Raw genomic sequence first — 55,901 nt, 5'->3', positions numbered from 1 at the left:
GTATCGCCGATGCTGTAGGCGCGCACGACGTGCTGCGCGTCAAAGGCTTTGTCGAGGTTGCGGGCAAGCCGCTGCGGCTCTTGATCCAGGCGGTCGGCAGTCGCATTCAGCATCAGTTCGAGCGGCCCTGGCGCGCCGGGGAGGAGCGCCAGGGGCGGCTGGTCTTCATTGGCGAGCGTGGCCTCGACGTGGCCGCGATCAAGAGCCTGGTCGCAGGCTAGGCGAGGCCGATGCATCTCCTGGCGACATCAGGTGCCGCGCTCGACGACCTCGAACAGGCCGTGGATCTCGCGCAGTCGCCCGCGGACATCGTGGTGCTGTCGTTTTCCGACAGCGATCTCTCGGCATTGGCCGAGGCATGGCGGGCAGGCGCAGAAGAACTGCCGAGCTTGCGGCTTGCCAGCCTCAAGCGGCTCAAGCACCCGATGTCGGTCGATCTCTATCTCGATCGTGTCGTGGTGGCGGCGCGTGCCGTCGTCGTGCGCTGCCTCGGCGGTCTCGATTATTGGCGCTACGGGCTGGAGCGCCTTGCCGTACTGTGCCGGAGCCGCGGCATCCTGCTTGCTGTTCTGCCCGGCGATGATCGCACTGATGAGCGCCTGGATGCGCTCTCCACTTTGCCGCTCGACGTCACTGCGCGACTCTATGGCTATCTGCACGAGGGCGGCGTGGCCAATGCGCGCGAGGCGTTGCGCTATCTGAGCTCGCTGCTCGGACGCACGACGGAATTCGCCGAGCCTGTTGCAATCGGTTCCGTCGTCGGATTTGTCGCGCGACGCGGCGCCGTCGCAATCGAGGAGCTGTGCCTTGCGCGCGATGCCAGGCCCTGCGCCCTGATCGTGTTCTATCGCGCGAGCCTGCTCGCCGCCGACACCGCGGCGATTGAGGCCCTGCAAAACGCGCTTGACGGCGAGGGGCTTGCGTCGGCCGCCGTCGCCGTGACCAGCCTGAAAGACCCTGATGTTGCCGACGGATTGGCGCGACTGATCGCGGCGCGACGGCCCTCCGTCGTGCTCAACGCCACCGCATTCTCGGCATTGCGCGAGGACGGCACCACCGCGCTCGATGTTGCCGATGTGCCGGTGCTGCAGATCGTTCAGGCCCAAAGCAGCGAAGAGGCCTGGGCCGCATCGGCACGCGGCCTGTCGCCGACCGACCTCGCCATGAACGTGGTGCTGCCGGAGCTCGACGGGCGGCTCTTGGCGCGCACCATCGCGTTCAAGGGCGAAGCGCCGCTCGACGAGCGGCTCGAATTCGGGGCTATCAGCTACGTGCCGCAGCCCGACCGCATCGCATTCGTCGCGCGACTCGCGGCGCGCTGGTGCCGTTTGCGGTCCATGCCGACTGCAAAGCGCCGGCTCGCGCTGATGCTGTCGGATTATCCGGCGCGCGGCGGCCGCCGCGGCTATGCCGTCGGCCTCGATACATCGCAAAGCGCGGCCGAGATCATCCGCCTTCTCGCCGAGCAGGGCTATGATCTCGGGGCGGCGCTTCCCAGCGCGGCCGACATCGAAGCCTTGCTGAGAGGCGAGGCCGCCGAGCTTGCTATGCCCGTTGCGATCTATCAGCACACTTTCGCGGCCTTGCCGGACGATTTGCAGCGCGAACTTGCGCAAAGCTGGGGGCCGCCCGAGTCCGACCCGGCCGTTGTCGATGGCGCCTTCCGCTTTCCGGTGCTGCGCGCCGGCAATGTCCTCATCCTGCTGCAGCCGGATCGCGGCGCGCACACAGATCGCAAAGCGGGCTATCACGATACCACGGTGCCGCCGCGCCATGCCTATGTCGCGCTCTATGCGTTTTTGCGCGAAGCCGAGCGGATCGATGCGCTGGTGCATCTCGGCGCCCATGGCACGCTGGAGTGGCTGCCTGGCAAAGCGCTGGCGTTGTCGCAGAGTTGCTGGCCGGAGGCCGTGCTTGGACCGCTGCCGGTGATCTATCCCTTCATCGTCAACAATCCGGGTGAAGCCATGCAGGCCAAGCGCCGGCTTGGCGCCGTGACGCTTGGTCACCTGACGCCGCCGCTGTCGCAGGCCGGTTTGCATGGCCCGCTGCTCGAGCTCGAAGGTCTGGTCGAGGAATATGCCGAGGCCGATGGGCTCGATAGGCGCCGCATGAGTCTGCTGGAGGACGAGATCGTCGCGCGTGCCTGGGCGAATGGTCTGGCCGTGGATTGCGGCCTGGAGCAAGGCGCGACCGGACGCGAGGCGATTGCGAAGCTCGATGCGCAGCTCTGTGACATCAAGGAGCTCGCGGTGCGCGACCGTCTGCACGTGTTCGGCCGTGCACCGGATGACGCTGCGATCGGACTGCTTGGGGATGCCATAGCCACCGCTGGCGGGGAGGGCCATGATCGCAGCCGGATTGATCTGGCGATCCGCGACAGCGCTCGCGCCGAACGCGCGGCGCTGCTCGCCGCACTCAATGGCCGGCGCGTGGCGGCGGGCCCTGCGGGGGCACCGAGCCGCGGCCGGCTCGACGTGCTGCCGACCGGGCGCAATCTCACCGCGATCGATCCGCGCGCGATCCCGACCCGCACGGCCGCCGTGGTCGGCGCCCGTGCCGCCGACGAGGTGATCCGCCGCTATTTGCAGGATCATGGCGAGTATCCGCGCGCGCTGGTGCTCGACCTCTGGGCCTCGGCCTCGCTGCGCACCGGCGGCGATGATCTCGCGCAGGCGCTGGCCTATCTCGGCGCGCGGCCGCGCTGGGACCTCAATTCCAACCGCGTCACCGGCATCGACGTGCTGCCGCTGGCCGCGCTCGATCGGCCGCGCATCGATGTGACCTTGCGCATCTCGGGGCTGTTTCGCGACATCTTCGAAGCGCAGATCGCGCTGTTCGGTCTCGCCGTGCAGACGGTCGCGGCGCGCGATGAAGATGATGCCGACAATCCGCTCGCAGCGGCGAAGCGGCGCGGCGACAGCCTGGCGCGGGTGTTCGGCGGCGCTCCCGGCACTTACGGTGCCGTGACTGCGAACCTTGTCCTCGGCACAGCGTGGGATAACCGCGAGCAACTGGGCGAAGCCTACCTCGCGGCTGCAAGTCATAGCTTCGGTGGTGCGCATGAGGCCGCGCCAGGCGAGGCAGCCTTCCGCGACCGCGTCCGCAGCGCTGACGCGCTGGTGCATCCGCAGGACGACCGCGAGCGCGATCTGCTCGATGGCGAGGAGGTTGCTGATTTCGCCGGTGGTTTCGCGGCCGCGGCTGCCGCGCTCGGCGCCTCGCCGGCGCTGCTGCATCTCGACACCAGCCGGCCCGAGGCGCCGAAGGCGCGCGCGATATCTGAGGAGATTGCGCGCGTGGTGCGCGGCCGGCTCACCAATCCGCGTTGGATTTCCGGCATGCTCGCGCACGGCTATCGCGGCGTCGCCGAGATCGCGCAGGGCGTGGACGCGCTGTATGCTTTTGCAGCCACCTCGGACGCCGTGCCCGGCCATCTGTTCGAGCTGGCGCATGCGGCGCTGCTGAGCGATGCATCCGTGTGTGAGGCGATGCTGGATCGTAATCCGGCGGCGGTGGCGTCCATCGTCTCACGCCTGGACGACGCGCGACGCCGCAGATTGTGGGTTCCGCGCCGCAATGCTGTGGCGGATGAGCTCGCTGCGATCGCGGCACGCGCGAGCCGCGCGGAGGTGAAGACATGACCGGCTCCTTCGCCATCAAGGGATGGTGTCCCGGCGCGCGACGGCCGATGCAGAGCGGGGACGGTCTCGTCGTACGCGTCAGGCCGCATGCCGGCAGCGTACCGGTCGGCGCGCTGAAAGCGCTGGCCGATGCGGCCGCGCGGTTCGGCAACGGCCAGATCGACCTGACGCGGCGCGCCAATTTGCAGCTTCGCGGGGTGACCGCCGAGACGCTTGCACCTTTGTGGAGCGTGCTGGCGGCGCTCGATCTGCTCGACGACGATGCTGAGCGGGAGGCGATCAGGAACATCGTCATCAACCCCCTGGCCGGGGTTGATCCGACTGAAGTTGTCGACATGCGCCCTGTTGCGCGCGCGCTCGAATGCCGGTTGGCGGCTGGGCCTGGGGTGCAGCAGCTGCCGGGCAAATTCGGCTTCTTGCTCGATGGGGGCGGATGTCTTCCGCTGCTGCAGCTCGAGGCTGATATCCACCTGGTCGCTTGTCGAGATGGTGCCGACGCGTCGATCGCAATCGGACTTGACGGTCCGGACGGGCTCGCATGGCTTGGCTCAACGGCTGCTGCGGACGCCGCCGCGATTGCCGTTCAGCTCGCGCTCGCCATCCTGAAGCGGAGTCCGACCGGCCGGGCGCGCGCATTGTCATCCGAGGCGGTCAGCGCCATCCGCGCCGAGCTTGGCTTGCGGTCGCTTGATCGTTCGATCGCGAATGTGAGACAGGTCGCTTCGCAAGCACGTGGCCTGATTGCGCTCGCCAATGGAACTTATGCAGTCGGCCTCGGAGCGGTCTTCGGCCGTCTCGATAGCGAGGCCATGGCGGCGTTGGCCTTCGAATTGGCCCGCCTTGGCATTGCCGAGCTGCGACTGTCACCATGGCGAACGTTATATGCGGGGATTGGGGACCGCGCAGATGGCGAGCGTCTCCTCGCTTTTGCGCGCGGGTCTGGTCTCATCGTCGATGACGCCGATCCGCTGACGCGCGTCGACGCCTGTTCGGGCGTCGGAAGCTGCAGCTCAACCACGCTCGCGACGCGCCAGCATGCGCGCGTATTGGCCGACATGGCCGAGAGCACCGGCTTCTCCGGCACGCTGCACGTCTCCGGCTGCGCCAAGGGCTGCGCGCGGTCGGCGCTCGCGGACCTGGTCTTCATCGGTGATGGTGACCACTACCGGGTCGTCCGCCAGGGAACGGTGAAGGATAACGCGTTCGCCGAATTGGACCCGGCCCAGATCGCGACGGCTGGCCATGCCCTGCTAACGCAAGAGAAGAGCGCTCATGTCTGACGCGCGCGACTATATCCGCGATGGCGCCGAGATCTATCGGCGCTCCTTTGCGACCATCCGCGCCGAGGCCGATCTGTCGCGCTTCCGCGGACTCGAAGAGAAGATCGCGGTGCGTATCATCCATGCCTGTGGCATGGTCGAGATCACCTCCGATATCGAGATGTCGGAGACCTTTGCCGCAGAGGCGCGCGCGGCGCTGAATCGCGGCGCGCCTGTTCTGTGCGATGCCAAGATGGTGGCGCAGGGCATCACGCGCGCGCGGCTCCCGGCGAAGAACGAGATCATCTGCACGCTCGACGATCCGCAAGTCGCCGGGTTGGCAACGCGGCTCGGCACGACGCGGTCGGCGGCGGCGCTGGAATTGTGGCGTCCGCATCTTGCCGGCGCGCTGGTCGCGATCGGCAATGCGCCGACCTCGTTGTTTCACCTGTTGGACATGCTGGACGCCGGCGCATCGCGCCCGGCGGCTGTGATCGGCACCGCGGTCGGCTTCGTCGGCGCCAGAGAATCCAAGGAGGCGCTGGCCGCCGATGGCCGCCTGCCTTATCTGATTGTCAGGGGACGCAAGGGCGGCAGCGCCATGGCGGTGGCCGCGGTGAATGCCATTGCGAGCGATGCCGAATGAGCCTGCTCGATACCATCGCCGGCCGGGCAGAGGCCGGAACGCTTTACGGCATCGGCGTCGGTCCCGGCGACGTGCGCTACCTGACCTTGCGCGCGGCCGGACTGGTTCGCTCGGTCGACGTGGTCGGCTTCTTTGCCAAGCGCGGTCTTGAAGGAAACGCTCGCCGGATCGTCGCGCCCTTGATGGACGCATCGCGCCACGAACTGCGATTGGAATACCCTGTGACCGAGGAAGTGCCGGTTGCAGACGCCGCCTATCAGGCCGAGATTGCCGCCTTCTATCGTCGCGCCGCCGACAGCATTGCTGCGCATCTGCAGGCAGGCCGCTCGGTCGGCCTGCTCTCCGAAGGCGACCCGTTCTTCTATGGTTCGTTCATGCATATGTGGCGGCGGCTCGAGCGCGATTTCCCGGTCGAGGTCGTGCCTGGCGTCACCGGCATGTCGGGCTGCTGGACCCAGGCGAACGTGCCGATCACCTGGGGGGACGATATCCTATCCGTCTTGCCCGGCACGCTGGCCGAAGACATCCTGTGCGACCGGCTGCAGCGCTGCGAGGCGGCTGTCATCATGAAGGTCGGACGCAACCTGCCGAAGGTGAAGCGCGCGGTGACAGGCGCCGGGCTGCTCGCGCGCGCGCTCTATGTCGAACGCGGCACCATGGATGGGCAGCGCATCGTGCCACTGTCGGCATGCGACGACGAGCGCGGACCGTATTTCTCGATGGTCCTGATCCCAGGCCAGGGACGTCAGCTATGACGGGAACACTCACGGTGGTCGGCCTCGGCCCGGGACGGTCCGAACTCATGACCCCGTCCGCGGCAGATGCGATTGCGCGCGCAACCGACCTGGTCGGTTACGGGCCCTATCTCGATCGCATCACAACGCGGGCGGAAGGCCAGCACCGCCATGCGAGCGACAATCGTGTCGAGCTTGAGCGTGCCCGGCACGCGCTTGAGCTTGCTGCAGGCGGCAGGCACGTCGCGGTCATCTCGGGTGGTGATCCCGGCGTGTTCGCGATGGCGGCGGCGGTGTTCGAAGCGGTCGAGGCCGGTCCGTTAGAATGGCGTCGACTTGATATCAACGTTGAGCCGGGCGTGACTGCCATGCTGGCGGCCGCCGCCGAAGTCGGAGCACCATTGGGCGGCGACTTCTGTGCGATCTCGCTGTCCGACAATCTGAAGAGCTGGGCGACGATCACGCGCCGGTTGGAGGCGGCGGCCGCCGGCGACTTCGTCATCGCGCTCTACAATCCCGCCTCGAAGGCACGCCCTCATCAGCTCGGGGAGGCGTTTGAGATCCTGCGACGGACAAAGCCGTCTTCGACCATCATTGTGATGGTGCGCGCGGCCGGGACCGGCGATGTCAGCCGCACCGTGACGACGCTTGGCGACGTTGATCCGGCGCAGGCCGATATGCGCACGCTGGTGCTGATCGGATCATCGGCGACCCGTCTCATCAGGCGTGACGGCAAGGCCCCCTGGATCTACACGCCGCGCCGCGAGACGGATCAACCGTGATGCGCGAGCAGGGCCTCCAGCCAGCGCCGAGCGGCCTGCGCGCCATCGAGGGGCACGCCGCCCGGCTTGTCGGGACGCGCGATCATGACCACGGGAAGCTGCAGCCGGCGCGCGGCCGCGATTTTCGGATAGGTCGCCGCACCGCCGGAGTTCTTCGAGACGAGGGCTTGAATGCGTTCGCCCCTCAGAAAGTCGTCTTCATTGGCTTCGTCGAACGGTCCGCGCGCATAGACGAAACGGATGTCGGGCGGCAGCGGGACGTCGCCGGGCGGATCGATGGTGCGGGCGATATAATGATGCTGAGGCGCTGCGCAGAAAGCGGCGAGATCGAGCCGGCCGAGGCTGAGAAAGACGCGCGCCGGATCGCTACCGAGCGCAGCCGCTGCGGCTTGCGGCGTGTCGACCTCGATCCATTGGTCGCCATCCTCGCATTGCCAGGCAGGGCGGACAATCGAGGCCAGAGGGAGCGACACCGCGCGGCACGCCGCGACGGCATGTGCAGAGATTTGCGCGGCGTAGGGATGGGTGGCATCGATCACGGCGGCGATGGCGTTGTCGCGCAGCCAAGCCTGCAGTCCGGCGCCACCGCCGAAGCCGCCGATGCGCGTCGGGACCGGCTGCGGCTTTGGCGAGGTGGTACGGCCTGCGAGCGACAGTGTCGGCTGGAACCGGGCATCACCGGCCAGCAGACGCGCCAGCTCCGAGGCTTCGGTGGTGCCGCCGAGAATGAGAATGCGCATGGAGGGCGTTGTCCGTGATCAGCTCCGGCGCAACTTGCAACGCGACGCGCTGGCTGTCCATCATCGGCATCGGCGAGGATGGCGCCGATGGTCTATCGCCGCTCGCGCGCCGGCTGGTCGCGAGCGCCTCGCTCGTCGTCGGTGGTGCCCGCCACCTTGAACTTGCGCGCTCCCTGATCACGGGTGAGCAGCTGGCCTGGCCGAGCCCCTTGCATCTTGCGTTCGATGAAATCGCAGCGCGGCGAGCTGAGGCCGTGGTCGTGCTCGCCAGCGGCGATCCCTTCAACTATGGCGTCGGCAAGCAGCTTGCCGAGCGCTTTGGGGCTGATGAAATCCTATGCCTGCCGCAACCATCCGCTTTCAGCCTGGCCGCAGCCCGGCTCGGCTGGGCACTGCAGGACGTGACACAAATCAGCCTGCACGGCCGGGCGCTCGAAGGCATCATTCGTCATCTCAGCCCTGGTGCGCGGATCATCGCGCTCTGCTGGGATGGTTCGACGCCAAGGAAGCTTGCGGGTTTGTTGTCGTCGCGCGGCATGGGCCGCTCGCGGTTGACGGTGCTGGAGGCCATGGGCGGACCGCAGCAGCGCCGGAGCAGCGCGCTCGCTGCGGATTTTGACCGGTCGGATATCAATGCGCTGACGACGGTCGCTGTCGAGGTGGTCGCCGATCCCGATGCGCCGATTATCGGCCTTCCACCGGGTCTCGCCGATGAGCAGTTCGAGCATGACGGGCAGCTGACCAAGCGCGATATCCGCGCTGTGACGCTATCGGCGCTGGCGCCGCGGCCGGGCGAATTGCTGTGGGACGTTGGCCTCGGGGCTGGCTCGATCGCGATCGAGTGGCTGCTGCGTCATGGGTCGCTGCGTGCGATCGGGATCGAGGCGCGGCAGGATCGCGCCGCCCGCGCCGCCCGCAACGCACTCGCCCTGGGCGCGCCGGACCTCAAGATCATCGTTGGCTCCGCACCGGCTGCGCTGAGCGATCTGAGCGCGCCTGATGCTGTCTTCATCGGTGGCGGCATCTCCGACGACGGTGTCTTCGAAACCGTGTGGTCGCGGCTGAAGCCGGCCGGCCGGCTGGTCGCCAATGTGGTGTCGCTCGAAGGCGAGGCGCGGCTCGCAACCCTGTTTCAACGGCATGGCGGCGAACTGGTCCGCGTTGCCGTCGCGCATGTCAAACCTGTCGGCGGCATGCACGGCTGGAAGCCGGCGATGCCGGTGACGCAATGGCGGGTGACCAAGCCATGATTGCGCTTGGTGTCGGCTGCCGCCGCAACGCATCGGCTGATGACATCGCGGCATTGATCGCCGAGGCTCTCGCTGCGGCAGCGCTGCAGCTCGACTCCATCGGCGTTGTCGCGACCGAGAGCGCGAAGGCAGAGGAGGCTGGCATCATTGCGGTCGCGCGCAGGCTTGGACGCCCGCTGGTCGGGATCGTGGCGAGCGAGCTTGCCGGCGTATCGCATCTCGCTGCGACCAACAGTGCGCGCGTGCAGCATCTGAAAGGCGTGCCATCGATTGCGGAAACGGCGGCGCTGGCGGCTGTCGGCGCGCATGCGCGCCTGCTCTTGCCGCGCATTGCCAATGCAACCGCGACCTGCGCGCTGGCGCAAGGCGATGGGCCCGTTCGTGCGGGAGGGGCGGCATGACCGTGCATTTCATCGGTGCCGGCCCTGGCGCGCCGGACCTGATCACGGTGCGCGGCCGCGACCTGATCGCGCGCTGTCCGGTCTGTCTCTATGCCGGCTCACTGGTGCCGAAGGCGCTGCTCGATCACTGTCCGCCCGGCGCGCGCATCATCGACACCGCTCCGCTGTCGCTCGATGCGATCATCGCGGAGATGGCGCGCGCGACCGCCGCTGGCGAAGACGTCGCGCGGCTGCATTCGGGCGATCTGTCGATCTGGAGCGCGCTCGGCGAGCAAGTGCGACGTCTAGAGCAGCTTGGGATTCCGTTCACGGTCACGCCCGGCGTGCCGGCCTTCGCTGCCGCTGCGGCAGCGCTGGGGCGCGAACTGACCTTGCCGGGCCTGGCGCAATCAGTGGTGCTGACGCGGACCTCAGGCCGGGCGTCGCCGATGCCGGAGAGCGAGCAGCTCTCGTTGTTTGCGCAGTCGCGCGCGACACTCGCGATCCACCTTTCGATCCATGTGCTCGACAAGGTCGTCGCGGAGCTGTTGCCGCATTATGGAGCGGACTGCCCCGTCGCGATCGTTTATCGTGCCAGCTGGCCGGAGCAGCGCATCGTCACCGGCACGCTCGGCACGATTGCCGCGATCATGCAGTCGGATCCGGTTGAGCGCACCGCATTAATCCTGGTTGGCCAAGCACTTTCGGCGCAGGATTTTCGCGAGAGTGCCCTCTATGACGCCGACTATCAGCGGCGTTTTCGCGGGAGGGGCGAATGATCGGCGCCGCTGGAGTGTCCGACCAGCTGCCCGGTGCGATCGAACACGACGACATCGAGCAAAATTCCGTCGTCGCCGAGCGCACGACGCGCTGTGCTCAATGCCGCGCGCGCGACGACATCGCCTGCCGGGAAATTCAAGCGTTTGGCTTCATCGAGAACCTGCAGCGCGGTGTTCGCGCCGCGCGCGAGTTTCACGAGCGCATCGGGCGCGTCCGCGTCATGCAGTGCCTCGGCAAGCCAGGCGACATCGACTTCGCCGGCGCGCGAGTGCAGGTCGAGCAGACCCTGGCCGAGCTTGGTCATCTTGGCGAAGCCGCCGGCGACGGTGATGCGCGCAACCGGATGACGGCGCAGATATTTCAGCATGCCGCCGACGAAATCGCCCATGTCGATCAGCGCGGCGTCCGGCAACTGGTAGAGCTGCTGCACGGCTTTCTCGGACGTGGTGCCGGTCGCGCCGGCGATATGCGTCAGTCCCGACGCGCGGGCGACATCGATGCCGCGATAGATCGAGTGGATCCATGCGGCGCAGCTGAAGGGAATGACGACACCGGTGGTGCCGAGGATCGACAGGCCGCCGATGATGCCGAGCCGCGGGTTCAACGTCTTCTTGGCGAGTTCCTCGCCGCCTGGAACGGAAATCTCGACGATCACGTCGTTCGGTCCGTTCAGCGCGGTTGCAGCTTCGCGGATCGCCGCGCTGATCATCTGCCGGGGCACCGGGTTGATCGCGGGCTCGCCTGGCGGCAGCGGCAGGCCCGGCTTTGTCACGGTGCCGACGCCGGGCCCGGCCCGGAACACGACCCCCGAACCGTCCGGTCCAACTCGCACGGACGTCTTGATCAATGCGCCATGGGTCACGTCGGGGTCGTCGCCGGCATCCTTGACGATTCCGGCCGTGGCGGCACTCTCGTTTCCCTCATGCATCGCCACCGCAAAGCTCACGCGGTGACCGCTGGGCAACGCGATTTCGACCATCGCGGGGCAGGTTCCCGTGATCAGCAACTCATAGGCCGCGCGCGCAGCCGCGGTGGCGCAGCTGCCTGTGGTCCAGCCACGTTTCAGGGGTCGTTCTGGCGCTCCCGCGGTTTCGGTCATCACCGATCGCATAGCACAGTTTGCCGTGTTGGGACGGTACCGTAGCCATGACCTCGGCGGCACCAAAGGGGCTGATCCTCGCCGCGCCGCGCTCCGGCGCCGGCAAGACCACGGTCGCACTCGGGCTGATGCGGGCGCTGTCCCGGCGCGGAAGGCAGATTCAGCCATTCAAGTGCGGGCCCGATTACATCGATCTCGCCTTCCATTCGATGGCGGCGCGGCGGACCAGCTATAATCTCGACTGCTGGGCGATGACTGCGCCACAGCTGCGCTGGCTGGCACGCGACACGGCGGCCGATTCCGATCTGGCGATCGTCGAAGGCGTCATGGGCCTGTTCGATGGCGCGCCGGCGCAGGGTCGCGCGGGCAGGGGATCCGCGGCCGATCTGGCCGCCTTGTTGGGCTGGCCGGTGGTGCTGGTCGTCGATGTCTCCGGGCAGACCGAAACGGCCGCGGCCGTCGCGCTCGGCTGCGCCCGATATCGCGAGGACATTGCGGTTGCGGGCGTGATCCTCAATCGGGTCGCCAGCGAGCGGCATCGTGCCCTGATCGAACCCGCTTTCGATCGCGTAGGCATCAAGTTGTTGGGGGCCTTGACCCGCGACGAGCAGCTCGTGCTGCCGGAACGTCACCTCGGCCTGGTGCAGGCGCAGGAAATCGGATCGATCGAGACGCATTTCGATCGGCTGGCGGACCGGATCAGTGAAGCTTGTGATCTCGATGCTATCAGCGCTTTGGCGCGGCCCATGGGAGTTGAGCCGTGTGATGACCAACCGATCGGTGCTGGGATCAAGCCACCGGGCCAGCGGATCGCGCTGGCCACCGATACCGCGTTCTCGTTCAGCTACCCGCATCTGATCCGCCACTGGCGTGAGTCCGGCGCCGAGATCGTCGCGTTCTCGCCGCTCGCCGACGAGGCGCCGGATCCATCCGCGGATACGGTGTGGTTGCCCGGCGGCTATCCGGAGCTGCATGCCGGACGCCTCGCCGCCGCGCAACGCTTTCTCGGTGGTCTGCGCCATGCGGCCGACAGCGGCGCGTGTATCCACGGCGAATGCGGTGGCTACATGGTGTTGGGCAACGGGCTGGAAGATGCACATGGCGGCCGCCATGCCATGGCAGGCCTGCTGTCGCTTGAAACGTCGTTCGCGAAACGGCGCCTCCATCTCGGCTATCGCCGCGCGCGGCTGCTCGCCGATTGCGGGATCGGTGCGCGCGGCGCTATCGTCCACGGTCATGAGTTTCACTACGCGTCAATCTTGGCCGAGGCTGACGATCCCCTGCTCGAGTGCCGTGATGCGGCCGGCAACGCCATCGCAGAGCGAGGGGCACGTCGCGGATCAGTCAGCGGATCGTTCCTTCACGTCATCAGTGGAGAAGCGCCATGAGTGAAACCAAGCGCAGTGAGACCGAGCGCGAGCCTCCGCAATTCGATGCAGCGTTCAGAGCGCGCTTTGCGGAGCTGGTACGGTGGCGACGCGATGTCCGCCGATTCCGATCGAGCGCGGTGAGCCCGGACCTGGTCGAACGGCTGATCGCGCTCTCATGCTACGCGCCGTCGGTCGGCTTCAGCCAGCCCTGGCGCTTCGTGCTGGTCGAGGATGCGGAGCGTCGCACAGCAATCGTGGCCAATTTCAAGACGGCGAACCAGGCTGCGCTCGAAGGCTACGACGGCGAACGCCGTGCGATCTACGCGCGGCTGAAGCTGGAAGGGCTCACCCAGGCTCCGGTGCATCTTGTGGTCTGCGCTGACGAAGCGGCCGAGACCGGCCATGGACTCGGGCGCAAGACCATGCCGGAGATGCTGCGCTATTCCGTTGTCGCGGCAATCCAGACCTTCTGGCTCGCGGCGCGCGCCGAAGGGCTTGGCGTCGGATGGGTCTCGATTCTCGATCCGCACGCGGCCTGCAGGTCGCTCGACCTGCCGCCGCACTGGAGCCTCGTGGCCTATCTGTGCGTCGGCTGGCCGGAGGAGGAGCATGACGATCCCGAGCTGGAGCGTCATGGCTGGGAGGCGCGGCTGTGCGATGCGGCGCTCAGGCCGCTCAGGCGTTGATCAGGATGCGAGCGCGAGCGGCGGCGCCTCGACGGCCGGCATAATCGGTTTCGGCGTGGCCGCGCCGGCGAGTTGGAAACGCGCGCCATGCAGCGTCACCGTCAACGGAATGCCGCGGAAATCGTCATGGAAGGCGCGGATGCGCCGCTTCATCTCGGAAGGTGCGATGTCGGCAGGCATGTCGCACATCGCGGCGTACATCTGCTTCGTGCTCTTGATGCCGCTCCAGGCGATCGGCAGCACCGCCAGCGGCGCGCTTTCGCAGGCAATGTCGCGTGACATGCGCCAGAACAGGTAAGCGAGCCGCACGAAGGCCATCTGCTCCAGGCCCCGCACATCGATACCGTCGGGAATGTCGAACTCTTCGACGCCGATGATGGCGCCGCAATCGACCCGCGCTTCCATCACATGCGCTACCGCGCCGAACTGTTTGGCGCCGTCGTAAAGTGCGAAATGCGCCGGCGCCCAGCCCGGATAGTCTGCCGGACCCGGATGAAAATTGTAGGCGCCGTACCCAAGCGCATCAAGGATGTGCGTGGGGACGATGACGCCCGTCGTGAACGCGACAAGACGCGCGTCAGCGAGCACCTCGGGTTCGATAGCTTCGAGCTCCCCCAAGCTGACGGCGCACCGGAACGACAGCGCCGGATTGTGCGCCTTGAGGAGTTCGGTCAGCGCCATCTGCTGGTCGCGGCTGCCGGTCAGAACAATGATCGTCTTGAGCATTTGGATGTTTCCGGATTCAGCGCTGATAGCGCGTTACATTGACGGACCGGCCTTTGGTCTCCGACGCGGCGAGCGTGCGGAACAGATCATTCGGCAGCTCCTGCGCGGGATCGATCTCGACCACTTTGTTGTGGGCGAGGAATGCTGCCTCTCTTGCGACACGCACATCGTCCTGCCATGGGCAGAGCGATACTTCGAGCCGTGCGAAGCCGCCGCAGTCGGCGGTGAACGCGCGCGTCACGGCCTGGAGGCTCGCCGCGGTGGCACGCGCGCCCGCCGCTTCGACATCGCGCAGGATCACCGTGATCGCTTTGTCCGATGTGGCCGTCGAGTTCAGCACGATCAGCGAGTCCCGTGCGCCGCTACGGCCGGCGCGCCGCGCCGCGCGCACCGCATCGGCAAAGTCAGGATCCGGGCCGAGATCGGCGGTGGTCGGTGCGAGGTTATGGACGATGGTCGCGCGCCTGGCGCCGGCTTCTCCCGCCACCGCGTGATAGGAGCGGGGCAGCCAGACGGTGTCGAGCGGCATCTGCGACGATGTCAGGCTCCAGGCCTGGTCGAGCAGATAGCCCTCCCAAACGGCGACATAGGAATGGGTCAGCTCCTGCCAAGTCAGTAGCATCGCTTCGGCGGCTGTCGAGCGGCCGAAATACAATGTGCGCGTTGACATCTCCCAGCTGTTCCATTTGTGAACCGCGAAATCGCCGTCCGCTTCGACCAGCAGGGACGGCAAAGCCTGCAGCATCGTATCGGCATCGACGAACAGCAGCGGCTCATCGTGTCGTTTCCACATGCGCAGGATGAAGTCGGCCTTTTCGGATGCGAGCAGGCGGTCGTCGTGGACGGTATCGATCGCCTCGATGGTGAACGGCAGTCCGAGCCGATCGAGCGAGCGCTTCAGGTGATAGGCTCTGATTTCGCCGAGCGCACGGGGATAGCAGGACACTACGCGCAGCGTCGCCGCGTTGATTGGATCTGCCTGCGGCCGCCAGCGCAGGCCGCCCCACCACAGCTCATGTGGGCCATCGGCACCGCACGCCCCGACCGTCCCGAATTCGGTCAGCTTCGATTTCAGGAAATCGAACGCAGGATTTTCGCCGAAGGGGATGACGACCGCGGTGTCCGAGGTCAACGAGCTGTACAACAGCTCCGCACCTGCACCGCTCGGTGGGTCGATCACGACGACGACGCGGCCTTGTCCGGCGTGCGCGCTGCTTCCCCACACCGCGGCCGGACCGAAGCTGCGCACCAGCCAGCTGAGCCGGCGCAATTGAGCAGCGCCGAGCTTCGCTCCGTTCGACAGCAAGAGCTGCGCGAGTTTAGTCGTGGCGTCGCTGGTCCGGTCCGCGGTGCTGCGCATCATGCTCCATTCTCCTTCCAGCTCAAACGGATCACGACACGGAATCAGGCGGATCCATCATGCCGTTGGCGCGGCACCTTGCTCGGCGAGCTGTGATGAGAGCATTCTCCAGGCAACGACGTCCGGCGCGGCGTGCGGCGCAAAGATTCGATCATGGCTGAGCGAGGTCAGGGCGACCGTATAGATGCTGACCTCGCCCTGGAGGGCTGCGACCGGAATGATGAGGCTGCCGTCCTCGGTCGGCGCGAGGTAGTGGCGACCGTGGCGCTCGAGCTCCGCAAACACCAGCCTGTCATCGGAAAGTGCAGCCACGTCGGGCGACTCGGCCGCATCCGCAACGGTCGCTCCGGTCTGAACGACAACGCCATGCAGGATTCCCGCCTGGGCGAATTTGCCGAGCGGGAGCACGATCATTGCGACGTTCATCGCGCGCGATACGGCAATGCGCAGCCTGACGTCGCCGAACCCCGTCCGGTAGACGGTGATGGATTCCATCGACGCGGAGCCATCGGCCTTGAAGAGTCCAATCTCGAGCGCGCCGCAGGCCGTCTCGCCGAACACATCCGCCGGCAGCCGGTTGGCGCCGAACAGCGTGTACAGATAAGAATGAGCGGGCGAGATCGCGGCGAAGCTTCCGGCGAGCCACATCGGCAGGTCGCGGACGGCGCACGCGAAGCCGAGGCCGCGCGCAATCAGCTGATTGTCGACGGATGGGCGGTCGATCAGCGGCTGCAGCGTCTCAGTGCCGAGATTGACGTCGTGCTGGAAGTCGCCGAGCAGGGCGAGCTCATCGTCATCAGGCAGCATCAGCAAACGTGCGAGCGTCGCAGCCGTCCAACGTGCCGAGGCATCCGAAGGCGCGAATGGCTGCAGCCGATGAGTTGTTGCCAGGTCTCGCGCTGCTGCCGCAAACGCGATCGCCCCGGCTTGGACCTCGGCAATCCGGGCGAGCTGGTCAGGAGGAATCGGATTCGGCTCGTGCAGAACTCCGCCATTGCGATAGTCACGGACCGAGCCTTGCGGGGCGCTGCAGAGCTGTTCCAGCAGCGACACGTTGCGCAGCAACGCGCGCTTCATGTGCGGGGTCACGATGAGATCCGAGATCAGGCCACAGACACTGTCGCCGCGAGCAAGATCATGGAATGCGTCGTCAAGCGTGAGCAGATAGGTGCCATGCAGCCTGATCCTGATGCCTTCGCGATCGAAGACCCGGCGCAGCGCCTTCTGCACGCTGCCGGAATAGCCGAGGTCGACGAGCACGAGATCGGTGCAGGAATCGAAATCGGGAATCGCGTTGCGCAGATAGGTGAGCAGCCGCGACCGCATGCCAGCGGCGAGCTCGGCGCTCTCGCGGCGGCTTATGAGGTCGGGGAGGGCTTCTGCAAGTTGAGCGCCCTTGACCACGCCGTTCGGACTCCGTGCGAAGAAGTCGGCCACCGCCGCGGGCAGGATCTTGGTGATGCCGGCAAAGCTGTGCGCATCGATCGCCGGGATCTTGTCGAGCAAATCGCGAAGCGGCTGCAGCGTGTCGGCTGAGGCGATCATCGTCACACGGCGGTTCACCTCGACATAGTGCGCGTCAGGCTCATTTTGCCGGATGCGATGCGCGAGGAAACCGTCGCGCCCAAGAAAGGCGATGGAGACCTTTCCACCAGTCTTGCGCAAATCGTTGCAGCGGGATTCGACGAAAGCATCGAACGCAGCCATGACCGGACCGACCACGGTCATGCCGAGGTGGCAGGCGGCAGATCTTTCTGCGGTCTGAGCCGCAACCATGCGCCGCAGGGTGCGGATGCCATGGTCCAGCCGAGACGGCCGGCCCAGCGACAACAGCTCGAACAGCGAAGCTTCTCTCTGCAGCTTCGACGCCAATTGAGCGCTCGCCTGCGGATAGTGGCGCGGCCGAATGCCGTGCCGGCGCGCCCCCTTGATGTCAGCCCGCTCATTGTCCCCGATATGAAACGACCTCTCCGGGTCGATCTTTTGCTCGGTCAGATATTTGGCGAACAGCTTCTCGCGCTTGCTGTGGCCGTGCTCGCACGAGGCGTACAGAAAATCCCAGCTGAGATCGGGGCAGCAATTGCGCAACAAATGGGCAAGCTGCTTCGTGCTCCAATACGTGTCCGAGATGAAGCCGACGCGGAAGCCCTGACGTTTCATTTCCAAATATTGCTGAAGCATTTCCGAATTTGCGCGACAAAGGTCGAGCTCGGCGCGGAACTCGGCGACGGCAAGATCGTTCAGCGCCTCGCGGTCGAGGCCGAACAGTCTGAAAGGAAAGAAAGAATAGATATCCGCGATGCGGACCTCGGCTGATCCGCGCTTTTCTTTCGCCTCGTTGCGGGCGCGTGCTTCGGCGCTGATGCGATGTTGAACGAAATTCTCTGCAACATTCGGATGCGTTTCAGACAAACCGGAGAGCTCATAAGCTCTTTCAAAGACGCCGTCCGGCGTGGTGCAGGCGCGTACTATAAAAGTATCAAAAACATCGAACGAACACGCAGCAACAAACTTCGCTCGACGCGCTGCGCCGACCGTTGCGACCTTCATTGCGAAATTCCCCGCTCCGTATGCTATCAACGGTCGGGGTTGCGAAATCAGGCGCTCACATTTCAAAAAATTCATGGCGCGATCCAAAAAACAACGCGCACAGCGACTGACAGATTCAAAAAATCGGATAGGTTCAAAATGATGATTCGGAAAAAATTGCCGGGTGCGAAGATCGCCGCGCGCGAATCTCTGCCAAGCGCAACTGATCATCTCCTGGCTCATGTGCTTGCGGCGTGAGCCGCGTCAAGTTCGCGTAACAGCTGCGTTTCCTGCTGTATCTTTGCTTCCAAACGAATGTCCTGCGATGCGGACTAAAACCTATGCTCGGTCTCTGATTGGACGGCGGCGGCACGCCGTCCGGCATTTTTTGCCCGCAGGTGGGCAAAACATTCCTCATAACCCTTTGAAAAATAATGAAAATAGTTCGCCTGACTTGTTCGCTTGCGGCGTTCAAGGGGTGGAAGCGGTTTGGAATGTGCGCTTTCGGCGCTGCGGGTTGGAGATTGGGGAATGAGCTACGCGCTTGATGTCTGGGCTCCTGCCGAGTGTGAGGCCGCCAAGGAGCCGGCCTCGTCCGAAGCTGCGACGGTGCCTTGGCAAGAGTCGGCTGCGATCGTGCCGGACAGTACGCCTGCTTTCGATGGCGGCGTGTTCGACGAGGACAAGGAACTGCTCGATCGACTGGCGACGGGAGATGAGGCGGCTTTTCGCGATCTCGTCGAGCGTCACATCGACCGAGCCTACGCGATCGCCTTGCGGATCGTCGGCAACGCTGCCGATGCCGAGGACGTCGTGCAGGACACGATGCTCAAGGTCTGGACACATCGGGAGCGATGGCAGCACGGCCGCGCGAAGTTCTCGACCTGGCTCTATCGCGTAGTGAGCAATCGCTGCATCGATCTCCGGCGCAAGCCGCGTACCGAGAATGTCGATGTCGTTCCCGAGGTGGCGGACTCCAAGCCCGACGCGAGCAGCGTCATCGAGCGCGCCGAGATGAATGATCTGCTGGAGGCCGCCATGCTGCGGCTGCCCGAGCAGCAGCGCCTTGCGGTGATCCTGTCGTACCACGAGAACATGAGCAACGGCGAGATCGCCGACGTGATGGAGACCACGATCGCCGCGGTGGAGTCTCTGCTCAAACGAGGCCGTCAACAGCTGCGCGAATTGCTGCGCCGGCACGAGCGCGACATCCGCGGCGCGTTTACCGACTGCTAACCATAATCTCCGCGGCGGGAAAGATTTCTCGCCTGATCCTGGCACGCCTCTCCGTTTGATCGGGCAGACGGGGCTGATACGCACCGTCAGTCCTTCCACGATGCGGCGTATCCAGCCGATCACTCAGGAGTCTTCACCGTGCCCGCAATTTCCACCAACATCGCAGCCAACTCGGCTGTCCGCTACCTGAACGTCAATTCCAATCAGGAAACCAGCGCGCTTTCGAAGCTGTCGAGCGGCTCGCGCATAACTTCGGCTTCCGACGACGCTGCCGGTCTCGCGATCTCGACCCGCATCTCCTCGGACATCACGACGCTCCAGCAGGCGGCGACCAACACCGCGCAGGCGACCTCGATCCTGCAGACCGCTGACGGTGGCGCCTCCAACATCAGCGACATCCTGTCCCGCATGAAGTCGCTGGCCTCGGAGTCTGCTTCGGGCACCACCACCGACTCCAGCCGCGCCTATATCAATTCGGAATTCTCGCAGCTCACGAGCGAAATCGACTCGATCGCGAGCGGCACCCGCTACAGCGGTCAGAGCCTGCTCGACGGCACCAGCGCTTTCGCCGGTTCCGGCGTCTCGGTCATGGTCGGATCGTCCAGCTCCGACACCATCACGATCTCGCTGTCAAACCTCACGACGGGCACTTCCGGTCTCGCGATCTCGGCGCTCAACGTCACCACCCAGAGCGGCGCGACGAGCGCGCTGACCGTGCTTGACTCGGCCATCGACAAGGTTTCGTCGGCGCGCGCCGACATCGGTGCGCAGGAATCGCGCTTCAACTTCAGCTCCGACTCGATCTCGACGCAGACCCAGAACCTGCAGTCGGCCAACTCGGCGATCAAGGACGTGGATATCGCCTCGGAGCAGGCGACGCTGTCGTCGGCCGAGGTGAAGACCCAGGCCGCCGTGTCGGCAGAAGCCGCGGCGAACCAGATGCCGCAATATCTGCTGAAGCTGCTGGGCTGATCGACGATCTTCCGGGCCGGCATGACGCCGGCCCGGTCCTTCCTATGGCGGGCCCGCAATCATGACTGTGAGCAGTACGACCTCGAGCACCAGCAGTACGTCGTCATCGTCCTCATCTTCGAGTTCCAGCTCCCTCACGACCTCAGGCACCAGCACGACCAGCACCATCGACTGGAGCGCCCTGATCGATGCGGCCGTCAACGCCAAGCTCGCTCAGGCGACGCAGATCAGCACCAGCATCACCGCCAACCAGGCGAAGATCTCCGCCTACCAGTCTCTCCAGACAGATCTCAGCACGCTTTCGACCGGATTGGCCTCGCTCGCCACCTCGGTGATCAACTCGCTCGCCACCAACGTTTTCGCAACACGTTCGGCGACGCTGACCTCGAACGGCGATGTGAGCGCCTCGTCCGTGCTGTCCATGTCGGTCAACAATGGTGCGGCAACCGGCGATCACACGCTGACCGTCAGCCAGATCGCGACGGCGCAGAAGGTTGCGGGCAGCAGCCAATCCAGCGAGACCGACGCGCTGGGCTATTCCGGTACGTTCACGATCGGTCTTGCCGGAGGAAGTACCGAGAGCATTACGGTCACCAGCGACATGTCCCTGCAGGACGTGCAAGATGCGATCAATGCCCAGACATCCACCACGAACGTGCAGGCATCGATCCTCCAGGTCTCGAGCGGCTCCTATGAGCTGATGCTGACCGGTACGCAGGATGCGGCCGATATCACCTATTCGAGCACGTCCGGCGACGACATTCTGAACAAGCTTGGCGTGACCGACAGTTCAGGTTCGTTCTCGACAGTGATGCAAACCGCACAAGCGGCGGAATTCAGTCTGGACGGCGTCTCGCTCACCCGCAACACCAATGACATTTCGGACGTGCTGAGCGGCGTGACCTTCGACCTGCTGCAGGCCACGCCGAGCGGAACGTCGGTCGGCATCAGCATCGGCACCGACACGAGCCAAATTCAATCCGCTCTGGAAACTTTCGTCACGAACTACAATGCGTTCCGCGACGCCGTCATCGCCCAGCAGTCGACGAATTCAGACGGCACGGCGTCGTCGAGCGCGGTTCTGTTCGGCGACGGGACCATGCGCGACATCATGGATCAGCTCCAGAGCGTGCTGAGTTCGTCGGTCGGCGGAATGACGATGGCCGATCTCGGTCTGTCCTTCAACGAGAAGAATGAGCTCCAGCTCGACACCGGCACCCTGTCGACGATCCTCAGCACCAATCTGAGTGGTGTGACCGCGCTGCTCTCGGCGCAGACCACGACGTCGTCGAGCCAGCTCACGGTTGTCAATACCGGGACTTCGCCACAATCGTTCACGCTCGACTTGACCGTGGATTCGTCGGGCAATCTCAGCTCCGCGTCGGTGGGAGGCGACAGCTCGCTGTTCACGGTCAGCGGCAACACCATCATCGGCAAATCCGGCACGGCCTATGCGGGCATGGCCTTTACCTATAGCGGTTCGACATCGCAGTCGATCACGGTAACCTCGACCCAGGGGCTTGCCACGCAGATCTACCAGATCGCAAACCAGGCCTCGGGGAGCAGCGGCTCCTTGCAGACGCTGATCGACAACCTGACGACCCAAGACAACACGCTGACCAGCAAGGTCAACGATATCGACAGTGCCGCTGCCACCTTCAAGAGCCAGCTCGAAACGCAATATGCGAAATATCAGGCCGCGATCGAGAGTGCCAACAACACGCTGACCTATCTCAAAGCTCTTCTCAACTCGAATTCGAGCAACTAATGACCCAGAGTTCGATGGCCTATCGGGCCAACCAGGCCTACCGCGGCGCGGCTGTCACAGTGTCCCCGCTCAAGGCGGTGATCATGCTGCTGAACGGTGCGACCATGTATCTGCAGAAATCGTTGCAGGCGCAGGAGGCGCGCCGCTTCGAGGAGGGGCATGAGCACCTGACACGGGCCACCGCTATCCTGCGCGGGCTGAGCCACCATCTCGACTCGGTCCGTGGCGGCGCGGTCGCGGAAAAGTTGTTCCGGACCTACAATTCGCTGATCCTGGCATGCCTGCGTTCGTACGGCCGTCCGCACATGCGGGAGAACTTCAGCCGCATCATTGCAAGCATCGCTGAACTCCGTGAGGCGTGGGAGGCGGTCGATGCCGCAGGCAGAGGCGGACGCCCGCCCGGTGATTCGGCAGGCGGGCGCTAACCGACCGAATCGTCGGTCGCTGCAGTCGAGCGAAAATGACATTGTAAGCCATCGCCGCTTCTTCCTAGGATCCAGCACAAGCAGTAGTTTGGTGAAAATTCATCCTATAATTGCATTTTGGTCGGTTCTAATGCACATCATCGTGCATATGAGCCAACGAATCTACGGGTGATAACGGTATCATGTTGCGGTCGATTGCCGCAACCGATTGATATCAATTTCGTCTTGCTCTCGAATGGTTTATGACGGCGCCGGGGACGCTGGATTGAGCGGACGATGGACGTCAGGGAATTCGAGGATCTGATCGACCGGTTGGGAGAAGATCTCTCCGGCTGGCCTGAAGCGCAGCGCCAGGCTGCGGTCGAACTTCTGGCTTCGTCTCCCGAAGCAAATGCGCTGCTTGAGGAGGCGCGCGCCTTACGCCAGGCTCTGTCTGCACCGCCGGCCAGAGCGCCCGCAGGTCTTGCGGACCGGATTGTCGCTGCGGCCGGGCGGATGAAGACCGCGGCGCCTGCAGAAGAGCAGCCGGTCCAAGCGGCCGACGCATCACATCCGGGCTGAATTTTTCCACTGAGCTGAGACCCTGGCGAGAGAGGGTGGCGCGATGCCGCGTCACTCCGGCGTTCGTGTGGCTTTGTTCCTTGGCGCGGCGCTGCCGAATGCCAGGCCATAGCCTTGGGCCGACTTTGATCTCCGCCCCATCTGCCATCATGCCATGACCGGACGGGTGCCCGCCCGCCGATCTCCACCGAATCCTGCGAGCCGATTTTCGATCCAATGCTGTGGCTCGGGCTCATCGACCGGGCGATGTCCACGGGCGATCGCCCATACCAGGCGTTTTTTGCCGCCTCTGCACGGCGGCGCGGCGGCAAATTCTGCCGTCTAATCAAGTAATTCCGTCGAATCTTTCTGCGCCTGAATTGGTTGCGCCGACCGTTTGATCTGCAAACGCCATCACGATCGCGAGCTTGCGATGTAGCCGCTGCGTCGCGCGCGGTGAGCAGATCTGGAGTTTGTCATGACGGTTTCCGCGACGAGTTCATCGAGTTCAGCCGCCTCGTCCTCTTCCTCCTCATCATCATCGTCGAACTCGACGCTGAGCACGCAGGACTTCCTGTCGCTGCTCGTCAGTGAATTGCAGAACCAGGACCCGCTGAATGCGACCAGCGTGACCGACTTCATCAATCAGATGACGTCTTATGCCAATTTCTCCGAACAGCAGGCGATCAACACCAGCATGAGCTCGCTGGCGAGCTCGTTCTCCAGCCTCGTGACGCTCAATTCGGTCAATTACATCGGCCACACCGTCGTCGCGAAGACCGATACGGCGACGCTGTCCAACGGATCGGCGACGTTCGGCTACTCGCTGTCCTCGGCCGCCTCCAACGTCTCGATCTCGGTCAAGGACTCGTCCGGCAACACGGTCTGGAGCGGTACCGGCACCGGCAATTCGGGTTCGAACTCGTTCACCTGGGACGGCAAGGACTCGTCTGGCAACCAGCTCAGCGACGGCGGGCAGTACACGATATCGGTCACGGCAACCAACTCGGCCGGCACCTCGGTGCTCAACTACACCACGATCACGGGCACCGTGACCGGCATCGATACCTCGACCAGCACGCCATCGCTCACCGTGAACGGCGTGTCGGTCAGTGCCGCGAACATCATCGGCGTAACCTCCTGACAGCATTAATCGGAGTGGACTATGAGTCTTTCTGGAGCACTTTCCTCGGCGATTTCCGCGCTCAATGCGCAGAGCTCGTCGCTCGCGATGATCAGCGACAACATCTCAAATTCCGATACGACAGGCTATAAGACCACGTCGGCGATGTTTGAGCAGCTCGTGACGGCATCGAGCAGCAGCCAGTCTTACTCCTCGGGCGGCGTCTCTGTGTCGGGCCGCTCCAACATCACCCAGCAAGGCCTGTTGGCGTCAACCACCAACGCGACCGACGTCGCGATTCAGGGCTCGGGTTTCTTTGTCACAGCCAACTCCACGACGGCGGGCGGCGACACCTTTTATACCCGAAACGGTGCCTTCACGACGGACAATGCCGGCTATCTCGAAGATAATGGCTACTATCTGGAGGGCTGGCGTACCGATGCGAGCGGAAGCATCACCGGGACGAGCCTCGAGCCGATCAACACCAAGGTTGCCCTGACCAATGGCGGGGCAACGACAAAGACCTCCATCTCGGCGAATCTTCCGGCTGACGCAACAAGCAGCTCAACTTTCAGCAGCTCGACCACGGTCTATGACTCGCTGGGAGACGCGCACACGCTGGACATCAAGTGGACCAAGACCGCGGCCAACACTTGGACCGCCCAGATGTCCTCGCCTGACGGGACCATTAGTACGACGGCTCCGGCATCGGACACCTATGATGTCACGTTCAATAATGATGGATCGCTGGGTACCGTGACGACCGCGGGCCAATCGACGGCCAACCCGCTCAGCATCACTTGGAACAACGGCGCTGCGACGAGCTCGATCACGATGGACTTCGGGACCACCGGCGGTGGTACCAACGGTCTGACCCAATTGTCGTCCGGAAGTACGACCCCAGATGTCAGCAACTTCAACGCGAGCTCGGACGGCATATCCTTCGGTACGCTGAGCAGCATCTCGGTCGGCAAAGACGGCATCGTCGATGCGACCTATTCGAACGGGCAGACCATTCCGATCTACAAGATAGCAGTCGCCACGTTCGCCGATCCGAACGGCCTAGTCGCGCATAGCGGCGGTATGTATACGTCGACCGCGACGTCCGGCGACGCCACCTTGCAGACATCGGGCGAGAACGGCGCCGGCACGATCTACGGGAGCGAATTGGAGTCGAGCACGACCGACACCACAGGTCAGTTCAGCAACATGATCTCGGCCCAGCAGGCCTATTCGGCGGCATCGCAGGTCGTGACCACGGTCAACAAGATGTTTGACACCCTGATCTCGTCGATGAGGTGAGCATGGCCGATCCAAGGAAGGAGCGGGCCGGCGAAGGCGAAGCGCTGTTGCGGCGGTTGCAGCGGCTGAAGATCCGCGCAGCGGCCGCCGGAACGGCCGATCGTCTGGAACTGCTCGCACTCATCGACGACATCGAGACGGTGCGTCGCAAGCTGCTGCGCGAATGCGCGCAGCTCGACGAAGAACGAAGGCTTGCGACGGTCAGGGTCGCGGCGTTCAACACTTACGCGCGCGTGGCGCGCACGGCCAACGCGCCGCAACGGCGCGGTCATTGACGACGATACGGGAGCGACAAGATGAAACCAGCAGTCCAGGCCGTCCGCAGCGGAGCCGGCGACGAAGGCGTGAAGACGTTGATCGCGTTGATCGACGAACTGATCGTCGTGGTATCGGAGGAGAACGCCGAACTGGCCAAGGGCCTGCCGGCGTCACGGTCGAAGCAGCTCGACGACAAGAACCGGCTTGCCGGACTGTTTGAGCAGCGCGTCGCGGAGTGCGCGGCCAGGACGGCAAGCCTGGACGTGCAGGACCGGATGCTGCGGGAGCAGCTGATGGAACGGATTCTCAATCTGCGTCTCGCGATGGACGAGAATCTGCTGCGGCTGCGCGCGGCGATCGAGGCGAGCAACCGCCGGATCGAGGCGGTCATGCAGGCGATCCGCGAACAGATCGCCAGCGTTTCGCCCTATGGATCGGGCGGCCGCCGCGCGGCGCGTGCGATGTCGTGCGGGACCAACGTTCAGGCTTGAGCACGGTAGAGGCGGGGGGAAGCGATGTCGCTCGATGTTGCAAGACTGATCGCGTTCAGCGGGATCATGGCGACCGAAACGCAGATCAGCGTGGCGTCGTCGAACATATCGAACGCCGATACCACGGGCTACACCAAGAAGACGGCCAATCAGTCCGCCAATGTGACCGATGGCGTCGGCACCGGGGTAACCATCACCGGGATCAGCAGCAACGTCGACAAGCTGCTGTTGAAGTCCCTGATTGGCGCCACCTCCGATCTCGGCTCCGCCGACACCACTAATAACTACATGACTGAGCTCGAGCAGCTGTTCGGCACTGCCAACAGCAATGGCACGTCGACCACCGGGACGTCGCTCGCCAACTCGCTGTCTTCGCTCGAATCGGCATTGTCCTCGCTGGCGAGCTCGCCCTCGAGCGTCTCGCTGCAATCGGCCGTCGTGAGCGCGCTCGACGACGTCGCCTCGCAATTGCGTGATACGTCGAGCGGCATCCAGACCCTGCGGTCCAATGCCGATCAGGATATCGGATCTTCGGTCACCAGCATCAACAGCGATCTGAAGCAGATCTCTGATCTCAACGTCGAGATCAGGAAGATGGGCGCGGCCGGACAATCGACCGCGGATCTTGAAGACGAACGGAATTCCGCGCTGCAAGATCTCTCGTCATACATGAACGTGAGCTACTACACGGCATCGAACGGGGATCTGCAGGTCTATACGTCCTCGGGCCAGGCACTGGTCGATTCCTCGGCGCATACGCTCAGCTATTCGACCTCGGCGAATGTGACCGCGTCGACCAGCTATAGCTCGGGCGGCTTCAGCGGCATCACGGTCAACGGGGTTGATATCACCTCGCAGATCACCTCCGGCAAGATCGGCGCTTTGGTCACCCTGCGAGACCAGACGTTGCCGGCCGAACAGTCGCAGCTCGATCAGCTTGCAACGCAGTTGAAGTCCGCGCTCAATGCGGTCACCAACGGTGCATCCTCGGTGCCGGCGCCGAGCAGCCTGACCGGGACGTCGACGGTCGCCAGCACGGATGCTCTGTCGGCCACCGGGACGGTCCGGATCGCCGTGACCGACCAGAGCGGCAATCTGGTCTCCTATCAGGATCTGAATCTCTCATCCTATTCGACGGTCGGCGATCTCGTCACCGCGCTGAACGGGATCTCCGGCGTCTCGGCATCGATCGATTCCAGCGGACATCTGGTGGTCAGCTCGACCGCCTCCGGCGATGGCGTGGCCATCAATGACATGACGAGCTCGGTCAGCGGGGCGGGCTTCTCGGACTATTTCGGGATGAACGATCTCGTCACCGGAACCGGCGCCTCGGATTTTGCGGTCCGCAGCGATATCCTGTCGGGCGCGTCCGGATTGCCGACGGATACAATTGACAGCTCTGCGACGCTCACGACGGGCAGTCAGGTGCTGACCTCCGGTTCGGCGACCGTCATCAACAGCCTCTACAGCGCGCTGACGGGATCCCGCAGCTTTTCCGCCGCAGGAGGTTTGAGCGCCACCAGCGGTTCCTTCGCCAATTACGCCGCGGCGATCGTGGCCAATGTCGCCAGCAAGGCGTCAGAGGCCTCCTCGACCTATACGGCAAAGGAGACCGCGCAATCGACTTACGCGAGCTCGCTGTCCTCCGAGACCGGCGTCAATATCGACGAGGAAACCGCGCGGGTCAGCTCGCTGCAAAACAAATATGCAGCGGCATCGCAGCTGCTCTCGGCGGTCAACACCATGTTTTCATCGCTCATCACCGCGATGCAGTCGGGTTAGTCTGGACGAGAGAATAGTGCCATGATGATGCGGATCGCCACTTTTTCCAACACGGAGCAGATGATCTCCAGCGCGCTGCGGACGCAGGCGACCATGGCCGATATGCAGGTCCAGGAGGCGTCAGGTCTGAAGTCGGAATACCTCGCCGGCTACGGCGCCGACACCCAGCACGTCGTCAACCTCCAGGTCTCGGTGACGCGCGCGCAATCCTACATCGACGCCGCGACGCTGGCCGACAATAAGGCGCAAGTGATGTATTCGGCAGTAGGCCAGGTCTCGGAGGTGGTGAACCAATTGAAGAGCGCCCTCAGCGCGGCCACCACCGCCAGCGGCACGGAAGTGGCGTCGGCGATCAGCACGGCGCAGCAATTGTTGCAACAGATGGGCGGCATTCTCAACACGCAATATGATGGCGAGTATGTGTTCAGCGGCGCCAAGACCTCGACCGCTGCGGTCGATCTCTCAAGCTTCGGCTCGTCGGGGGCGGGCTCGCTGAGCACGCCGGATACCAGCTACTATCAGGGCGACAGCGAACTCGCCTCGGTCCGCGTTTCGGGTGGTCAGACCGTGACGTATGGGATCACCGCCGACAACTCCGCCTTTGAGGAGGTGACGCGGGCATTGAAGTTCGTGGCCAACAGCTCGACCCTGTCGAGCAGCGATATCTCCAGTGCGCTGAGCCTCGCCGACAGCGCGGTGGACGATGTCGCGACGGTTCAGGCAAAGCTCTCCAACGCCACCTCGCAGATCGAGGACGCAAAGTCGCTGCAGACCGACTTCAAGAGCTACGCCGAAAGCCTTGACAGCGATCTCACCAGTGTCGACGTGGCGTCAGTCACGGCCCAGCTTTCAACCTATCAGGCGCAGCTGACTGCATCCTATACGGCAATTTCCAAGATCCAGAGCCTCAACCTGGCGAGCTATCTCCGATAAGGGCGTTGCTCGGCGTGGCGGTGGTCAAGACCATCCAAGAGGCGCAGCCGCTGCCGCGCATTCCGCCCGACCCGTCGGACGATCTCGACATCACGATTGCGGTCGCCTTCGATCTGGATCCGTGAGCGGCGATACGGGACGGCTCCGCCGTCACGCCATTGTCATCCGTGCTCGATAGGTACACCAGTGGGGCGGTATGCCGGTTGCAGTGCAAAGCGGCGGCGGATGGGGCAGCGTCGGTGTCCGATTCAAATATCAGATCGCTGCGGGAGGCTCTTGCGGCCGAATATGAGGGGCTGACCAAGCGTTTGACGCGCCGTCTTGGCTCCGCCGACTTCGCTCGTGAGGCGCTGCACGAGACTTTCCTCCGCGTCGATCGCGTTTCCGATGCCGTCGAGGTTCGCAGCCCGCTCGACTATCTGTTCCGGATGGCGCTCAACGTTGCCCGCGACAGACGCAAAGGCGATCAGCAGCTCCTGAGCGCTGCTGATGTCGAGACGATGCTCGATCTCGCCGACGACGGACCTGACCCCAGTGCGGTTGCGGAGTCGCGGATCGAAATGGCGGAGTTCGAGAAGGCGCTGGCGGAATTGCCGGCTCGCCGGCGCAATGTTTTCGTTGCAGCCCATCTCCATCAGCAGCCGCACCGGGAGATTGCCGACCGTTTCGGGATCAACGTTCGGACGGTCGATTTCGACTTGCAATATGCTATGGAGCACCTCAGCCAGCGCCTCGGCCGTAAAATCCTTCGCCGTTTTGGACCAAGGGCAAGGCCGCAGGCGCGGGATTAGCTTCAGTCAACTGCTGCCGCGGTCGACGAAAGCAAGGTGGGCCGGGTTGGCCGCGCCGAATTCCTTGTAAAAAGCTTTGCATGATTGGCTCCTGTCGCAACAAACAGCTTGTAAAGCCCGCCGGCGCGATGTTTTCGATTCAGTCCGGCCGGGCGTGGATCGTCTATTGATCAGGACGAGCGCGCTGTGATCGGGAATGCCGCCGCTTGCCGGCGGAGAGAAAAGAGCGACCGGCTTTGACTGCACGCAACGAAATGCCTTCGGAACTGGATCCGTTGTTGCGGCAGGCCCTTGCCTGGGTCATCCGCCTGCATTCGGGTGAGGCGACATCGGCGGACGCGGCCGCCCTGGCCTTGTGGCGGCAGCGCAGTCCTGAGCATGACGCCGCGTTTCGCGAAGCCGTCAGACTGTGGCGTGGTCTCGGCGACGCGGTGCGAACACTTGCCGAACAGAATCTGCCGGCTGCTGGCGGCCCCACGGCGGCGCGCAGGGCCGCTGCGAATTCAGGCCTGAGTCGTCGTGTGCTGATCGGAGGGGCGACCGCTGCCGCGGCCTCGTTGGCCGGGGCATATCTGGTTGCGCGACCGCCGCTTGGGTTGTGGCCGTCTTGGCAGGAGCTATCGGCGGACTATCGAACTGCCAAGGGCGAGCGGCGCGTCATCACGTTGGCGGACAACATCTCGCTGACGCTCAATACCCAGACCAGCATCGCGGTTCGATCGACGCCGGACCGGCCGGCGATCGAACTCATCTCCGGCGAGGCTGCGGTGCAGGCGGCAGGCGAGGCGTCCGCGCCGGTGGTGATCGGCGCAGCCGGCGGCCTGATCAGCGCACGCCAGGCGAGCTTCAACGTCAGGTGCCTCGAGGGTGTGGTCTCGGTGTCGTGCGTCGATGGCGAGGTCGAGATTGAATGGAAGCGCCAGCGTGCTGTGCTCGCCGGTCGTCAACAGCTCTCATATTCCGCGCAAGCCGGGCTGGCACCGGCCTCAAATGCCGATGTCGAGCAGATGCAGGCCTGGCTGAATGGCCTGCTGGTCGTCCGCGACTGGCCGGTCGATCGGCTGGTCCAGGAAATCAACCGCTACCGGCCGGGCAGGATCGTGATCATGGGCGGATTAGGTCGGCGCATGATCTCGGGTACGTTCTATCTCGATCATCTCGACGATTTCATTGCGCAGGTCCAGAGCCTGTTCGGCGCCAGCGTGCGAGCGCTGCCGGGCGGCATTGTTCTGTTGAGCTGAGTCCGATCGAACGGGCGCGGTTCGAGACCGGGAAGGAGGCGGACATGAGGCGGGCGTCGGGATTGTTGCTCAGCTGTCCAGGCTCATCTGTTGTCGCGATGAGCTGCTGGTTATTGTGGTCCTTCAATGCAGCCCAGGCGCAGGACTATCAACCGACGACGATTGCGCCGGCGCACTGGGGTGCGTTTGCAAAGCTTGTGACGCGTCACTTCGAGGACGGCATCAGCGCCGATGACCAGGTTTCAAATCGGTTTCGGAGCTATGTGCTCGAACACCGTGACAAAGCCGATGGGCCGCCGCAGGTTTTCACGGTCCAGGCCTGGGTCGGCCCGCATGGCACGATCGAGAAGGTGGCCTTTCCGTCACTGAAGAACGCGCAGGCCGACGGGGATCTGCGCACCATCCTCACACGTGGAACGGTTGGCGTGCCTCCGCCACCTGATCTTCTGCAGCCCCTGAATCTGCGGCTCTCGCTCAATATAAAGTAGCTGGAGAATAATTCTCCGGGGTCCCATCCGCTTGCGCCCATGGAGGGCGTGCGATCAGCCGTTGCGCAAATATCACGATCCGGCTGCGCGCTTCGCTGCCGCGCACACATTCGTTAAAATTTCGATTCAGTCTCGCCCCGCTCCAATCGTCTTCTGAACAAAGACACCATGAACGCGGCATCCCGCTGCGAGTTCATGCGCGTGTCCGGGAGACGAGCGAGCGTCCGTGCAGTCTGATCGAGATTTCAAGCGTGGTGGATTCGCGTCCGCCCGAACGGCGGTGCTTTGCCTGAAGCCGGCGCTGATGGTGCTGGTCGGCGGTCTTGCCGCCGTCGCGCCGGCATCGGCAGAGACGGCCGCACCGGCGCAAGGCGCGCAAAAGCCTGCGAGCGCGGCTGCGCCGCAGCAGCCGCTGGCACATTTCGATATCGACGATTTCGCGGTTCAGGGCGCCGACAAGCTGCCGGAGATCGACATTGAAGAGGCGATCTATCCGTTTCTCGGGCCGAACAAGACCTCGGAGGATGTCGAGAAGGCGCGGGCCGCGCTGGAGAAAGCCTATCACGACAAGGGCTTTCAAACCGTCAGCGTCGCCGTGCCGCAGCAGAACGTAAACCAGAAGGTCGTCGTGCTCAGGGTGACCGAGCTCAAGGTCGGGCGGCTGCGCGTCAAGAATTCCCGCTACTTCGATCTCGACAAGATCAAGGACAAGGCGCCTTCGCTCAAAGAGGGAACGGTGCCCAACTTCAACGACGTCACCAAGGACATCGTTGCGCTCAACCAATGGCCGGATCGGCGCGTCACCCCCGCCTTGCGCGCGGGCGTGACGCCGGGAACGGTCGATGTCGACCTTAACGTCGAGGACAAGCCGCCGATTCACGGCAGTCTCGAAGTCAACAATCGGCAGTCGCCGAACACGACTGCAACGCGCGTCAGCGCCACCGTGCATTACGACAATCTCTGGCAGCTCGGCCACTCCTTCAGCTTCACCTATCAGGTCGCGCCGGAGCGTCGGAAAGACGCGGAAGTCTTCTCCGCCTCCTATCTCGCCCACACGGACATCGATTGGCTGAGCGTGCTGCTTTACGGCGTGAAGTCGAGCAGCGACGTCGCAACGGTCGGCGGCACCAATATCGTCGGCCCGGGTGACATCATCGGCGGCCGCGCGGTGATGACTCTGCCGAGCCGCGACCATTTCTTCCACACCTTCTCGGCCGGTATCGACTACAAGCATTTCGACCAGACAACGATGCAGCTCGGCTCCGCCAGCTTCGGCTCGCCGGTCACGTACTATCCGGTCGTCGGCACTTACGGCGCGACGTTCCAATATGAGAAGTTCACCACCCAGTTCAACGCCACGCTGACCTACAATCTGCGCCCGCTGTCGAGCGACCGGCTCGCGTTCGACGCCAAGAGGTTCGATGCCTCGCCAAGCTTCACGCATTTCAACGTCGACCTGTCGCACACCCAGGAGCTACCCGAGGGTTATCAGTTCTGGGGCAGGCTGCAGACCCAGATCGCCGATGGGCCGCTGGTCTCGAGCGAGCAGCTCAGCGCCGGCGGTCTCGATACCGTACGCGGCTATCTGGAGTCCGAGGTGCTCGGCGACGACGGCGTGATCGGCAACCTGGAAATTCGCAGCCCCGATATTGGCGCGATGCTGCAGAAGCAGATGAAGGACGAGACCGGCAAGGGCACGCCACGCTTCACCACGTTCAACGAATGGCGGATGTTTGCCTTTGCCGACATCGGCCATGTCAACGTGCAGCGCAGCTTGCCGGAGCAATTCTCACAGTTCGACCTGTGGAGCTACGGCCTGGGCTCGCGCTTCAAGCTCTTCAACTCGATCAATGGCGTAGTCGTGCTGGCCGTCCCGATGACAAACCAGACTTATACCCGCGCGGGTGACCCGCGCGTCAATTTCCGGCTTTGGGGTGAATTCTGATGACGCTCGGATGGATTGATAGGCTCTGGGCCGGGTCGTGCCTGGCGGCTGTGGCAAGGAAAGCGGCGAGCACATTCGCGCTCGCGGTCGTGGGTGCGACGCTGCTGTCGGCCTCGCCGGCCAAAGCGTGGTGGAACGACGAATGGCAGCTGCGCAAGAAGATCACGATCGACGCCAGCGCAGCCGGCGCCAACATCACCGATCCGATCGGCACCACGCCGATCCTGGTGCGCCTGCATCCCGGCAATTTCCGTTTCAGCGCCACCAAGGACGACGGCAGCGATCTGCGCTTCGTCGCCGGCGACGACAAGACCCCGCTGAAGTTTCATATCGAAAAATTTGATGCGCTGCTCGGCGAGGCCCTGGTGTGGGTCTCGGTGCCGAACCTGCAGCCCGGCGCCAAGACGGAGCTCTGGCTCTACTACGGCAACAAGAAAGCGGTGCCCGTGGCCGATGCCAAGGGCACCTACGATACGGACCAGCAGCTCGTCTATCATTTCACCGAACGCGGCACGCCCGCGCTCGACTCCACGGTCTGGGCCAATAATGCGCAGAGCGTCGGTCAGCCCTCGGACGGCGCCCTGATCGGCACCGGCCTGCGGCTCGATGGCGCAACGCCGCTGACCTTGCCGTCCTCGTCGTCGCTCGCGATCGCAGGCGATGCGACCGGTTGGACCTGGTCGGTGTGGGCCAAGCCAGCCGCGCAACAGCCGAACGCGGCGCTCTATAGCCGCCGCGACGGCGGGAACGGCTTCGTCATCGGCCTTGACGGCGGTGCGCCGTTCGTCGAAGTCAGCAATGCCGGCGCTACGCAGCGCAGCACCACGGCGGCGCCGATCCCGGTCAACTCCTGGCACCACGTCGCCGTCGTCGCAGGCAGCGGCAAGGTCACGCTTTATCTTGACGGCAATGCTTATGCCGCGTTGGACGCGACGCTGCCCGCGCTCAACACGCTTGCTTTCGTCGGCGGAGACACGGCCGCCTCCACCGTGGCTCCCGCGGCGGCGGCATCGACATCGCCGGCGCCGTCAGCCGACGGAAGCACAGCGACGCCGCCTGCCGATGCGAGTGCAGGGGCCGCGCCTGCACCAGCGGCGGCCGCAATGGCGGGCTTTGTCGGCGATATCGACGAGTTTCAGATCAGCAAGGTGGCGCGGCCTGCGGGCTTCATCCGTCTTGCGGCGATCGGCCAGGGACCCGATCAAGGCAAGCTGATCTCGTTCAGCGTCGACGAGGAAACCGCAAGCTGGCTGTCTGGCTATTTCGCGGTGATCCTGAAGTCGGTCACGATCGACGGCTGGGTGGTCATCGGCATTCTGCTGGTGATGGCTGCGATCAGCTGGGTGGTGATGCTGGACCGCGCCTCGTTCCTCGGCCGCCAGTCCCGCGCCAATACGCGCTTCCTGCGCAGCTACCGGGACGTCGATTTCGATCTGACCCTGCTCAGTCACGGCACCGAGCAGGAGGTCGCAACCCTCGGAGGACGGCTGAAGCCGCGCGACGCCTCGACGCTGCGTTCTTCATCGCTCTATCGCATCTACCACGTCTGCGCTGACGAGATCCGCCGCCGCTCGGCGCGCACGCCGGCGCTGGTGCTGTCGGGAAGCTCGATCGCCGCGATCCGTGCCGCGCTCGACGGCGCGGTCGTCAAGGAGATGCAGCGGCTGAACCGGATGATGGTCATCCTGACGATTGCGATCTCCGGCGGACCGTTCCTCGGTCTGCTCGGCACCGTCGTCGGCGTCATGATCACCTTCGCGGCGATCGCCGCGAGCGGCGACGTCAATGTCAACGCGATCGCGCCCGGCATTGCGGCTGCGTTGGTCGCCACCGTTGCCGGCCTCGGCGTCGCCATCCCGGCGCTGTTCGGCTACAACTATTTGATCTCGAAGATCAAGGATCTGAGCAGCGATCTGCAGGTCTTCGTCGATGAACTCGTGACCCGCATCGCGGAAATCTATTCCGCCGATCGGCCGGATCCGGTCGATCACCGGATGGCCGCGGAGTAGGGGCGATGCAGGTCCAATCCGATTCCAAGCCTTACGACGACATCAACATCACGCCGATGTTGGACCTGGCCTATGTGCTCCTGGTGATCTTCATCATCATGACCACGGCGACGGTGCAGGGGCAGAAGGTCAATCTTCCCAAGGCATCTGCCGCGCCGAGCCTGGCGACGCAGACCACCAAGGCCATCACGGTGGCCAATGACGGCAAGATTTTCCTCGACACCATTCCGGTGACGCTGCCCGAGCTCGAGCAGCGGCTGATCCAGCAAAAAGCCTTGACGCCGGAATTCCCGGTGGTGCTGCGCGGCGATGCCCAGGCCCAGTACCAGAGCGTGATGGACGTGCTCGATCTGTTGGGTCGCATCGGCCTCACGCAGGTCGGTCTCGCGACCAAGCCGCTCGTCAAATAGAGGGTGATACGGACCGATGCGCAGTCCATTCCATCACACTCCCATTGGTCACAAGGGCCTGCATGACGGCGTGCTGGTGCAGATGCGTCACGCATTGTTGCGTACGCTCGCCAGATTCCGGCCGGCCGTGGTGAGCACCGTCGCTATCGCCGCTGCAGTCGACGCTCATGTCGAGCCTAGCGAGGCGGCGGTGCTGGCGTTTCCAGTCCGCGGCGAGGCGTTGCTGGTGAATCTCGCCAGCACGCTGCGAGAGCGGGTGATGCGGTCAGACGCTGCGGATGATCCTTTTCTGATGACGATGTCGCGCAGCCCGCGGCCGCGGCTGTCGATCGATCGCGATGCCTATGTCGAATTCCACGCCGAAGACTCGACCTTCCATTTGAAGATTGATGCCATTCCGGCATCGCGGCTGACGCTGGAGACGCCCGAATTCACCATGCTGGTGAAGTTCGTCCTGCAATATCTGGCCGAGCGCCATGGTGAGCCCGACCAAGGCGGGGGCATGGCGTGAGCGGGCGCAGAGACGAGTGGGAGCTGGAAGCCGAACCCGGTGAAGTCAAGAGCCGCGGCTTGCGCAGCTTTTTCGCCCATCCCGGCCTGCGCTACGGCGCCGCGCTCGTGGTCGTGCTGCTGGTCGCGAGCGCGGCTTATTCGCTGTTTGGCGGCGACGAACTGCCGCCGCCGCGCCAGATCCATGAGATCACGATTGTCAACATCACGCCGCCGCCACCTCCACCTCCGCCGCCTCCACCGCCGCCCGAGCAGAAGATGATTGAGCAGCCGAAGGAAGCGGAGCAGAAGTTCACGGAGGAGAAGCCGCTCGAAAAGCCGCCTGAGAAGGAGCCGGTCAAGGAAGCCAAGAACGAGGAGCCGCCCGGACCTCTCGCGCTGGACGCCAAGGCCACCGGGCCGAGTGACTCGTTCAATCTCGGCAGCAAGGTCGGCGGCAGTCCGTTCGGAGGCGGCGGGGGCGGCAGCCGCTGGGGCTGGTACTCCTCGCAGGTTCAGTCGCAAATGGAGTCCGCGCTGCGCGGCAACAATAGGACGCGGAATGCGGTCCTGCAGGTTGGCATCCGGTTGTGGGCGCAAGGCACCGGCCGGGTCAGCCGGGTGCAGCTGGTGTCATCGACCGGCGACGCCGAGCTCGACGCGGCGATCCGCGACGAGCTGGCGCGCCTGACGCTGCGCGAACCTCCGCCCAAGGACATGCCTATGCCGATCGTCACCCGCGTCATCATGCGGCGGCCGACCTGATGATTTGACTAACAAAGACGACGAGTAAAAGGACAGGGGACCAATGGTTGACTTCACTTCAAACGCACGCCGGCGCAGTTTGATGCTCGCCGTTTCGCTGGCTGCGCTTGCATGCGGTGCGCCCGCGTTTGGCCAGGGCGATCAAGTGTCTGCCGCACCAGCCGACAGCAAACGGCCGAGGCTTTCGGACGCAAGGCCGACCTCGCCGAACGCAACGATCAATCTCGTCAACCTGCTGGTGAAGCAGGGCGTCATCACCGAAGAGCAGGCGGCGACACTGATCAAACAAGCCGATGACGAGGCCTATGTGGCACGGCAGGCGGCGAAGAATGCATCCGCCAAGGCGGACGAGGCGGCGAAAGCGGCCAACGCCGCGGCATCTGCGGCCGAGCCGCCGGGCACGCGCCACGTCACCTACGTGCCGGAGATCGTCAAGCGGCAGCTGCGCGAGGAGATCAAGAAGGAGGTCATGGCGAAGGCGGAGAAGGAGAACTGGGCCTCACCCGGTCTTTATCCGGAGTGGGCGCAGCGCATCCATTTCTACGGCGACTTCCGCGCCCGCTATCAGGGCAGCTTTTTTCCGGCTGGGAACGCACAAGCAGATGCAATCAATTTCAACGCCATCAACTCCGGTTCACCGTACGATCTTTCTGCAGACACTAATCCATATAACTGGCCGACCTATAACACTACGCAAAATCGCAACCAGGTCCGGCTGCGCGCCAGATTGGGCATGGACGCTGATTTAACGAACGGCTTTAGTGCCGGTTTGAGAATCGCCACGGGACAGGACAATTCGCCCGTCTCGACCAATCAGACGCTCGGAGCTAACGGCTCGAATTTCTCGAAGTATCAGCTCTGGCTCGACCGAGGCTATCTCAAATACGAGACGTGGGGGCAGGATCTGGTCGCTTCGGTCGGTCGATTCGACAATCCATTCTGGTCGCCGACGGATCTCGTTTGGTACCGTGAGCTCGGCTTCGATGGCGTTGCGCTCCAGGGCAAGTACCGGTTCTCGGAAGAATTCACTCCCTTTGGTGTAATCGGGGCGTTTCCAACCTTTAATACCGATTTCAATGCCGGGACCAATATCAACTCAGAGGCATCAAAGTTTCAAAGTCATGACAAATGGCTGTTTGGTGCGCAGGTCGGATTCGCCTCTCGTTTTGATCCTGTTCACGAATTTCGAGTCGCTGCGGCGCTCTACGATTTCGAGAATGTTCAAGGGCAGCTCTCAGATGATGCGTGCTTCCCCGTCAATACTTCGGTCAGCTGCAACACCGATCTGAGCCGGCCGCTTTTCGCCCAAAAGGGCAATACGTATATGACGTTGCGTAACATTGGTAGCCTCGGCACCAACAACAATTTTGGCAATGACTTTCTCTTTCAATATTTCGGCTTGGTCCAGAAGTTTCGGCCACTTGTTGCAAGCGGGTCGCTCGACATGGGTGATTTCCATCCCTATCACATCGTCGTCGACGGAGAGTTTGTCTGGAACACAGCCTTCAATCGTGCTCTGACGGCAAATGGGGTGGGACTAACCCAACTTCCAGGAAACGTCGCCGGCTACATCTACAACAACCGTGCCCCAACCTCGGATGGCACGTTTGGTCCCTTCAACGGTGGCGACAAGGGTTGGATGACGCGCGTCACTGTCGGTAACCGAGAGATCAAGCATTTCGGCGATTGGAACGCGCACGTCGGCTATAAGTATCTCGAATCCGACGCCACGCTCGATGCGTTCACCGATCCCGATTTCGGTCTCGGCGGCACCAATCTCAAAGGCTATTTCATCGGAGGCAATGTCGGCCTGAGTGAGAATGTCTGGGCCTCGATACGGTGGATGAGCGCCAATAATATCGGCGGCCTGCCTTATGCGGTGGACGTACTGCAAGTCGACCTCAACGCGAAGTTCTGATCATGACGATGCGCATCATACTCCTGACGATCGCTGCTGCCGTGTTGTGTTCGCAGATCACGATGGCGCGCGCGGAAACCGAAGCCGACAAGCTGCGCGAGGCGCTGCGCGCGGCGACGCTGCAGACCCGGCAATTGGAAGACCAGCGCGCGCAGCTGCAGGCCAAGCTCGCCGAGGCGGAGCGCGAGAAGGCGGCGGCGAAAGTGCAGATCGAGGCCGCCAAGGCCGAGGTCCGTCAGGTCGAGAAGCAGCATCGCGAGGCGGTGGAGGAGTTCAACCGGCGGCTCGCCGAGCGCGACGAGACGCTGGAGAAATGGAAGAGCGCCTATGAAGAGGCGGCGAATGTCGCGCGCGACAGGGATGCTGCGCGCGCCAAGTTCGAAAGCGAGGCCACGGCCTACAAAGCCTCGACCAAGGGTTGTGTTGCCAGAAACACGCAGCTGATCAAGGCCGGGCAGGAACTGCTCGGCCGTTATCAAGGTGTCACGATCGGTGACACAATTGTTGCGCGAGAACCGGTGCTTGGGCTTCGCCGCGTCGAAATCCAGAACGGCATTCAAGACACCAACGACAAGTTCCTCGATCAGAAGGCAGCACAATGAGTCTCTCTCGCGATGTCAGCGCTTTCCGTTTGCTTCGCCTCGCCGCCGTCACGAGCGCGCTGACCTGCGTTCCAATGGTCGTGGTGGCGCAAAGCGCTGTTCCGAACCGCCCAGTCCAGGCTCAGCCGGCCGTGAAGCCGAAGCCTGCCGCGCCGGTCGCGGCCGCGACGCAGCCGCCGGCAACCCAGGGGGCTGCGACGACGGTGGCCCAGGGCGCGGTGAGCGCGAAAAGCAATGATGATGTGATCGCCCGCGTGGGCGCGACCAACATCTCGGCGGACGAGATCCGTGCCTATGTCGCCGCGCTCGGCCCGCGCGAGCGCGCCGCCGTCAGTCAAGATCCCGCACTGCTCAGCCAGGCCGTGCGGATGATGCTGGCCAACCGGCTGGTGCTGCAGGAGGTCGTGGCCAAGAAGTGGGATCAGCAGCCGAACGTTGCCGAACAACTGCAACAGGTGCGCGACAACGCCGTGGTGGAGCTTTATCTCCAGTCGGTGTCGGCGCCGCCGGCGAATTTCCCGAGCGAGGACGACCTGCAGAAGGTCTATGACGCCAACCGCGCCTCGTTCCTGGTGCCGCGGCAGTTCGAGCTGGCGCAGATCTTCGTGCCGTTGGCAAAGGATGCCGACAAGACGGCCGAGGACAAGGCGAAGAAGACCGTCGACGAGGTCCAGCGCAAGCTGAAGGCGCCGGCCGCCGACTTCGCCGCAATTGCCAATGAGGTCAACGAGGCCAAGAACGGCGGTGAGCTTGGCTGGGTGCCCGAAACTCAGATCCGCCCCGAAATCCGTCCGCGCGTGATGGAGCTCGCCAAAAACATGGTCTCCGATCCGATCAAGCTCGACGATGGCTGGCATATCATCAAGCTCAGCGACACCAAGGCGTCCTACACGCGGACGCTGCCGGAGGTGCGTGATGCGCTGGTGCAGCAGATCCGCAGCGAACGTGCGACGGCGCTGCGGCGCGCTTATGTGGCCGAGCTCTTGAAGCAGCATCCACCTGTCATCAACGAGCTTGCGCTGTCGAGCCTCGTTGGCGAACAGTCCTCGCCTGCGAGATAGCCGCACGATGCCCATGGCGCCGACCGCACCAGCCGAGCCGATGCTGACCCCGGACCGCCTGCGCGCGCTGCTCGAGGCGAGCGGCTTCGGCAGCTCGATGGTGGTCGCGCCCGGGCGGCATGTGCTGTCGGTGGGATGCAGCATCGTGCTGCAGTTTGGTGACGAGGTTGTGCGCGACGAGGCCGGCGTCCGACAGATCAAGGTCAAGTCCAGCATCCTGATCAATGGTGATGAGAGGCGGACCGATCGGGTGACGCGCTGGGAGATATCCAGGTCTCTGTCGGCGGTGGCGGATGACGAGCGCTTCGGCATTGCGCTGGAAGCGGATCTGTTGCTCGGCAGTGTCGTGCCGCTCGAGGACCGGCTCCTCAGCAGCGAGGAGGCGTTGTGCCACCTGCGGCAGCTGATCGCGGATCTACAAGCGACCCTGCGCGGCCTGCCGGTGAGCGACAGACTCGGTGAGGATGCGCGGTTGCCGATCCTGCGGATCGAGGCCCGATTCAGCGGCGACATCATGGTCGGCCGTTCGGGCGTGGTGCAGGCGCCTGCAAACGGACGGCGGCCGGCCACGCCGCGGACGACTGCGCAGCGCGTCCGGCTGGGCATCGCCACATGCGACTGTCTGGCCGAACAGGTCCTGCCGGACATCCTGCGCGCGGTGCGGGCGGTGATTGGGCCAGACAATCGGGCTCGAATTCCGTTGCAGCATGACGCGGACGGCTCCGCATGGCAGCAGCAGGTAACTTTGCCTGAGACCTTGCAATGAGGTCGGAGACATTGGTCCGCCGACCGAAGAACCGCAATCGACCGAGCTGAACGACGCTGACGGAGTTTCTGATGTCCGACACCACCATGACCAAGCTTTCGCTCGATGGCCTGCGCGACCTGTTTCAGCTCGCCGGCTATCGCGTCGAGAGCTTGACCGATCCCGTCGCCAACATCCCTTATCTACGCTCCGCCACCAACGGCCTGGCGTTCGACATCCGTCCGGGCAACGCCGCGCCCGGCGACGAGCAGAGCTTCGTCGACGTGGCGCTGATCGCGGTGCTGCAGGTGCAGGGCGAATTGCCGCTCGATGTGGTGAACCGCTGGAACGCGAGCCGTCGTTTCGCGCGCCTGCAACTGAGCCCGCCGTTCCTGGCACTGTCGCTTGATTTCTCGCTCGCGGGCGGGGTGACGCAGACCTATGTGCGCGCGCAGATCGAGATCTGGGATCATCTGATGCAGCAGCTCGTGAGCTTCCTGCGCGAGGAGCTGGCCGTTCTCGCCAAGGCAAGAACGCCTGCCGCGCAAACCGGCAACGCGGCTGCGGCGCAGCCTTCGACGACGAGCACACAGCGGATCGTGGAGCCCGACGCGCCGCGGGCGGTTCAGTAATGGCATCGGAGCTGAGTGCGGAGCGCTGATGAGGATGCAACGAGGCCCGCTGCAGAGGATGGGCAGGCGAAGCGACCGCGGCCGGTCCATGGTCGCGAGGTTGATCGTGCTGGCCGCAATGATCGCCACGCCGCTCCGTGCTGAGCCGGGCAATGCCGATATCTCCTCGGCCAAACCCGAGGCGCCGCTCGTGGCCAAGCCGGAGGCTCCGGCAAACCAACGCGATGCGCAGTCCTATTATCGGGCGCTGATCGCCAAGGAGGCGGGACAGCAAGGGCTGGCGCCGGCGATCGCCGAGGCCGTGATGGCGGTCGAGAGCGGCTTCAATCCGAATGCGATCGGCGGCTCCGGCGAGATCGGGCTAATGCAGATCATGCCCTCGACCGCGCGTATGCTCGGCTTTTCCGGCAGCAATGCCGAACTCGCGCTGCCCGAAACCAATATTCATTATGGCGTGACCTATCTGGCGCAGGCGTGGCGGCTCGCCGGCGGTGATCTCTGCACGGCGACGATGAAATATCGCGCGGGCCATGGCGAGACGCGCTTCTCCTTTCTCTCGGTCGATTATTGCGTGGCCGTGCGCGCAAAGCTCGCGGCGCGCGGCTTTCCGCTGACCGGCAGCGTGCCGGTTGCGACCTTTGGTGCGCCGGGCAGCGTCGGCGTGAGAACCGTGAACGGCGGTTGCGGCCGCAGGTGTCTCGGTGGCGGCGCGGTCGGTCGCGTGGACCTCGCCGCGCTGAACAGCAAGCTGAGCACGCTGGTGATGCAGGTTCGTGGTGGGAGGTGACGATGCAGCTCTCCGCGACAAGGCTAGTGATCGCCGTGGCGATGTTGGTATCGGCAACGTCGAGCTCGGCCCGAGCGGAAGAGCCGAGATCCTTGCCGCCGGTGACGGTCGATGCGCCGCCGGCCAGTCCGCTGTTACCCAGTCCTTCCAACACCGGTACGCCGACATCCACGCCCTCGGTCCCGGGCGGGGGACAGGCCGGCAGTGGTGGTGGCGACAAAGGGCGCTGTGCCGATGCCAAGGGAGAAGCCGACACTTCGTTCGGCTGCATCAATGAGCGGCTGAAGCGCAAGGTCGACGAGGTCAATCCGGTCTACAACACGCCGCCGATCGATGCGAAATCGTCGGACCTCAAGGTCGGCACGGTCAACATCCCCGCCGTTCAGCAGCAATATGGCAGGAATTTCGGCCATTCCGTCGTGCCGTATCGCCCGACCGTCATCTATCCGTCGGGGATGGGACGGCACTGACTCGTTTGAGCATGATCTCCGCGCAAACGCGTTCCGCGTTTGTCGCGAGGGAAAACCGGTTTCCACTTTTCCGGATCATGCTCTGAGCGCCGCCAGCAACTCATCGGACCGCTCCGCCATCATCATGTGGCCGGCGCCTTCAAGTACGATGGTGCGCGCCTGCGGGATCGCGGCGGCCAGCGTCTTGCCGGCCTTCGCCGGAGTCATCATGTCCTTCTCGCCAAGGATCAACGTGGTCGGCACCTTGATCTTGCCGGCCGAACTCAGCGCGTCCTGATAGTTGTTGCAGGCTGCGAGATCGGAAAACAGCACGCCGGGCGGACAGCGCCTCAAGGTCGCTTGCGCCGTGCCGTGCATCCACAGTCCTGGCGCGGGGCTGCCGCCGAGCTCGGCGCTGTGGCCCAAACCCCAGATCGACACCATGTCGATCGCGGTCTGATCATTGGCCTCCGCTGCCTTGAGCAGATCGGGTCCGACCGTCATGGTCGCGGCGGTACCGACCAAGCTGAGCGCGCTGACACGCGCCGGATGGCGTGCCGCCGTTTCGAGCGCGATCAACGATCCCATCGAATGGCCGATCAGATGGGCGGGCCTGGCGCCGGCGGCCTCGAGCAGCGCAACGATCCAGTCCGCCATCTCGGCAATGGTCTTGAGCGCCGGCCCCGCGGAGTGTCCATGCCCGGGAAGGTCGGGCACCAGCACGGCGAAGCCGTGATGGGAAAACCAGCGGCTTTGCAGCGCCCACGCGGAATGGTCGAACCCGGCGCCGTGGATGAACACGACCGCGGGCAACGTGGCGTCGAAGCTGCGGCCGCCGGTCGAGACGAACGCTTCATGGCCATCAACGGAAAGCTGCATGGCTCACACCTTCTGCGAGGCGCGCAGCGCCTGTCCGAGATCGTCGATGATATCAGTCGCCGCCTCGATGCCGACCGACAGCCGCACCAGCTCCTCGCCGATGCCGGCTGCGGCAAGCTGCGCGGCATCCATCTGCTGATGCGTGGTGCTGGCGGGATGGATGACCAGCGTCTTGGCGTCGCCGACATTGGCGAGGTGGCTGATCAGCTTCAGACTCTCGATGAACTTGCGCCCCGCCGGCCGCCCGCCCTTGATGCCGAAGGAGACGATCGAGCCGGCGCCGCGCGGCAGCAACGTCTTGGCAAGCTGATGATCCGGATGGGTTTCAAGCGCCGGATGCGCCACCCAGTCGACTGCATTGTTACTTCCAAGGAATTCCAGGACGGCGGACGTGTTCTGCACGTGGCGCTCCATGCGCACTGGCAGCGTCTCGACGCCCTGCAGCAGATGGAAAGCGTTGGTCGGCGACAGGCAGGCGCCGAAGTCGCGCAGGCCTTCGGTGCGGGCGCGCATGATGAAGGCGGCCGGCCCGAACTGCTCGTCGAAGACGATGCCGTGATAGCCGGCATAGGGTTGGGTCAAAACAGCAAATTTGCCGGAGCCGCGCCAGTCGAAATGACCGCCGTCGATGATGACGCCGCCGATCGCGATGCCGTGGCCTCCGAGCCATTTGGTCACCGAATGCATCACGATGTCGGCGCCGAGCGCGATCGGCTGGCTGAGATAGGGCGTGGCGAAGGTGTTGTCGATCAGGAGCGGAATGCCGGCGGCATGTGCGATCTCAGCGACCTTCGGAATGTCGAGCACCTCCAGCCCTGGATTGCCGATGGTCTCGCCGATCACGAGCCGCGTCTTCGGCGTGATCGCCGCACGGAAGGCGTCGTGATCGCGCGGCTTGACGAACGTGGTCGTGATACCGAAGCGCGGCAAAGTGTGCGCGAGCAGGTTGATGGTGCCGCCATAGAGCGAGGCGGAGGCGACGATGTGGTCGCCGGCGTTCAAGAGCGTGGCGATCGCCAGGTGCAGCGCGGCCTGTCCGCTCGCGGTGCAGATGGCACCGACGCCGCCTTCGAGCGCGGCCAGTCGTTCCTCGAGCACGGCCGTCGTCGGGTTGGAGATCCGCGTGTAGATGTGGCCGGCGCGCTCCAGATTGAACAGCGCGGCCGCGTGCTCGGCGTCCTCGAACACGTAGGACGTGGTCTGATAGATCGGCACCGCGCGGGCGCCGGTGGCGGGATCAGGATGCTGGCCCGCATGCAGGCTCAAGGTCTCGAAGGCGGGCGGTTTCGGTGGCGGCATGCTGGACTCGCGAATTCGAGGGACCGGTCAATCATCCCTTCTGCCACAAATTTCAGCAGAGCGTCAGGGGCGGCACGCTTCAGTACCGCCCCCCAACCGATCACCCGCCCGCAAAGCGCTGCGGAAACAGGCCGGCGGCAGCGATAGCGGCGACCGGCAGGCGTGGGCTCGGCTTCTCGCGCTCTTGCAGTTGCGGCGGCAGATGCGCGCCATCACCCTTGCGGCCGACGGCCACGGCGATTTCGACGACGAAAGGCTCCGGCACCTGAAGCGCCTTCTGCGCGGCGTCGACGTCGAAGCCGCTCATGCCGTGGCTGGCCCAGCCGGAGAGGGCGGCCTGATGGGCGAAATTGGCCCAGGCGGCACCGGCGTCGAAGGAATGGGTGCGCGTGGGGGCCGGCTCGGTCTTGCCCAGGGGCGTGAACGTCTTCTTCGACAGCACATAGACCAGCGCGGCGGCGTGCTGGGCCCAGCCGCGGTTGAATTCGACCAGCGGACCGAGGAAGGTGTCGAATTCCGGTGTGCCGCGCAGCGCATAAAGGAAACGCCATGGCTGCGAGTTGTAGGAGGAGGGCGCCCAGCGTGCCGCCTCGAAGAAGGTCAGCAACTCGCTTTCCGGGATCGCTTCGTTGCTGAAGCCGCGCGGCGACCAGCGGTCGACGAACAGGCGATGCGCCGGATGGTCGGTGGTCCGGTCGGTCGGCGGGATGAGATGGGACGTCACGGTGGTCTCCTTCAGTCTAGTCTACGTCGGCACGATGAATGCCGGGGGCGGAACTCTCTATCACGCGGGATCGCCTCATGGCGCCCTGGGTAGCCAGATTTTGATCGCTGACGTATCGAGCTTGGCCGGCAACAAATGCTCGGCGAAAAAGGCATCGGCAATCTTCTGCTGCTCGGCGAGGCCGGCAGGTGTCACCGCACCGACCCGGTAGGAGCGGTGGCTGTTGGCTTCCTCCACGGTGGCGGCATCGATCCCCCACAGACCGGCGAGCAGGTTCGCGGCATCGGCCGGATGCGCCTTCACCCATTGCCCGGTCTCGACCAGCTTGGTGAAGATCACGTTGAGCGCATCGGCGTGGCCGTCGGCATAAGCGGCGGATGCGAGGTAATAGCGCTTGTAGCTGGCGAGGCCGTCGGAGCCGTCGGCCAGCACGCGCGCGCCGGACTGCCTGATGACGCTGGTGAGGAACGGGTCCCAGGCGATCCAGACATCGACGTTGTTGCTGACGAAGGCGGCGCGGCCGTCAGCCGGCGGCAGATAGGCCGGCATGATGTCCTTGAAGCTGAGGCCGGCGCGTGCGAGCGCGGCGAGCAGCAGATAATGGCTGCCGGCGCCCTTGGTCACCGCGACCCTCTTGCCTTTCAGCTCGGTCAAGGACTTGATCGCCGACGCCGTCGGCACCAGGATCGCCTGCGCCGAGGGCGAGGCGGCTTCCTCGGCGACATAAGCGAGCTTGGCGCCCGCCGCCTGGGCGAAAATGGGCACGGTGTCGGCGACATCAGCGCCGAAATCGATGCTGCCGATATTGATGGCTTCGAGCAGCGGCAGGCCGCTGGAAAACTCATGCCAGGTCACCTTGATCCCGAGCGGCGCCAGCGCCTTCTCCAATTCGCCATTGGCCTTGAGGATCGCGGTCAGGGTCGATGATCGCTGATAGCCGATGCGGATGTCCTCCGCGGCCGCTGGCCTGGGGACGGACACGAACAACGCCAGGATAGCTGCAAACAGCCCGCTCAGGATGAGATTGCGCCGCATGTGAGCGGCCGATGCGATGGATCTGAGAGCGGACATCATGGGGATCTCCCGGCAGCGTTGAAGTCGGTTTTACCAGCTTGTCATGGCATCATTTGCAGGAGCGGTCCTGCCAGCGCAATTTCACTGTTCGGCGCAAGAGGAGAGCAAAATTCTTCATCGGGCGGCTGCATCAGAATGATGTTCTTGTGAGTGGTCGCCAAGCCAAATCTGCGGGCCAAGTCAAATGCCTCGAAAGCAAAACAAATTCGATTTTTGCGTGCAAATCATCTGCCGTCGGCGCAACTCAGACGACTTCAGAAGCTTGGCGGTCAGCGCCTCGAACAGCAGGTCACTTGCGGATTTGATCTCCTTCGGGGGGACACCCTGCAAAAAGGGTCAGCACGCCGTTCGACGCAGCCCAAATCGTCCGAGCCGCGACATCGACATCGGTCTTGAGCCGTCGGCCAGAGCAAAGCTGGATTGCTTTGCGGAGGCTGTCCTCCGGCCGCGCTTTGCGCGGACCGGTTGGTTCGCAATGACGCCTCCGCCTCACTCCGCTGGCCGGGCCAGCCATTTCCGGAAGAATGCGATCATCTCGGTGTCGAACTGCGCGTAGAATGCGGCGCGGTCGAAGCGGGGAGGATCCACGCAGAGTTCGGGCCGCTGCCTCAGCAGTGTTGGTGAGCAGGGCGCCAGGAACGAGAAGTGCCAGGAGTTCGGAACCACGCGATACTTGTGCGGGACCGAAAGGTTTGCGTCGACGGCAGCCACGTCGTGAGGAAGCACGCCGTCACCGCCATACTCCGAGGCCCACAATTGAACCGGCACTTTAACCGACGCGAGGCTGTCTGCGCCAAAGGTGATGGCGAGCGGATCGGCAATGACGATAGCCTTGATCCGCGGATCGTGCGTGGGAGGCTCGGTGGGGTATTCCTTCCGCAAGATCTGCGCGCAGGCGTGGCTCGCCGAATGCTGGCAGATCGCGGTGGCCTTTGCCCAGTCCGGATTGGCCCCGACTGCCACCAGGCCGGTATAGCCGCCGCGGGAGAAGCCGAACAAACCGATCCGTTCGCGATCGATCGCCGCGCTGACGGGAGACGCGACCAGCATGAAATCGATCAGGCGTTTGATGTCCTGCGGCCGCTCGACGTAAGCGGACAGGTCGTCCGAACGGCTGAGATCGAAGGAGTTGTCACCAGGGTGACTGATAGCAGCGACGATGAAGCCGGCCTCGGCGAGCACTTCACCGGTGTGATGATGGCCGGCGAAGTTGCCGCCCCTGCCGTGCGACACGACGACCAGCGGCAGCTTGTCGCCGAGCAACGGACAATCCTTCACTCCCGGCAAGGTGAAGGGATCGAGACGAACCTCTCCCGGCGGCTCGGCGCAAGGATACCACATCGCGCCATGAATCGCCGGACCATCGGCGTCGGCCGGAATATCGATCGATCGCAGGCCGGCAGCCTGCGCCAGCGTCGCCGTGACGCAGAAGCCCGCGATGTACAGGAATCTGCAGAATTGGTTGGAAGCGGACATCGACATCTCTCCCCGTTACACAAGGGCCGCCGATCTACGGCACCTGCTTGATTTGCCCTGAGCCCGACACGTGCGAATTGATCCGCGCCACGGCGCCATGCAATCTCACCACCGCACTGCCGGAGACGGAGATATCGGCGTCCTGGCGCGGCGCCAGATCGACGTTCCCGCTGCCGTGAATCTGCGCGCTGGCTTTGTCCGCGATCAGCCCGCCAAGATCTGCGCGTCCAGAACCGGCGGACTCGAGCGAAACCTCCTTGGCTTCGCCGCTGGCGATGACGCTGCCGCTCCCGTGGAGTGCGATGCGCAGCACGTCCTGCCTGCTGTCGGCGAGCTTGAGACCGCCGCTGCCGTGGATGTTCGCCGTGGTCTTCTGGGTGGTGAGCCGGCCGAGATCAGCCCGGCCTGAGCCGGCGGCCTCAAGCGAGACCTCGCGGACCTCGCCGCTTGCCGCGACGTCACCGCTGCCGTGCATGGTGATCTGCAGCAGATCCTGCTTGACGTTGGAGAGATCGAGTTGGCCCGAACCGTTCAACGTCCATGCTGTGATCGCGGGGCCGGAGAGGCGGACGACGAGGTCGTTCGCCGGAGAACAATCGACCAGGTTGTCCCACTCGACCGTATCCCATTCCAATTTGCCGTCGCGCAGGCGCACGTGGCTGACCAGGTCGGCGTCACCGCTGACGCTCGCCTGTGGCTTGGGGCCGGGCTGGTAATGAACCTGCGCCGGAATCTTGATCTTGACCGCGTCGCTCCCGGACCAGTCCAGATCGACGGTGCGGCGTTCGCCCGCGCCGGTCTTGTTCGCCGATGCGCAGCTGCGCATCGTGCCGGCCCAGGATCGGTAGTCGCCATCGATCCAGTCGGTTGCCGAAGTCAGAACGATGAATATCCCGCACGCCGCCGCAATGCTCAGCGACACCAGCGCAATCCTTATGAGACGTTCGTTCATGGTGCACCTCTGATCCTAACTAATCGGGTCTTGTTCCGGCTTGAGCAGCCGATAGTGTAGCCGGGCGTGATTTCCGAGCATCTTCACCGCACCGTTGAGCGCCAGCAGCAGCAGCGCGCCGCCGCCGACACTGCCGGCGATCAGTCCGATCCCCGCCACCGCGCGCAAGAGCATCGCGGCGATCGAGGCGAAGTGCCCGACCTTCACCAGGCTGAGCAGCAGTCCGATGCCGACAATGCCGAGCACCAAAACGATGAGGCCGATCACCAGCATGACCAACATCACGGCGAACAAAATCGGCAGCAGGAATAGAATGTCGACAGTGGCGAGGCTCCCGAGTGCCAGCAAAGCGGCGGCGGAATTCCCCAGACTGCGGCGATTTTCCCAGTGGCGCAGCCCGGTCTCGGCGCGCAATTCGCGCGCCAGCCGGCGCGGATCGCCCAGGGCTGCCGCCACGTCGACCTCACTTCGCCCGGCGGCCTCGGCTTCGTCGAAATAGGACATGTAGTCGGCAATGATATCGTCAACCTCGCGGGCCGGGAGCCCGGCGAGCCCGTCATTGAGGATGGTCAAGAAGGCGACGCGGTTCATCAGCGTTCTCCCAGCAACTTGTTGACGGCGTCGGTGAACGTTCGCCACTCGCGCTTCTGCGCCGTGAAGGCGGCGCGGCCGGCCGGGGTGAGCCGATAATATTTGCGCGGCGGGCCGCTGTTGGATTCGGCAAGGCGGGTTTCGACCAGCCCGTCATCCTGCATGCGCCGCATCAGGGGATAGATCGTTCCTTCCCCCATGCCGACGCCGGACGCCAGCGCGCTGGCAATCTCATAGGCGTAGCTCTCGCCGCGCGCCAGCAGCGCCAGCACGCACAATTCGAGCGCGCCTTTCTTGAGCTGGACCTGGTTCTGTTCGGTCATGGCAGCGATACGGTTCGGCCAGTTGCAGGAAGAATATATTGCAAGGTATCTTTTATTGCAAGGTACAGATTTATGAAAGGTAGCGGCGGTCGGGGAGCCGCGAGCGCGCTGGTGTGGCTGGCTGGTGCCGCGCGCCGATGCATCTCATCTGCCACTCCGGTCCGGCGAGTTCCCCTGCGCCGCCTCCGCAGCGGAACTTGATTTTGCGTGACGCGTTTTTGCTAGCCATGACTTCCTGCGCGAGGGCCACGTGAGCAAGCCGCTGCCATTATCCGTTTGCGATCGCAGGACGGGGCGTGTGTTCGAGGAGTTCCTGGTCGACAGCCGCGCGACCTATGAGAGCGAGCCGCACCGCTCTTTGGCTGAATGGGTGCAATCACAGCCCGCGATGGACTGGCTGATCGCGACCTATCAGGACACGTCCTTCAGCGCGCGCAAGATCGGGCCCTTCATTTCAGCAACACCGCGAAGGGCATCGAGAGGTTCGTTTGGCTCGGCCAGCCGGTTGCACACGGCCTGCGAACTCCGTCGCGCATTCATCCGTTGAACCGGAGGCTATTTGATGTGCCGCTGGATTGCCTATCGCGGTGAGATCACTGCGTTCGAGCCTTATGTCACTGAGCCCGAGCATTCGCTGGTGGCGCAGAGTCTGCGTGCGCTGGAGTCGACCGCAGGCACCAATGGCGACGGCTTCGGTCTCGGCTGGTATGGCCATCATCCGGAGCCCGGGCTCTATCGCGAGACCCGTCCGGCCTGGTCGGACGAGAACCTGCGCTATCTCTGCCGCCACCTCCAGTCCCATCTGTTCTTCGCCCATGTTCGCGCCGCGACCGGGACCGCGGTGACACGCCAGAACTGCCATCCCTTCGCCTGCGGCCGCTGGCTGTTCATGCACAACGGCTTTGTCGGCAGCTGGAACAGGCTGCGCCGCAAGATCGAGGCTCTCATTCCCGATCCGCTCTATCCGTCACGGATCGGCACCACGGATTCAGAGGCCGTGTTTCTGGCCATTGTCGGCGCCGGCATCGAGCAGGATCCGCTGGCGGCGACACGCGATGTGCTGCGTTCGCTCTGCGAGCTGGTCAATGAGGACGGTCTGCGCGAGCGATTGCGCTTCACTTCGGCGCTGTCCAATGGTCAGGACCTGTTCGCGTTTCGCTTCGCCGAGAATGACAGCGCCAACTCGCTCTATTTCCGTGAGGACGGCGAGCAGGTGATCGTGGTGTCAGAGCCCTACGACAAGGAACCGGCTTGGACAGAGGTGCCACCGGACCATGTGTTGGTGGCTCGCGCACGGAAGCGTGCCGAGGTAGTTCCGCTCCTGGCGCGAAATTGTGTTGCGCTTCAAGGGGAACGCAAGCGTTCACAACGGGTTATCGGCCGCGCTTAGTCGAACAGGCAAGTCACAGGAGCTCGATCCCCCGCGATGTGCGGCATTTGTGGTGAAGTCAGAACCGATGGGCAGATCTCGTTGGCGGCACTGGGCCGCATCAACGATGCGATGCAGGCGCGAGGGCCCGACGCGTCGGGCCTCTACGTGCAGGGTGGGATGGCGTTCGGCCATCGCCGCCTCAGCATTCTCGATCTGTCCGCGGCAGCTCAGCAGCCGATGATCGATGCCGAGCTCGGACTCGGCATCGTGTTCAACGGCTGCATCTACAATTTCCGGGAGCTGCGTGCAGAGCTCGCGGGGAAGGGCTATCGGTTCTTCAGCGACGGCGACACCGAGGTGATCCTGAAGGCCTATCACGCCTGGGGCAGAGATTGCGTGCGCCGCTTCAAGGGCATGTTCGCCTTTGCGCTGTGGGAGCGCGACAGCGGCCGCGTGGTGCTGGCGCGCGACCGGCTCGGCATCAAGCCGCTGTACTATACGCAAGCGCCGGGCGTATTCCGCTTCGCCTCATCGCTCACCGCGCTACTCGCGGGCGGCGAGGTCGACACCGCGCTGGATCCGGTGGGCTTGCATCATTTCTTCAGCTTTCATGCGGCAGTCCCCGCGCCGCGCACCATCCTCCGCGGCGTGAGGAAGCTCGAGCCTGCAACGCTCCTGACCATCGAGCCGGATGGGCGGCAGACGCGCGAGCGCTATTGGAGCTTCAGGGTCGGCGAAAGTCGGCCCACTGATCGCCGCCTCAGCGAACAGGAGTGGGTCGACGCGCTGACGGAAGCCATGATGCAGGCGGTAGACCGCCGCCGCGTCGCCGACGTGCCGGTGGGCGTGCTGTTGTCCGGCGGCCTCGACAGCTCGCTCCTGGTGGCGCTGCTGTCTCAGCTCGGCCATCAGGACATCAGGACGTTCTCGATCGGGTTCGATGCGGTCGGCGGGCACGCCGGCGATGAATTCCGCTACTCCGATATCGTCGCCAACGCCTTCGCGACCAGCCATCAGCAAATCCGCATTCCGGCCGACCGCGCGCTCGACGCCTTGCCCGGCGCCATCGCCGCGATGTCGGAGCCGATGGTGAGCCACGATGCGGTCGCGTTCTATCTGTTGTCGTCCGAGGTGTCGAAGCGGGTCAAGGTGGTGCTGAGCGGACAGGGCGCCGACGAGGTGTTCGGCGGCTACAGCTGGTATCCCGCGTTTCTGCCGGCCAATGATCCGGTCGATGAGTATCAGAAGGCTTATTTCGACTGGGGCCATACCGATCTCGCGCGGCTGCTGTCGCCGGACATGATCGACGAGGATGTGAGCCTGCAATTCGTCGAGCGCTTCTTCGACGATTGCGACAGCGCTTCCGCGATCGACAAGGTGCTGCAGATCGACACCGAGATCATGATGGTCGATGATCCTGTCAAGCGGGTCGACAACATGACCATGGCCTTCGGTCTCGAAGCGCGCGTGCCATTCCTGGATCATGAGGTCGTGGAGCTTGCGGCGCGCATGCCGGCGGGGCTGAAGGTCAAGGACGGCGGCAAATACATCCTCAAAGAGGTGGCGCGGCGCTGCGTGCCGCACCAGGTGATCGATCGGCCGAAGGGCTATTTCCCCGTGCCCGGCTTGCGCTACTTGCGTGGTCCGTTCCTCGATTTCGTCCGCGATGTCTTCGACGCAGCGCCGGCGCGGACGCGTGGGCTCTACCGGCGCGATTTCGTCGACCACATGCTGCGGCAGCCCGAGGCTGAGATGAGCCCGAAGGGCCATTCGCGACTCTGGCAGGCGGCGCTCCTCGAGGCCTGGCTGCAGACACATAACATCTAATTGGATGGGATTTGATCGATGGGATTTGATCCGAAAATACTCGAAAGGCTCCGCCTCGGACTGAGCGACGATGAGCGGCACCTGGTGATCCGTTCGGCAAGCGGGCGGGAAGAGGCGAGCGAATATTCGTTCGGCATCGAGGAGGAATATTTCCTCGCCGATGCCACCACTCGCGACGTCGAGATGCGCACGCCGGATGATCTCTTCAACGCCGCGAACTGGTCGACCGGCGGCCAGGCGATGCGGGAAATGCTGCAGTCGCAGCTGGAAGTCGCCACCAACGTCCATATCGACATCGGCGACGCCAGGGAGGAATTGAAATTCCTGCGGCGTGAGGTCGCGACTGTCGCGCGCCAATACGGGCTGACCATTCTGGCCGGCGGCACCCATCCGACGGCGGCGTGGCTGCGCTCGCAGCCAAGTCCCAAGCCGCGCTACGCCGAGATGATCGAGGACCTTCGCTGCGTCGGTCGTCGCAACATGCTGTGCGGGATGCATGTCCATGTGCAGCTGCCGGACCCCGACCGGCGGTTCGCGGTGATGCGCGCGATGATCCCCTATATTCCGCTGTTCATCGCGCTATCGACCTCGTCGCCGTTCTGGAATTCACGCGAGACCGGTCTCAAAGGCTATCGGCTCGCGGCTTACGACGAGTTGCCGCGCACCGGCCTTCCCGAGCTGTTTACCTCGAAAGACCAGTACGACCGTTACGTCGCGGCACTCACCAAGTCCGGCGTGATGCCGGACGACAGCCATATCTGGTGGGCGATGCGACCGTCATCGAAGCATCCGACCCTCGAACTGCGCGCGCCCGATGTCTGCACCTCGGTCGACGATGCCATCGCGATTGCCGGGCTGTACCGCGCGCTGGCGCGTCACCTCTACCTCCACCCCGAAAAGGCCAACGAGGTCGGCAATGTGGAGCGCGCGATCGCGGTCGAGAACAAGTGGCGGGCGCAGCGTTACGGCACCGACTGCCTCCTGGTAACCGAGGACGGTCCGGTGACGGGGCAGGAGATGCTGGTCAGGCTGATCGAAGAGATCATGCCGGATGCTGAAGCGCTCGGCTGCGTCGACGAGCTTGCACGCTGCCAGATCATCATGCAGCTCGGCAGCTCGGCCGATTTCCAGATCCAGGCCTATCGTGATGCCGAGGGCGACCTCGCAGCGGTCACGCGATGGATCGAGGCGGCGACATTGTCGCAGCTGCCGCGGCCACAGGTTCTGGCGGAGGCGGCGCGCTGATGCGAACACGGTCTGCCGCGGCGTTCGGCGTCGCGGCAGAGCCGCACGCACCAATGCAGCTCTGCCAGGGCTAGTGCGTGTTCGACCGCTGCCATTTCTCGAGATCGATATCGGGGCGGTCAGGTGCGATCTGGTCCTTCTCGGGATTGCCCTGCCAGGGCTTGTCGGTTTGTTTGTTGCTCGGCCAATCCGTCTGTTGCCTGGGATCGTCCTTCGGTGTCTCCCTCGGATCGTTCTTCGTGGTGTCCTTGACCATGCTCTGCTCCGCGCTCCTCATCAGGAGTTCTGGGGCGAACGCGTGGGCGGAGACGGCGTTCCGCGGCGCGTCGCTGATACTGCGCAAGCTTTTGGATTGCAGGTTATCCTATGATGTTGGTGGTTATACCAGTTGCGCTATGATCATCGACGCACGGATGGATGCGCCATGGGCGCTCGGCAGAAGAACGAACGAGAGAACAACAAGCGGAGCCGAGGCACGTATGGCGCTGGGTTGATCGGCGGCATCCTGCTGATGACGACTGGCGCTGGAGCGCTGGCAGACGAGGGCACTCCACCCTCGCTGCCAGCGGCTCTGCATGAGCAATAGCTAGTTCCAGCTCTTGATCCGACCCCGTTCCATGCCGATTTGAGTGGCAACCGCCGACATCTCTCGCTGTTGGCGCACCGATCCACCCACAGCATCGGACCCGCATGGTTTCCGCCAGAACGCGAGCCTTCAAGATTCTTCACGAGTTCGAGCAGGCGCAATCGGAACTGGTCGGCAAGGCGGTGGCGCTCAGCGACGGCAAGGCGGGAACTGTGGAACAGGTGTATCTCGACGAGCTGCACGGCCTGCGGATCGCGATTCGCGGCCATGACGGCCGCTGGCCGGTTTCAACCATAAAATTTGCGCAACGGTAGGAAGCCTCGCGAAGCGAAATCAGCTGAAGCAAGTTCGGGATCGAACGGTGCGCATTGCAATGTCCTCTCCCCTTGCGGGAGAGGGCAGCTCC

At 64.2% G+C, this 55,901-nt stretch carries 58 protein-coding genes (1 of these 58 running past the window's edge); 44 read left to right on the top strand and 14 right to left on the bottom strand.

Features of this window, described 5'->3' with window-relative positions; all coding sequences use genetic code 11:
* The 6 genes in view from cobW to cobJ are tightly spaced (at most 9 nt apart) and all read left to right on the top strand, a layout consistent with a single transcriptional unit that may run on beyond the window.
* Positions 1–221, top strand: partial view of a cobalamin biosynthesis protein CobW gene (cobW, locus tag BRAS3843_RS05750; protein ID WP_035980918.1) — the 3' end only. 814 nt of this gene lie to the left of the window's left edge; the window shows 221 of its 1,035 coding nt (coding positions 815–1,035); its start codon lies off the left edge, out of view; it ends in the stop codon at positions 219–221.
* A gap of 9 nt (positions 222–230) precedes the next feature.
* Entirely contained in the window at positions 231–3,644 is a 3,414-nt protein-coding gene (gene cobN, locus BRAS3843_RS05745) for a cobaltochelatase subunit CobN (protein ID WP_008967820.1), read from the top strand.
* Positions 3,641–4,924: a precorrin-3B synthase gene (gene cobG / locus BRAS3843_RS05740; RefSeq protein WP_008967819.1), complete on the top strand. Its 1,284-nt coding sequence runs from the start codon at positions 3,641–3,643 to the stop codon at positions 4,922–4,924. Before cobN ends, cobG begins: the two co-directional genes overlap by 4 nt.
* A complete protein-coding gene (locus BRAS3843_RS05735; protein ID WP_008967818.1) occupies positions 4,917–5,549 on the top strand; it encodes a precorrin-8X methylmutase in 633 nt (210 codons plus the stop codon). The genes cobG and BRAS3843_RS05735 overlap by 8 nt, the downstream gene beginning before the upstream one ends.
* On the top strand, positions 5,546–6,304 hold the full coding sequence (locus BRAS3843_RS05730) for a precorrin-2 C(20)-methyltransferase (protein ID WP_008967817.1): 759 nt from the start codon (positions 5,546–5,548) through the stop codon (positions 6,302–6,304). The genes BRAS3843_RS05735 and BRAS3843_RS05730 overlap by 4 nt, the downstream gene beginning before the upstream one ends.
* Entirely contained in the window at positions 6,301–7,065 is a 765-nt protein-coding gene (gene cobJ, locus BRAS3843_RS05725; RefSeq protein ID WP_008967816.1) for a precorrin-3B C(17)-methyltransferase, read from the top strand. The genes BRAS3843_RS05730 and cobJ overlap by 4 nt, the downstream gene beginning before the upstream one ends.
* Here cobJ and BRAS3843_RS05720 read toward each other — a convergent pair.
* Positions 7,056–7,805: a cobalt-precorrin-6A reductase gene (locus BRAS3843_RS05720; protein WP_008967815.1), complete on the bottom strand. Its 750-nt coding sequence runs from the start codon at positions 7,803–7,805 to the stop codon at positions 7,056–7,058. The genes cobJ and BRAS3843_RS05720 overlap by 10 nt on opposite strands.
* A 14-nt stretch (positions 7,806–7,819) precedes the next feature.
* Between BRAS3843_RS05720 and BRAS3843_RS05715 the strand changes: the two genes are divergently transcribed.
* Genes BRAS3843_RS05715 through cobM form a run of 3 tightly spaced genes read left to right on the top strand, consistent with a single transcriptional unit; the run spans position 7,820 to position 10,214 of the window.
* Positions 7,820–9,055: a bifunctional cobalt-precorrin-7 (C(5))-methyltransferase/cobalt-precorrin-6B (C(15))-methyltransferase gene (locus tag BRAS3843_RS05715; protein WP_008967814.1), complete on the top strand. Its 1,236-nt coding sequence runs from the start codon at positions 7,820–7,822 to the stop codon at positions 9,053–9,055.
* Positions 9,052–9,456, top strand: a complete 405-nt coding sequence (locus BRAS3843_RS05710) for a cobalamin biosynthesis protein (protein WP_008967813.1) — start codon at positions 9,052–9,054, stop codon at positions 9,454–9,456. Before BRAS3843_RS05715 ends, BRAS3843_RS05710 begins: the two co-directional genes overlap by 4 nt.
* Positions 9,453–10,214 carry a precorrin-4 C(11)-methyltransferase gene (cobM, locus tag BRAS3843_RS05705; RefSeq protein WP_008967812.1) on the top strand — a complete coding sequence of 254 codons (762 nt, stop codon included), beginning with the start codon at positions 9,453–9,455 and terminating at the stop codon, positions 10,212–10,214. The genes BRAS3843_RS05710 and cobM overlap by 4 nt, the downstream gene beginning before the upstream one ends.
* On the opposite strand, the gene BRAS3843_RS05700 is transcribed toward cobM, so the two are convergent.
* On the bottom strand, positions 10,184–11,314 hold the full coding sequence (locus BRAS3843_RS05700) for a cobalt-precorrin-5B (C(1))-methyltransferase (RefSeq protein ID WP_035980917.1): 1,131 nt from the start codon (positions 11,312–11,314) through the stop codon (positions 10,184–10,186). The two genes, cobM and BRAS3843_RS05700, sit on opposite strands and share 31 nt — an antisense overlap.
* Positions 11,315–11,361: 47 nt before the next feature.
* On the opposite strand from BRAS3843_RS05700, the gene BRAS3843_RS05695 reads away from it, so the two are divergent.
* Both BRAS3843_RS05695 and bluB read left to right on the top strand, forming a co-directional pair.
* On the top strand, positions 11,362–12,702 hold the full coding sequence (locus BRAS3843_RS05695) for a cobyrinate a,c-diamide synthase (protein ID WP_008967810.1): 1,341 nt from the start codon (positions 11,362–11,364) through the stop codon (positions 12,700–12,702).
* Entirely contained in the window at positions 12,699–13,370 is a 672-nt protein-coding gene (gene bluB, locus BRAS3843_RS05690; RefSeq protein WP_008967809.1) for a 5,6-dimethylbenzimidazole synthase, read from the top strand. Before BRAS3843_RS05695 ends, bluB begins: the two co-directional genes overlap by 4 nt.
* On the opposite strand, the gene BRAS3843_RS05685 is transcribed toward bluB, so the two are convergent.
* The 3 genes from BRAS3843_RS05685 to BRAS3843_RS42050 are packed head-to-tail and all read right to left on the bottom strand — an operon-like array spanning position 13,371 to position 17,007.
* Positions 13,371–14,096 (bottom strand): formyltransferase family protein, encoded by a 726-nt coding sequence (locus BRAS3843_RS05685; RefSeq protein ID WP_008967808.1) that lies wholly within the window; start codon positions 14,094–14,096, stop codon positions 13,371–13,373.
* A gap of 16 nt (positions 14,097–14,112) precedes the next feature.
* On the bottom strand, positions 14,113–15,459 hold the full coding sequence (locus tag BRAS3843_RS05680; protein ID WP_008967807.1) for a hypothetical protein: 1,347 nt from the start codon (positions 15,457–15,459) through the stop codon (positions 14,113–14,115).
* A 54-nt stretch (positions 15,460–15,513) separates the two neighbouring features.
* Entirely contained in the window at positions 15,514–17,007 is a 1,494-nt protein-coding gene (locus BRAS3843_RS42050) for a hypothetical protein (protein ID WP_244425129.1), read from the bottom strand.
* A gap of 51 nt (positions 17,008–17,058) precedes the next feature.
* Here BRAS3843_RS42050 and BRAS3843_RS42045 point away from each other — a divergent pair, with 51 nt between their 5' ends.
* The 28 genes from BRAS3843_RS42045 to BRAS3843_RS42035 all read left to right on the top strand — a co-directional run bounded on the left by BRAS3843_RS42045 (position 17,059) and on the right by BRAS3843_RS42035 (position 43,168).
* Positions 17,059–17,772 (top strand): hypothetical protein, encoded by a 714-nt coding sequence (locus BRAS3843_RS42045; RefSeq protein ID WP_244425128.1) that lies wholly within the window; start codon positions 17,059–17,061, stop codon positions 17,770–17,772.
* 54 nt (positions 17,773–17,826) lie between these two features.
* Positions 17,827–18,243, top strand: a complete 417-nt coding sequence (locus BRAS3843_RS42040; RefSeq protein WP_244425127.1) for a hypothetical protein — start codon at positions 17,827–17,829, stop codon at positions 18,241–18,243.
* A gap of 273 nt (positions 18,244–18,516) precedes the next feature.
* On the top strand, positions 18,517–19,221 hold the full coding sequence (locus BRAS3843_RS05670; RefSeq protein ID WP_008967805.1) for an RNA polymerase sigma factor: 705 nt from the start codon (positions 18,517–18,519) through the stop codon (positions 19,219–19,221).
* Positions 19,222–19,359: 138 nt separating this feature from the next.
* Positions 19,360–20,193 carry a flagellin gene (locus BRAS3843_RS05665; RefSeq protein WP_008967804.1) on the top strand — a complete coding sequence of 278 codons (834 nt, stop codon included), beginning with the start codon at positions 19,360–19,362 and terminating at the stop codon, positions 20,191–20,193.
* Between the two features lie 61 nt (positions 20,194–20,254).
* On the top strand, positions 20,255–21,961 hold the full coding sequence (gene fliD / locus BRAS3843_RS05660) for a flagellar filament capping protein FliD (protein ID WP_008967802.1): 1,707 nt from the start codon (positions 20,255–20,257) through the stop codon (positions 21,959–21,961).
* Entirely contained in the window at positions 21,961–22,386 is a 426-nt protein-coding gene (locus BRAS3843_RS05655) for a flagellar export chaperone FliS (protein WP_035980913.1), read from the top strand. Before fliD ends, BRAS3843_RS05655 begins: the two co-directional genes overlap by 1 nt.
* A 276-nt stretch (positions 22,387–22,662) precedes the next feature.
* On the top strand, positions 22,663–22,947 hold the full coding sequence (locus BRAS3843_RS05650) for a hypothetical protein (protein WP_008967799.1): 285 nt from the start codon (positions 22,663–22,665) through the stop codon (positions 22,945–22,947).
* A 457-nt stretch (positions 22,948–23,404) separates the two neighbouring features.
* On the top strand, positions 23,405–24,070 hold the full coding sequence (locus BRAS3843_RS05645; protein WP_035980912.1) for a FlgD immunoglobulin-like domain containing protein: 666 nt from the start codon (positions 23,405–23,407) through the stop codon (positions 24,068–24,070).
* A gap of 21 nt (positions 24,071–24,091) precedes the next feature.
* The gene (gene flgE / locus BRAS3843_RS05640) at positions 24,092–25,351 is read left to right on the top strand and encodes a flagellar hook protein FlgE (RefSeq protein WP_008967797.1); all 1,260 of its coding nucleotides are present in this window, start codon (positions 24,092–24,094) and stop codon (positions 25,349–25,351) included.
* A 2-nt stretch (positions 25,352–25,353) separates the two neighbouring features.
* Entirely contained in the window at positions 25,354–25,626 is a 273-nt protein-coding gene (locus BRAS3843_RS05635; RefSeq protein WP_008967796.1) for a hypothetical protein, read from the top strand.
* A 21-nt stretch (positions 25,627–25,647) separates the two neighbouring features.
* Positions 25,648–26,100 (top strand): hypothetical protein, encoded by a 453-nt coding sequence (locus tag BRAS3843_RS05630; RefSeq protein ID WP_008967795.1) that lies wholly within the window; start codon positions 25,648–25,650, stop codon positions 26,098–26,100.
* 24 nt (positions 26,101–26,124) lie between these two features.
* Positions 26,125–27,882: a flagellar hook-associated protein FlgK gene (gene flgK / locus BRAS3843_RS05625; RefSeq protein ID WP_008967794.1), complete on the top strand. Its 1,758-nt coding sequence runs from the start codon at positions 26,125–26,127 to the stop codon at positions 27,880–27,882.
* Between the two features lie 21 nt (positions 27,883–27,903).
* Positions 27,904–28,815 (top strand): flagellin, encoded by a 912-nt coding sequence (locus BRAS3843_RS05620; protein WP_008967793.1) that lies wholly within the window; start codon positions 27,904–27,906, stop codon positions 28,813–28,815.
* A 167-nt stretch (positions 28,816–28,982) separates the two neighbouring features.
* Positions 28,983–29,606 (top strand): RNA polymerase sigma factor, encoded by a 624-nt coding sequence (locus BRAS3843_RS39420; protein WP_347379568.1) that lies wholly within the window; start codon positions 28,983–28,985, stop codon positions 29,604–29,606.
* Positions 29,607–29,884: 278 nt separating this feature from the next.
* Positions 29,885–30,847, top strand: coding sequence for a FecR domain-containing protein (locus BRAS3843_RS05610; protein ID WP_244425126.1), 963 nt, complete (start codon positions 29,885–29,887; stop codon positions 30,845–30,847).
* Positions 30,848–30,891: 44 nt separating this feature from the next.
* Complete coding sequence (locus BRAS3843_RS05605; RefSeq protein WP_008967789.1) at positions 30,892–31,335, top strand: hypothetical protein; 444 nt, start codon at positions 30,892–30,894, stop codon at positions 31,333–31,335.
* A gap of 304 nt (positions 31,336–31,639) precedes the next feature.
* Positions 31,640–33,280 (top strand): ShlB/FhaC/HecB family hemolysin secretion/activation protein, encoded by a 1,641-nt coding sequence (locus BRAS3843_RS05600; protein ID WP_085966914.1) that lies wholly within the window; start codon positions 31,640–31,642, stop codon positions 33,278–33,280.
* The gene (locus BRAS3843_RS05595) at positions 33,280–35,289 is read left to right on the top strand and encodes a DUF2341 domain-containing protein (RefSeq protein WP_008967786.1); all 2,010 of its coding nucleotides are present in this window, start codon (positions 33,280–33,282) and stop codon (positions 35,287–35,289) included. Before BRAS3843_RS05600 ends, BRAS3843_RS05595 begins: the two co-directional genes overlap by 1 nt.
* Before the next feature lie 5 nt (positions 35,290–35,294).
* The gene (locus BRAS3843_RS05590; RefSeq protein ID WP_008967785.1) at positions 35,295–35,699 is read left to right on the top strand and encodes a biopolymer transporter ExbD; all 405 of its coding nucleotides are present in this window, start codon (positions 35,295–35,297) and stop codon (positions 35,697–35,699) included.
* Between the two features lie 16 nt (positions 35,700–35,715).
* Positions 35,716–36,210, top strand: a complete 495-nt coding sequence (locus BRAS3843_RS05585; RefSeq protein ID WP_008967784.1) for a hypothetical protein — start codon at positions 35,716–35,718, stop codon at positions 36,208–36,210.
* Between the two features lie 107 nt (positions 36,211–36,317).
* Positions 36,318–36,953: a TonB C-terminal domain-containing protein gene (locus BRAS3843_RS05580; protein WP_244425130.1), complete on the top strand. Its 636-nt coding sequence runs from the start codon at positions 36,318–36,320 to the stop codon at positions 36,951–36,953.
* Positions 36,954–36,996: 43 nt separating this feature from the next.
* Positions 36,997–38,871: a putative porin gene (locus BRAS3843_RS05575; RefSeq protein WP_008967782.1), complete on the top strand. Its 1,875-nt coding sequence runs from the start codon at positions 36,997–36,999 to the stop codon at positions 38,869–38,871.
* 2 nt (positions 38,872–38,873) lie between these two features.
* The gene (locus BRAS3843_RS05570; RefSeq protein WP_008967781.1) at positions 38,874–39,473 is read left to right on the top strand and encodes a hypothetical protein; all 600 of its coding nucleotides are present in this window, start codon (positions 38,874–38,876) and stop codon (positions 39,471–39,473) included.
* A complete protein-coding gene (locus tag BRAS3843_RS05565) occupies positions 39,470–40,534 on the top strand; it encodes a peptidyl-prolyl cis-trans isomerase (RefSeq protein WP_008967780.1) in 1,065 nt (354 codons plus the stop codon). Before BRAS3843_RS05570 ends, BRAS3843_RS05565 begins: the two co-directional genes overlap by 4 nt.
* Positions 40,535–40,547: 13 nt before the next feature.
* A complete protein-coding gene (locus tag BRAS3843_RS05560; protein WP_035980908.1) occupies positions 40,548–41,300 on the top strand; it encodes a hypothetical protein in 753 nt (250 codons plus the stop codon).
* Positions 41,301–41,371: 71 nt separating this feature from the next.
* Positions 41,372–41,911: a YbjN domain-containing protein gene (locus BRAS3843_RS05555; protein WP_008967778.1), complete on the top strand. Its 540-nt coding sequence runs from the start codon at positions 41,372–41,374 to the stop codon at positions 41,909–41,911.
* A gap of 88 nt (positions 41,912–41,999) precedes the next feature.
* Positions 42,000–42,698: a transglycosylase SLT domain-containing protein gene (locus BRAS3843_RS05550; RefSeq protein ID WP_008967777.1), complete on the top strand. Its 699-nt coding sequence runs from the start codon at positions 42,000–42,002 to the stop codon at positions 42,696–42,698.
* Positions 42,699–42,700: 2 nt separating this feature from the next.
* Positions 42,701–43,168, top strand: coding sequence for a hypothetical protein (locus BRAS3843_RS42035; protein ID WP_008967776.1), 468 nt, complete (start codon positions 42,701–42,703; stop codon positions 43,166–43,168).
* 75 nt (positions 43,169–43,243) lie between these two features.
* On the opposite strand, the gene BRAS3843_RS05540 is transcribed toward BRAS3843_RS42035, so the two are convergent.
* The 8 genes from BRAS3843_RS05540 to BRAS3843_RS05505 form a co-directional block, all read right to left on the bottom strand.
* Positions 43,244–44,026, bottom strand: a complete 783-nt coding sequence (locus BRAS3843_RS05540) for an alpha/beta hydrolase (protein ID WP_008967775.1) — start codon at positions 44,024–44,026, stop codon at positions 43,244–43,246.
* Between the two features lie 3 nt (positions 44,027–44,029).
* Positions 44,030–45,325: an O-acetylhomoserine aminocarboxypropyltransferase gene (locus tag BRAS3843_RS05535; protein ID WP_008967774.1), complete on the bottom strand. Its 1,296-nt coding sequence runs from the start codon at positions 45,323–45,325 to the stop codon at positions 44,030–44,032.
* A gap of 100 nt (positions 45,326–45,425) precedes the next feature.
* Positions 45,426–46,049 (bottom strand): nitroreductase family protein, encoded by a 624-nt coding sequence (locus BRAS3843_RS05530; protein ID WP_008967773.1) that lies wholly within the window; start codon positions 46,047–46,049, stop codon positions 45,426–45,428.
* A gap of 75 nt (positions 46,050–46,124) precedes the next feature.
* Positions 46,125–47,120 carry an aliphatic sulfonate ABC transporter substrate-binding protein gene (locus BRAS3843_RS05525; protein ID WP_139024742.1) on the bottom strand — a complete coding sequence of 332 codons (996 nt, stop codon included), beginning with the start codon at positions 47,118–47,120 and terminating at the stop codon, positions 46,125–46,127.
* 492 nt (positions 47,121–47,612) lie between these two features.
* The gene (locus BRAS3843_RS05520) at positions 47,613–48,599 is read right to left on the bottom strand and encodes a dienelactone hydrolase (RefSeq protein ID WP_008967770.1); all 987 of its coding nucleotides are present in this window, start codon (positions 48,597–48,599) and stop codon (positions 47,613–47,615) included.
* A gap of 34 nt (positions 48,600–48,633) precedes the next feature.
* Positions 48,634–49,551, bottom strand: a complete 918-nt coding sequence (locus tag BRAS3843_RS05515) for a DUF2807 domain-containing protein (protein ID WP_008967769.1) — start codon at positions 49,549–49,551, stop codon at positions 48,634–48,636.
* A 15-nt stretch (positions 49,552–49,566) separates the two neighbouring features.
* Complete coding sequence (locus tag BRAS3843_RS05510) at positions 49,567–50,142, bottom strand: DUF1700 domain-containing protein (RefSeq protein WP_008967768.1); 576 nt, start codon at positions 50,140–50,142, stop codon at positions 49,567–49,569.
* On the bottom strand, positions 50,142–50,465 hold the full coding sequence (locus BRAS3843_RS05505; protein ID WP_008967767.1) for a PadR family transcriptional regulator: 324 nt from the start codon (positions 50,463–50,465) through the stop codon (positions 50,142–50,144). The genes BRAS3843_RS05510 and BRAS3843_RS05505 overlap by 1 nt, the downstream gene beginning before the upstream one ends.
* Before the next feature lie 250 nt (positions 50,466–50,715).
* On the opposite strand from BRAS3843_RS05505, the gene BRAS3843_RS05500 reads away from it, so the two are divergent.
* Genes BRAS3843_RS05500 through BRAS3843_RS05485 form a run of 4 tightly spaced genes read left to right on the top strand, consistent with a single transcriptional unit; the run spans position 50,716 to position 54,909 of the window.
* Positions 50,716–51,012, top strand: a complete 297-nt coding sequence (locus BRAS3843_RS05500; protein WP_139024740.1) for a hypothetical protein — start codon at positions 50,716–50,718, stop codon at positions 51,010–51,012.
* 15 nt (positions 51,013–51,027) lie between these two features.
* Positions 51,028–51,855, top strand: a complete 828-nt coding sequence (locus tag BRAS3843_RS05495) for a class II glutamine amidotransferase (protein WP_008967765.1) — start codon at positions 51,028–51,030, stop codon at positions 51,853–51,855.
* Positions 51,856–51,891: 36 nt separating this feature from the next.
* Complete coding sequence (locus BRAS3843_RS05490; protein ID WP_008967764.1) at positions 51,892–53,664, top strand: N-acetylglutaminylglutamine amidotransferase; 1,773 nt, start codon at positions 51,892–51,894, stop codon at positions 53,662–53,664.
* Positions 53,665–53,682: 18 nt separating this feature from the next.
* Positions 53,683–54,909 (top strand): carboxylate-amine ligase, encoded by a 1,227-nt coding sequence (locus tag BRAS3843_RS05485; protein WP_008967763.1) that lies wholly within the window; start codon positions 53,683–53,685, stop codon positions 54,907–54,909.
* Between the two features lie 70 nt (positions 54,910–54,979).
* Here BRAS3843_RS05485 and BRAS3843_RS05480 read toward each other — a convergent pair whose 3' ends face one another.
* Positions 54,980–55,165 carry a hypothetical protein gene (locus BRAS3843_RS05480; protein ID WP_008967762.1) on the bottom strand — a complete coding sequence of 62 codons (186 nt, stop codon included), beginning with the start codon at positions 55,163–55,165 and terminating at the stop codon, positions 54,980–54,982.
* A gap of 434 nt (positions 55,166–55,599) precedes the next feature.
* Between BRAS3843_RS05480 and BRAS3843_RS05470 the strand changes: the two genes are divergently transcribed.
* Complete coding sequence (locus BRAS3843_RS05470; protein ID WP_008967760.1) at positions 55,600–55,809, top strand: hypothetical protein; 210 nt, start codon at positions 55,600–55,602, stop codon at positions 55,807–55,809.
* Positions 55,810–55,901 lie beyond the last annotated feature (92 nt).

The organism is Bradyrhizobium sp. STM 3843 (genome assembly GCF_000239815.1).
In the GTDB taxonomy this organism is placed as follows: domain Bacteria; phylum Pseudomonadota; class Alphaproteobacteria; order Rhizobiales; family Xanthobacteraceae; genus Bradyrhizobium.
This window is presented reverse-complemented; position numbering and strand designations above follow the sequence as displayed.

Excerpts from the sequence above, each read along its gene's own strand:
- BRAS3843_RS05695 (WP_008967810.1), top strand. The coding sequence starts at position 11,362 with ATGACCTCGGCGGCACCAAAGGGGCTGATCCTCGCCGCGCCGCGCTCC.
- cobN (WP_008967820.1), top strand. The coding sequence starts at position 231 with ATGCATCTCCTGGCGACATCAGGTGCCGCGCTCGACGACCTCGAACAG.
- BRAS3843_RS05655 (WP_035980913.1), top strand. The coding sequence starts at position 21,961 with ATGACCCAGAGTTCGATGGCCTATCGGGCCAACCAGGCCTACCGCGGC.
- BRAS3843_RS42035 (WP_008967776.1), top strand. The coding sequence starts at position 42,701 with ATGCAGCTCTCCGCGACAAGGCTAGTGATCGCCGTGGCGATGTTGGTA.
- fliD (WP_008967802.1), top strand. The coding sequence starts at position 20,255 with ATGACTGTGAGCAGTACGACCTCGAGCACCAGCAGTACGTCGTCATCG.
- BRAS3843_RS05730 (WP_008967817.1), top strand. The coding sequence starts at position 5,546 with ATGAGCCTGCTCGATACCATCGCCGGCCGGGCAGAGGCCGGAACGCTT.
- cobG (WP_008967819.1), top strand. The coding sequence starts at position 3,641 with ATGACCGGCTCCTTCGCCATCAAGGGATGGTGTCCCGGCGCGCGACGG.
- BRAS3843_RS05515 (WP_008967769.1), bottom strand. The coding sequence starts at position 49,551 with ATGAACGAACGTCTCATAAGGATTGCGCTGGTGTCGCTGAGCATTGCG.
- BRAS3843_RS05550 (WP_008967777.1), top strand. The coding sequence starts at position 42,000 with ATGGTCGCGAGGTTGATCGTGCTGGCCGCAATGATCGCCACGCCGCTC.
- BRAS3843_RS05620 (WP_008967793.1), top strand. The coding sequence starts at position 27,904 with ATGATGATGCGGATCGCCACTTTTTCCAACACGGAGCAGATGATCTCC.
- BRAS3843_RS05485 (WP_008967763.1), top strand. The coding sequence starts at position 53,683 with ATGGGATTTGATCCGAAAATACTCGAAAGGCTCCGCCTCGGACTGAGC.
- BRAS3843_RS05585 (WP_008967784.1), top strand. The coding sequence starts at position 35,716 with ATGCGCAGTCCATTCCATCACACTCCCATTGGTCACAAGGGCCTGCAT.
- BRAS3843_RS05645 (WP_035980912.1), top strand. The coding sequence starts at position 23,405 with ATGACGGTTTCCGCGACGAGTTCATCGAGTTCAGCCGCCTCGTCCTCT.
- BRAS3843_RS05470 (WP_008967760.1), top strand. The coding sequence starts at position 55,600 with ATGGTTTCCGCCAGAACGCGAGCCTTCAAGATTCTTCACGAGTTCGAG.
- BRAS3843_RS05650 (WP_008967799.1), top strand. The coding sequence starts at position 22,663 with ATGGACGTCAGGGAATTCGAGGATCTGATCGACCGGTTGGGAGAAGAT.
- BRAS3843_RS05570 (WP_008967781.1), top strand. The coding sequence starts at position 38,874 with ATGACGATGCGCATCATACTCCTGACGATCGCTGCTGCCGTGTTGTGT.
- BRAS3843_RS05600 (WP_085966914.1), top strand. The coding sequence starts at position 31,640 with ATGGTGCTGGTCGGCGGTCTTGCCGCCGTCGCGCCGGCATCGGCAGAG.
- BRAS3843_RS05635 (WP_008967796.1), top strand. The coding sequence starts at position 25,354 with ATGGCCGATCCAAGGAAGGAGCGGGCCGGCGAAGGCGAAGCGCTGTTG.
- BRAS3843_RS05670 (WP_008967805.1), top strand. The coding sequence starts at position 18,517 with ATGAGCTACGCGCTTGATGTCTGGGCTCCTGCCGAGTGTGAGGCCGCC.
- BRAS3843_RS05595 (WP_008967786.1), top strand. The coding sequence starts at position 33,280 with ATGACGCTCGGATGGATTGATAGGCTCTGGGCCGGGTCGTGCCTGGCG.
- BRAS3843_RS05630 (WP_008967795.1), top strand. The coding sequence starts at position 25,648 with ATGAAACCAGCAGTCCAGGCCGTCCGCAGCGGAGCCGGCGACGAAGGC.
- BRAS3843_RS05520 (WP_008967770.1), bottom strand. The coding sequence starts at position 48,599 with ATGTCCGCTTCCAACCAATTCTGCAGATTCCTGTACATCGCGGGCTTC.
- BRAS3843_RS05720 (WP_008967815.1), bottom strand. The coding sequence starts at position 7,805 with ATGCGCATTCTCATTCTCGGCGGCACCACCGAAGCCTCGGAGCTGGCG.
- BRAS3843_RS05505 (WP_008967767.1), bottom strand. The coding sequence starts at position 50,465 with ATGACCGAACAGAACCAGGTCCAGCTCAAGAAAGGCGCGCTCGAATTG.
- BRAS3843_RS05480 (WP_008967762.1), bottom strand. The coding sequence starts at position 55,165 with ATGGTCAAGGACACCACGAAGAACGATCCGAGGGAGACACCGAAGGAC.
- BRAS3843_RS05680 (WP_008967807.1), bottom strand. The coding sequence starts at position 15,459 with ATGATGCGCAGCACCGCGGACCGGACCAGCGACGCCACGACTAAACTC.
- BRAS3843_RS05560 (WP_035980908.1), top strand. The coding sequence starts at position 40,548 with ATGGCGCCGACCGCACCAGCCGAGCCGATGCTGACCCCGGACCGCCTG.
- cobM (WP_008967812.1), top strand. The coding sequence starts at position 9,453 with ATGACCGTGCATTTCATCGGTGCCGGCCCTGGCGCGCCGGACCTGATC.
- BRAS3843_RS05540 (WP_008967775.1), bottom strand. The coding sequence starts at position 44,026 with ATGCAGCTTTCCGTTGATGGCCATGAAGCGTTCGTCTCGACCGGCGGC.
- BRAS3843_RS05535 (WP_008967774.1), bottom strand. The coding sequence starts at position 45,325 with ATGCCGCCACCGAAACCGCCCGCCTTCGAGACCTTGAGCCTGCATGCG.
- BRAS3843_RS05510 (WP_008967768.1), bottom strand. The coding sequence starts at position 50,142 with ATGAACCGCGTCGCCTTCTTGACCATCCTCAATGACGGGCTCGCCGGG.
- BRAS3843_RS05555 (WP_008967778.1), top strand. The coding sequence starts at position 41,372 with ATGTCCGACACCACCATGACCAAGCTTTCGCTCGATGGCCTGCGCGAC.
- BRAS3843_RS05710 (WP_008967813.1), top strand. The coding sequence starts at position 9,052 with ATGATTGCGCTTGGTGTCGGCTGCCGCCGCAACGCATCGGCTGATGAC.
- BRAS3843_RS05685 (WP_008967808.1), bottom strand. The coding sequence starts at position 14,096 with ATGCTCAAGACGATCATTGTTCTGACCGGCAGCCGCGACCAGCAGATG.
- BRAS3843_RS05490 (WP_008967764.1), top strand. The coding sequence starts at position 51,892 with ATGTGCGGCATTTGTGGTGAAGTCAGAACCGATGGGCAGATCTCGTTG.
- BRAS3843_RS05605 (WP_008967789.1), top strand. The coding sequence starts at position 30,892 with ATGAGGCGGGCGTCGGGATTGTTGCTCAGCTGTCCAGGCTCATCTGTT.
- bluB (WP_008967809.1), top strand. The coding sequence starts at position 12,699 with ATGAGTGAAACCAAGCGCAGTGAGACCGAGCGCGAGCCTCCGCAATTC.
- flgE (WP_008967797.1), top strand. The coding sequence starts at position 24,092 with ATGAGTCTTTCTGGAGCACTTTCCTCGGCGATTTCCGCGCTCAATGCG.
- BRAS3843_RS05700 (WP_035980917.1), bottom strand. The coding sequence starts at position 11,314 with ATGACCGAAACCGCGGGAGCGCCAGAACGACCCCTGAAACGTGGCTGG.
- flgK (WP_008967794.1), top strand. The coding sequence starts at position 26,125 with ATGTCGCTCGATGTTGCAAGACTGATCGCGTTCAGCGGGATCATGGCG.
- cobJ (WP_008967816.1), top strand. The coding sequence starts at position 6,301 with ATGACGGGAACACTCACGGTGGTCGGCCTCGGCCCGGGACGGTCCGAA.
- BRAS3843_RS05735 (WP_008967818.1), top strand. The coding sequence starts at position 4,917 with ATGTCTGACGCGCGCGACTATATCCGCGATGGCGCCGAGATCTATCGG.
- BRAS3843_RS05525 (WP_139024742.1), bottom strand. The coding sequence starts at position 47,120 with ATGTCCGCTCTCAGATCCATCGCATCGGCCGCTCACATGCGGCGCAAT.
- BRAS3843_RS05565 (WP_008967780.1), top strand. The coding sequence starts at position 39,470 with ATGAGTCTCTCTCGCGATGTCAGCGCTTTCCGTTTGCTTCGCCTCGCC.
- BRAS3843_RS05575 (WP_008967782.1), top strand. The coding sequence starts at position 36,997 with ATGGTTGACTTCACTTCAAACGCACGCCGGCGCAGTTTGATGCTCGCC.
- BRAS3843_RS42045 (WP_244425128.1), top strand. The coding sequence starts at position 17,059 with ATGCGCGAGGAAACCGTCGCGCCCAAGAAAGGCGATGGAGACCTTTCC.
- BRAS3843_RS05590 (WP_008967785.1), top strand. The coding sequence starts at position 35,295 with ATGCAGGTCCAATCCGATTCCAAGCCTTACGACGACATCAACATCACG.
- BRAS3843_RS05495 (WP_008967765.1), top strand. The coding sequence starts at position 51,028 with ATGTGCCGCTGGATTGCCTATCGCGGTGAGATCACTGCGTTCGAGCCT.